The following is a 57671-nucleotide window of genomic DNA, read 5'->3' on the forward strand; positions in this document are numbered from 1 at the left end:
TGAGGAAACAAACCTTCTTCCCAACCAGGAAGAAAAACTGTTTCAAATTCAAGTCCTTTGGCTGAATGAAGTGTCATGATGTTGACTGCATCGGTATTTTCGTTGTTTTCGGTATCCATTATCAGTGCAACATGTTCTAAAAAGCTTTGAAGACTTTCAAATTGCTCCATAGAGCGGATCATTTCTTTGAGATTTTCTAGCCGTGTTGGTGCTTCTGGTGAACGATCTTCTTGCCACATAGCCGTGTAGCCTGAATCATCAAGAATTGTTTCAGCAAGTTCTCTATGGGGAATGTTTTGCAGCATGCTTTGCCAGCGGCGAAAGTCTTCAATAATACTTCGTAGTGCACTGCGTGCCTTGGGTTTTAATTCATCCGTTTCAATAATTGCTGCGGCGGCGGAAAAAAGAGGAACAGAACGTGCACGTGCACTCTCATAAAGGATGCGTAGGCTTGCATCTCCTAAACCGCGTTTGGGTGTGTTGATAATGCGCTCAAAGGCTAAATCATCTGCTGGTTGGACAACAACACGTAAATAAGCCAGAGCATCACGTATTTCCATGCGTTCATAAAAGCGTGGTCCACCAATGATACGGTAGTTAAGACCAAGTGTTACAAAGCGATCTTCAAGTTCACGCATCTGAAATGATGCACGTACCAATATAGCCATATGATTTAATAAATGGCCAGCTTGTTGAGCTTGTTCAATTTCTTCTCCAATGGCGCGCGCCTCTTCTTGAGAATCCCACGCGGCATGGATTTTTACTTTTTCTTCTTTACTATTTATCTGATTAGAAAAAAGTGTTTTTCCAAGCCTTCCTTGATTATGAGAAATGAGATGAGAAGCCGTTTTGAGAATGTGTGATGTTGAGCGATAATTGCGTTCTAATCGAATAATTTTTGCAGGAGGAAAATCTTTCTCAAAACGCAAGATGTTATCAATTTTAGCTCCACGCCATCCATAAATAGATTGATCATCATCACCAACACAACAAAGGTTGACATGTTGCTCTTTGGATCGTTGCGCTAGAAGGCGAAGCCAAAGATATTGTGCTGTATTTGTATCTTGATATTCATCTACAAGAATATAGCGAAATTTAGAGTGATATTCGTGGAGAATATCTGGATTATGTTGGAAGAGAGAGATGGAATGAAGCAGAAGGTCACCGAAATCACAGGCATTAAGACTTTTTAACCTATCCTGATAGTTACGGTAAAGTGTACGTCCCATGCCGTTACCGAAGGAATGAGCATCGCTTTCTGAAATGTGTTCTGGTGAAAGTCCTTGATTCTTCCAAGAATCAATCATCATTGCGAAGCTACGTGCAGGCCAACGTTTATCGTCTAATCCTTCAGCTTGGATCAGTTGCTTTAAAAGACGAATAACATCATCGCTATCGAGAATTATAAAGTTGCTTTTTAAGTTAATTAGTTCTGCGTGACGGCGCAAAATTTTTGCACCGGTGGAATGGAAGGTTCCAAGCCATGGCATGCCGTCAACAGTTTCACCAATAAGTTCACCAATACGTGTTTTCATCTCGCGTGCTGCTTTGTTGGTAAAAGTTACTGCAAGTATCTGTTGAGGAGAAGCAAGTCCAGAACGCAAAATGTGAGAAAGGCGGGTGGTTAAAACGCGCGTTTTTCCAGTACCAGCACCCGCAAGAACTAAAAGAGGCCCCTCTGTATTTAATACAGCTTGTCGTTGTTCTAGGTTGAGATTTTCTAAATAGTCTGCGTCACATTGTGCTTGTTTTGTTGTTATAATGTGAGAAACTAATCCAGAGTTTTTTTCATGCTTATGGGGAGGAGACTCATCACCTTCTTCTTCAAAAAATGGTATGTGATCGAAAAAATTATTCATTATATCTTTTGTGTAATATTTTTTTCATTTGAGTGCTAGATCTAAAAAACCTTTTTTCAAAAAAAGATATAATAATTTCGGTTAAATCAAGAGAAAGAAGAGAGAAAAAACAAGCTATTAAAGATTCTGATTAAGAATACTTTGAAGGGCATAAATACGTAATGAAGCCGAGAGATTTATTTTCTGAGGCCTTTTGCTGTCAATATCAGCGATAATAAAAGTTAAAGATTGTCCTTTTTTACGGGCTATAGTTTTGAGAATATCTAGAAATGGCTGCTCTAAAGATACACTTGTTGCATGCCCCTTAATTCGAACAGATATTTTTCGCGCAACCGCTTTTGACCAATCGATAGAATTATCTCTGTGCATTTTTTCTATTCTTGTTCGTTGTATCGTAAATGATTTTGATCAAGAAATTTTTGTGTTTTTATAGCTTCGTTACGTTCGAAAAGTTTTTCAGCTTTTGTGCGTCCAAAACGATAGCGATTTTCCTCTGCGTGAATAGCTTGCGCTGCACGCTTTTTTTGTTTTCGAAATTGACGAAGGTTAATGATTTCAGTCATAAGAGAATTTATTCATTTTTTTCGAAAAGAATCTAAGGAAACAACATCAGCACTCTGTTTTATGTCATTGTTTAAAGGTTCCTTATTTGTCGTGTTTGAGGGTTCTTTATTTGCCGTAAGATTTTGTTTTTTTATGAGTAAATTCTCTTTTTTTTGTTTGTCCGATAGAACAAACGGTGTTTTCTGGGTATTCTCTGAATTTTCGCTCTCTTCAGAGGTAAGGTTTGAGGGCAGGTCGAATGCTGCTTCAAATGATGCCACAGGATCATAAAATACTTGGATAGAATTAAAAGGAATTACTAGTTTTTCAGTAATTTCTTGAAAAGAGAGCGTTACTTCGAAGGCAGTTTCCGAAACGTTTAAATCCCTGAACTGATATTGTAATACGATTGTCATTTGTTCTGGGTAACGATTTTTAAGCCGAGGAGAAATCTTTATGCCTGGAGCATTTGTCAAAAAAGTAATGAAAAAATGATGATTTCCTGGAAGACCCGCTTTGGAAACTTCTGATAAAACTTTACGAATAACCCCACGAAGTGCATCCTGAACGAGAACATCGTAACGGATTTGATCTTGAATCATCGAAGCTTATTCCTTCTATCACGTGCAAAGACGATTATACATTATATTGTGCAATGGAATGTATTTAAAAGCTAGTCATATTTTGCTTTTGTACACTTAAATTCATCGAAAAAGAACATAAAATTTTATGACAAATAGTATCTGAGAGATCAACCAATAACATTTAAGAAAGTGAAGGCTTCTGTTGCCAGGTGCCTTCGAACCCCGCTTAAACCTGCGACGGTTTAAGACTTAATTTGAAGCATTCACACCACCTCAAGCGGCGAGACGTACTTCCGCATAGTTGTCATTTGCAACTACTCATTTAGTCCGATAACGGTGGTACTATGCCGAGTAAAAGAGCAATCTTTACGCTCTTGTCGATCCTATTTCGCCCCCACCAAAATATAAGAGATGAAATTATATTTTGGTGGAGGCGCCGGGTACCGCCCCCGGGTCCAACGAGTTTATTTCATTGTCCATTTATTACCATAGCTGGCAAGCCAGCACTTTAAATATAGATGAAGAACGGTCTTTGGAAAAGGGGGGGTTGTTAATATTTTAAATCCTCTAATTATTTACGGAGCTATATAGTGCGGTTGTAAAGTACAGTTGATAATTTTTGGAGAGGAGATGCACACAATGACAAATGATCTAGCAGATATTAAATTATATGATCAAAATCCTGATGAAGCAGCGATAGAAAGGCTTAGCCATCGTTTAGCTTTGGTGATGAAAAAGCAGGACGCATCGCTTGTTGCTACTTCAGATCTAAAAGAGCTGGAACGTGTTGAAAAATGGGTGCAAGAGGTTTTAGGTGTTGATGAGCAGAGTGCTAAAACAGCTGTTGTAAAAGTTGCAGAGATGATGTCTGGAAATCGCAGAAAAAGCCGTATGACGTTTTATTACTTGGTTGCTAAACAATTAAATAAGCTTCATAAAATTTAAATAATATGAAGACTGAATTTTTATGTAATAACAAAAAGCCCAATTTCTTGGGCTTTTTGTTTAAAAGAGGCTAATTAATATCGTCTCCCTGCAGATATCCCTTTTTTCGAGCATCTGGCATTAATAAAATTGCAATGAATGCAATGATCATTATACCAATTATGTAAAAATGAAATACAGATTCATACCCAATCTTTTTAAATTTGAGCGCTACAGCTTCAGCTGAACCACCAAATAACGCGTTGCCAATAGCATAAGAGAGCCCAACTCCTACGGCGCGTACTGAAGCAGGAAACATTTCTGCTTTTACGATACTAGAGACGGATGTATAAAAGCTCATAATGCAGAGAATTCCAATAATGATGAAGAATGCAATCCATGTATCGTTAGTGCTACCAATGATTCTCAGTGCAGGAATTGTAAAAATAATGGATAAAGTACTCCAAATGATGAGTGAAGTTTTTGTACCAATTTTATCAGCTAAAGAACCAAATATGGGTTGAAGTAACATAAAAACAAAGAGTGCAGCAGTCGTTATTGTTGTTGCAGTGTGTTTATCAAATCCGGTTGTTGTGATCAGATATTTATGCATATAAACTGTATAGGTGTAAAATGTGAGCGATCCTCCAGCTGTAAAGCCAATAACAAGAAAGAAAGCTTTCCTGTGATTGCGTAAGATCTCTTTAAGACTACCGGTATTTTCTTTAGATCGGCCTTCTTTACTGGTTGTTTCATGAAGTGAACGGCGTAGATAAACCGCAACAAGTGCTCCTAAGCCACCAATCGCAAAAGGAATACGCCAGCCCCATGCTTTTAATTGATCTTCGGTAAGATAAAGCGCGAGAGCAAACATAACCAAGCTCGCAAGAAGCTGACCACCGATAAGTGCGGCATATTGGAACGAGCTAAAGAAACCACGATGATTTTTAAGAGCAATTTCACTCATATAAGTTGCTGTGGTACCATATTCACCACCCACTGAAAGTCCTTGAAGCATACGGAGTATAACGAGCAATACCGCTGCTGTTGCTCCAATAGTTTCGTATGTAGGAAGTAAAGCTATGAGGAATGAGCCACTGCACATCATAAAAACAGAAATAAGCAAAGAGCGCTTACGTCCATAACGGTCAGCAATAAATCCAAAGAGCCAACCACCAAAGGGACGCATGAGGAAACCTATAAAGAAAACAATAGAAGATTTTAAAAGTTCGGTAACAACATCTCCGTCAGAGGGAAAAAATTGTGATGCAAAATAGATAGATGTGAAAGAATAAACATAGAAATCATACCATTCTACTAGATTACCTGATGTACTAGATATGATAGAGAGAATACGTTTTCTTTTATCATGTGGTTCTAGAGTTGTTTTATTCTCCATAAGTCTATCCCCTTTTAATTTCTATTCATGTTGTGTTTATTATTTTGTATTTATTTTTTTGAAAACTGTTTATAGTATTTTATTTTTTACGTCAAAAATTTAATCGGGTCGTGATAATTTCTTGTATGACTTAAGGAGAAAGATTTGAATTGCATTTTTATGAATTTTATAGTTTCCATTTTCTATCATCGACAGAATCGGGCATAATGCTTATATGAAAATCTACCTCGATCTTTTATCTCACGTTTTAAATCAGGGCACTGATAGTGCAGATCGAACCGGTGTTGGGACGCGATCGATTTTTGGATACCAGATGCGGTTTGACTTACAGGCTGGCTTCCCATTGTTAACGACGAAGAAATTGCATTTACGTTCGATTATTTATGAACTTTTGTGGTTTCTTAAAGGTGATACAAATATTGCGTGGTTGAAGGAGAATGGTGTATCGATTTGGGATGAATGGGCTGATGAAAAAGGAAATCTTGGTCCTGTTTATGGTTATCAATGGCGTTCTTGGCCGGCTCCTGATGGACGCCATATTGATCAAATCAGTAATCTTTTGACTATGATTAAGGAGACACCTTATTCTCGTCGTCTCATTGTATCTGCGTGGAATCCTGCATTGATAGAGGAAATGGCCCTTCCACCTTGTCATTGTCTTTTTCAATTTTATATTGCTGATGGTAAATTATCCTGCCAACTTTATCAACGTTCAGCAGATATTTTCTTAGGCGTTCCATTTAACATTGCTTCTTATGCATTGTTAACGATGATGGTTGCGCAAGTCTGTGGACTTAAAGTGGGTGATTTTATTCATACTCTTGGTGATGCTCACCTTTATTCTAATCATTTTGATCAGGCTAGATGTCAATTAACCCGTACACCAAATACTTTGCCGTTGGTGTTTATAAATCCAGCGGTAACAGATCTTTTTTCTTTTAAGTTTGAGGATTTTGAATTGCTTAATTATGAAGCGCATCCCCATATTAAGGCACCGGTAGCAGTATGACTTTTCCAGTTTATTTAATTGCAGCTGTTGCAGAAAATGGCGTTATCGGCCATGAGGGTGTCATGCCTTGGCGCTTGTCAACGGATTTGCAACGCTTTAAGGCTTTGACTTTCGGTAAGCCGGTTATTATGGGGAGAAAAACTTGGGATTCTCTTGGGCGTCCTTTACCAGGGCGCACAAATATTGTTATTACCCATAATCCTAGTTTTACAGCTGAAGGTGCTACGATTGCTCATTCTTTATCTCAGGCTTGTTCTATTGCAGAAAAGGTGGCTTCTCAAAATGGTGCAAATGCAGTTTTTGTTATTGGTGGGGGGGAAATTTTTAAACAAGCATTACCTATTGCTGATAAAATATTTCTTACGGAAATCTTATCTTCTATCAAAGGTGATAGTTTTTTTCCTATTTTTGATAAAGAAAAGTGGACTATTGTGCAAACACAATATATTCCAGAAGGAGATAATGACAGTCACCCGACATGTTTTGTAGTTTATGAGCGGAAATAATCATTTGTAATTTAAGCGAATAGAACTTGTCAGTTAATGTTGTAATCAGATAAGAAATATTCTGTTAGATCAGGTAAATGGTTGGTATTTGATTAATAGTAGTCGATTAAAGAGGTGATGATGCCCTGGACAAATCAAAATGGTGGTGGCCCGTGGAGCGGTGATAAAAATAAACTCGGTGGTGATAAAAAAGCACCAGCTAAGAACCTGTTCGGTTCTAGTGGTGATCATGGTCCCAATTTTGACGACATTTTGCGTAAAGGGCAGGATCAGTTTAAACAAGTCGGGGGAAGTGGAATGTTTATTTTATTACTTCTTCTTGCTGTGTTGTTTTTATTATATCAGTCTCTTTATATTGTCCAGCAAAATGAACAAGCCGTGGAGTTGCGTTTTGGGGTGCCTAAAACGGGAATTATCGGCGATGGCTTGCATTTTCACTTTTGGCCCATTGAGACTTATATGAAAGTTCCTTTAACAGAAAAGACAATCGCGATTGGTGGACAGACCGGACAGAAGCAACAAAGTGAAGGTTTAATGCTTTCGAGTGATCAGAATATTGTTAATGTCAACTTTTCCGTTTACTATCGAATTTCACGCCCAGGTCAATTTTTATTCAATGTAAATGATCAAGAAGGAACAGTTCGTCAGGTCGCTGAGAGTGCAATGCGTGAGGTTATTGGTTCAAGGCCAGTTGATGACGTTTTACGTGACAAAAAAGAAGAAGTTGCCGACGATGTTAGGAAAATTATCCAAGTGACTGTCGATAAATATCAACTTGGTGTTGAAATAAGCCGTGTATCGATCAGTGAAGCCGCTCCTCCTACAAAGGTTGCTGCTGCATTTAATTCTGTTCAGCAAGCAGAGCAAGAACGTGGGCGAATGATAGAAGAAGGAAATCGTGTGCGCTTTACTAAGATTGGTTTAGCAAATGGTGAAGCTTCACGCACACGAGAAATCGCAAAGGGTGAAAAAGCACAAATGGTTGAAGAGGCAAGAGGTCGTGCTGAGCGTTTTCAGGCTATAGCGCGTGAGGCTGCAATTTCACCAGAGGCTACGCGTTATCGTCTTTATATGGAGACTGTGGGGCGTATTCTTTCTTCACCTAATAAACTGGTTCTTGATCAAACAAATTCTCCAGCGGTGCCTTATTTGCCTCTGAATGAATTGCTGCGTAGCAAAGCATCAGAAAACACTAAAAAGACATCAGCACGTCCTGCATCGCTCTTGGATTCTCATATTTCTGGAGGTCGCTAATTATGCAGCAGTCTCGTTTTTTATTTGTTTTTAGTGCGATCATGCTTCTTTTGATGGCTTTATGGATGTCTATCTTTATTGTCTATCCTCGCCAACAGGTAGCAATTAAGCGTTTTGGGCAAATTGTTAAGGTAGAATCTAACCCAGGAATCTATTTAAAAGCGCCCTTTGTGGATAAAATGATTGTTGTTGATAACCGGTTGTTGCGTTACGATGTTCCTACACAATCTGTCCAGGTTCGTGGTGGTGCTTATTATGAAGTGGATGCATTCTTTATCTATCGTATTACGGATCCTAAATTATTTTTACAGCGCATTGCTTCAGGACGTCCACAGATTGCTGCGCGTGAAAATCTTGCACCGCGTTTTATCGATGCTTTGCGTGCTGTTTACGGTAAGCGAGAATTTAAGGCGGCTTTGTCAGATGAACGGGGGGCAATGATGGCTGAAGTGCAACGGCAGTTTTCTGTCGATGCAGGTTCATTGGGGATTACCATTGTTGATGTACGTATTCGCAAAACTGATTTAACTGATGCTGTTTCAGAAGATGTGTATCGGCAGATGGCAGCTGAACGTGAGGCAGCTGCAGAAAATATTCGTGCTCGTGGTCAACAGGAAAAAGATCGTATTGTGGCGGAAGCTAATCGTGAATATGAGGAAATCGTGGCAGCTGCAAAGCGTGATGCTGAAATTACGCGTGGTGAAGGTCAGGCCGAAAGTATCCGCCTTTTATTGAGTGCGAGGGAAGCTAATCGGTCCTTTTACGATTTTTGGTTAGCCATGGAACAATATAAGAATTTGGAGCAGATTCCGATGGTGATTTCACCAAACGAGGATTTCTTCTTCTATTTCCGGAATCCATTGCAGGATAAGAAAAAACTTTTATCCACACTGAACACTGGTCTCAGTGAAACTGATACACAAACTGGGAAAGAATAAAGGAAACGATGTGCTATGGACACACTACTTTGGCATGAGAATTGTGATTTGAGATTGCTTTCTTTTATGATGAAGGCGGAAAGTGTTGAGCCATACTGATATTGATGCAATGTGATGAGGTTTGTTGTAGCATTTTGTTAAAGGCATGTTATGGGTATAAATATTATAGGTAAAAATACGTCTTTGAAGCTCTTTGCTACAAGGGTTGTTGTTTGTGCGGTTTTGTTTTTATCAGGATCAATCAGTGTGTCTTGGGGAGAGGAGAAAAAAAATACTCTCCTTTCCGTTCCTGATTTGGCTGCTGAACTTTTGGAAACGGTTGTAAATATTTCTATAGCACAAACCGTCAACGGCACAGAGCAGGACGAACATACCTCTGTACCTACTGTTCCAGAAGATTCATTGTTACAAGAATATTTTAGTGATTTTTTTTCACCTAAAGATGGTCAAAAAGACAGTCAATTTCAAAAGGTACGTTCTTTGGGATCTGGTTTTGTGATTGATGCGCAAAGAGGGCTTATTGTTACAAATTATCACGTTATCGTTGATGCCGATGATATCGAAGTTAATTTCACTGATGGTACAAAACTCAAAGCAAAATTACTCGGAAAGGATAGCAAGACTGATTTGGCTCTGCTTCAAGTGGATGCAGGAAGTAAAAAATTAAAAGCTGTACATTTTGGTGACTCAGACAAAGTACGTATTGGCGATTGGGTAATGGCTATCGGAAATCCCTACGGTTTTGGTGGAAGTGTAACGGTTGGTATTATTTCTGCACGTAATCGTGATCTTAATGCTGGTCCTTACGATAATTTTATTCAGACAGATGCTGCGATTAACCGAGGTAACTCTGGGGGGCCATTATTTGATAGGAATGGTAAGGTGATTGGAATTAATACAGCAATTATTTCACCCTCTGGGGGATCTATCGGTATTGGTTTTGCTATACCATCGGATATGGCTCTTTCTGTTATTAATCAATTGCGTGACTTCGGAGAAATAAGGCGTGGTTGGTTAGCTATTCGTATTCAACCGGTCACAGAGGATATTGTAAAGGGTTTGAAACTAGACAGCATTGAGGGGGCGTTGGTTGCTGGTAAAATGGAACAGCAAGATGTTGATAATAGTCAATTGCAGACGGGCGATGTTATTCTTTTCTTTGGAGATACAAAAATTAAGCATGCGCGTGATTTGCCACGTTTAGTAGCGGAAACTCCAGAAGGAAAAGTCGTGGATATTACTGTTTTGCGGAATGGAGAGAAAAAAACAGTAAAAGTTAAGCTTGGACGTTTGGTTGAAACAGATGCAAATGAAAATACAGAAGAAGAATCTGGCGGTCAAAAAAGCAACTCTGCATCAAAAAGTGTGACAATGCAATTTATGGGAATGACATTATCTGAGCTGACAGAGGATTTACGTCAACATTATTCAATTACAGATAAACTTCAAGGACTTGTAGTGACATCTGTTGCACAAAATAGTGCTGCGGATAAAAAGCGTATTCGTATTGGTGAAGTGATTGTGGATATTAATCAAAGTTCTATGACAACAATCGAGGAAGCTAAAAAACGTATTAATAAATTACGTGAAGCTGGGCGCAAAAATGCTCTCCTTATCGTTGCACGAACAGATGGAGAGTTGCGGCTTGTGACGATTCCAATAGATTGATGTTTTGGGAATTAAGTTTTTTAAATATATCTTGAGTTTTTTGTTATCGCACATAAAAATATGTGAAGGTCTTTCTCTTTAATTTGCAAAAGAGAAATTATATAAAAAACTTAATATGTAAGTTTTAATCTATGAGTATTGCTGTATTTTGCTTCCTGACAATGGATTTATTCTTTTCATGCTGTGTGTGAGAAAACAATTGAGACATGGAAGATTGACGGAAGTTATGTAATGGGTGCTTATCACAAATTAGAATATTATCTTTTGTATAAGCTAAAGCTGTTTTATTGTGTGTATTAAGCTAAGAAATTATTTTTATATAGGATTGCAAAAAGCGTGTTTGGTCATCATGCTCGATCTGAGGGAGGTAGCTGTATTTATTATTGAAGAATGATAGTAGAAAAAACACTCTAAGATTTTGTGTCGTTGTCTTTATTTTTTCAAAGGATTAAGAATTATTGTCAGCATTTTCTCCATGTTAAATTTAGCAATTTTCTTTGTCTTTCATTTGAAGTGCTTACTCTATAGAATATAGGTGTGAAATGGAGGAAGCTTTAGGATTTTCCATGGTTGTTGAATAAAATTGATTCAATGTAGGTTTATGATATTTTGAGTATTTTGACGGCATGAACGAAGTTTGTTGATTGATGGATATAGGGATTTCCATTCGTGACACAGAGAACAATTACCTTGATAGCGGGGCCAACTGCAAGTGGAAAGTCGGCTTTTGCTTTAAAAATGGCTCAAGAAAAAAATGCTTTCATCATTAATACTGATTCAATGCAGATTTATGATGTTTTAAATATTTTAACAGCACGGCCGACAAAGGCAGATACCGCAATCGTTCCACATTACCTTTATGGTTATGTGAGTCCTTCTTTGAATTATTCTGTAGGGTTATGGTTGCGTGATGTTGAGAATCTATTAACAACATTTATAGAAAAATCGTTTGTTTTTGTTGGTGGAACAGGGCTTTATTTTCGTGCTCTTTTAGAAGGAATTATAGAAATTCCTTCTATTCCGGATACTGTGCGGCAAAAATGGCGGTTTTATCTTGATGAAGAGGGGTCTGAAAGCCTTTATCGTCAATTATTGCAGGTTGATGCTGTTCTTGCTGAGAGAATTTCTCCGCGAGATGGTCAGCGTATTATACGTGCTTTGGAAGTTTATGATGCAACAGGTAAGAAGCTAAGTTGGTGGCAGAAGCAAAAAACGACACCCCTGATTGCTTCAAATTGTGTAGAAAAAATTCTTCTTATGCCACCACGTGAGTTGCTTTATGAGTGTATTCAGAAGCGATTGGAGTCTATGATTAAAAGAGGTGCTTTAGAAGAGGTGATAGCTATGAAAAAGCTTATGCTTTCGCCTTTGTTACCGGCGATGAAAGCTATTGGTATACCTGAATTTATTGCTTATTTGGATGGATATAGAAGTTTTGAGAATGCTTTCGAAATGGTAAAAACACAAACGAGGCGGTACGCAAAAAGGCAAATGACATGGTTTCGTAATCAATTTGATGAAGAATGGATGCTTACTTCTTAATAAGATAGTTCATAAGTGAGAAAGCTTTTAAGTCAGTTGATAAAAGACGAAGATATTGTAAATGAAAAGTTTTTAGCGAGATAATTTTCGATTGACGAATGGTATTGATGAAATTAGAACTTACCTCGAGAAGATGTTCTTCTTATATATTTTAGCCTTAGAGTAAGGGGGGCATCATTATAATATGTGCTTTTGCGTGTAGCTGGCTCCTTCGGAGCTTTTTTTATGAGCTCCTTTGTGGAGCTTTTTTATTTTGTTATCAAATAGGTGAGTGAGAAAAATGACACATCATCCAAGAATACAAGAGAGTATGGACGGAAAAATGATGTCGGGGGCTGAAATGGTGGTTCAAGCTCTTATTGATCAAGGAGTTAAGCATCTCTTTGGTTATCCTGGTGGAGCTGTCCTTCCTATTTTTGATATTATTTATCAACAAGATGCAATTCAGCATATTTTGGTGCGTCATGAACAAGCGGCAGGTCATGCTGCTGAAGGGTATGCTCGGAGCACAGAAAAGGTTGGTGTTATGCTTGTGACTTCTGGTCCAGGTGCAACAAATGCTGTGACACCTTTGCAAGATGCATTAATGGATTCTATTCCTCTTGTTTGTTTGTCTGGTCAAGTGCCTACAACCGTGATTGGAACAAACGCTTTTCAAGAGGCTGATACTGTTGGTATTACAAAAACTTGCACTAAATATAATTGTCTGGTTAAAGATGTAAATAATCTTGCGACAACCATTCATAAAGCGTTCTTTATTGCTCAATCAGGGCGTCCAGGACCAGTTTTAGTTGATATTCCTAAAGATATTCAATTTGCTTCGGGTATTTATAGAGCGCCTCAAATTTCTGCATCTCTGCCTTCTTGTTTGCAGTCAAAAGAAAATCTTAAGAATATCGAATATGCTATTTCTCTTTTAACAGAAGCAAAACGTCCTGTTATTTATTCTGGTGGTGGTGTTATTTCTTCGGGTTCTAAAGCTGTACAGCTTTTGCGTGATCTTGTTCAATTAGGAGATTTTCCTATTACCTCAACATTAATGGGGCTTGGTGCTTATCCTGCTTCTAGCAAAAACTGGTTGGGAATGCTTGGAATGCATGGAACCTATGAGGCTAATATGACCATGCATGATTGTGATGTTATGTTAGCTGTTGGTGCACGGTTTGATGATCGTATTACTGGACGACTTGATGCATTTGCTCCTCATGCGCGCATTATTCATATTGATATTGACCCTTCTTCTATCAACAAGATTGTAAAAGCAGAGGTCGCACTTATTGGTGATGTGGCTGATATTTTAGAGGATGTGAATCGACTCTTGCATATGCAGAAATCAATTTTTAAGCGCGAAAATTGTGATGCGTGGTGGGCCAAAATTAATCGCTGGAAAGCACGTAATTCTTTGGCATATACAGAGAAAAGAGATGTTATTATGCCACAATATGCTCTTGATCGGCTTTACGCACTTACTAAAGATGTGCATGCTTATGTCACAACGGATGTTGGACAACATCAGATGTGGGCTGCACAATATTATCGCTTTGATGAACCAAAACATTGGATGACTTCTGGAGGGCTTGGAACTATGGGGTATGGTCTACCTGCTGCTATTGGGGTTCAAATAGCCCATCCTGATGCACTTGTTGTCTGTATTTCTGGTGATGCTTCAATACAGATGAATATTCAAGAACTTGCAACAGCAGTTCAGCATAATACGCCAGTGAAAATTTTTATTTTAAATAATCAATATATGGGTATGGTTCGTCAGTGGCAGCAATTGCTGCACGGCAATCGTCTTTCTCATTCTTATACGGAATCGATGCCTGACTTTGTGAAATTGGCACAAGCTTACGGAGCGGTTGGTATCTATTGTTCAAAACCGGATGAATTGGATGATAAAATTCAGCAAATGATACACTGTGATAAACCGGTTCTCTTTGATTGTCGTGTTGATAATTTAGAAAATTGTTTTCCTATGATCCCATCTGGGTGTGCACATAATGATATGCTGTTACCTGATGAGGCGAATGATGAAGCAATTGCAAATGCTATTTCTACAGAAGGGCAGATTTTAGTATAAAATATGCTTATGCAAGAGTAGAGAATAAAGGGATAAAGAATAGAAGGATTGGATGGTTATTGATTTGATGATTTTTTTCCTCTATCTCTTATTCTTTGAGGTCGTTTAGTGCTCTTAGAGTTTATTTTTACGATTTGCACCTTTTGTTTAAAAAGGTAGTATACTCCCATCATCCAGTTATTAAGAAAGTATTTTGAGTTGTACATTCTACTACATTTGAATAGGCTTTGCATGCATTGCTTTTTATTCATCATCTGACTTTGATGGCTGTTTAGTTGTATCCTTTAAAACATGGTGAAAAAACCGGTTTTGTATATGAATTTGGCTACTTTTTTCTTAAAGAAACTCCGTTGATGATTTTCAGGTTTGTTTCAGATCGTGCTCGTGAAGATTATAATAAAGACTTATATCTTTATGCTTGTGAAGTTATGAGTTTACACAATTATTTTATTTGTTAGTTTCCATATTTGTTAACCTCTAATATTTGACAGTTCTTACAATTGAGGTGGTTCAAGGAATTTTATTCCTTAATCTTTTTGATCGAGCCACTGGAAACTCTATTTGCGGTGTGTAAGAGAATGGTTTTAATGAATTTATTATAAAGAAGATTCGAAATGAAAGGCTTTTATGATATTTAGGACTTCCATTCAATACATAGAATTATTATAATACAATGTCTTATAAAAGGATATTCTTTCCCATAAATGTGAAGAATTTATCATGAAGGTTTAGGTAAATTTTGCAGCAGTGCAATATTGAGGTGATTGAAGTATTTTTCATGAAATAATTGTACAGGAGTTGTCAATTGTGCCGTGAAAGTGATGAGATATCTCTGTCTCAGAAATTCTTAATGATAATTTTTTTTGAGAATGGTTTTGTTTCCAAAACGCTTGCTCTTTTTATGCGAATCTTATTTTGATAAACAATGCAGTTTTCACGGGAACAGGATAATGCATTGAAGGCTGTTTCTGCATGGTTAAAAGATGGGCGTTCTCCGATTTTTCGCCTCTTTGGTTATGCAGGAACAGGGAAGACGACGCTTGCACGTTATTTTGCTGAAACAGTTGATGGCTCTGTCCAATTTGCTGCGTTCACAGGTAAGGCAGCACAGGTTTTGCGTTCTAAGGGGGCGACAAATGCTTGCACGATTCATTCGCTGATTTATTGTCCGCGTGGAGAAGAAGAAGTTTCTGATGAAGTAACAGGAAAAAAATCTATTGCGCCGACATTTGCACTCAATCGGAAAAGTGCTGCTGCGCAAGCTAAGCTTATCATTGTTGATGAATGTTCGATGGTCGACGAACCGTTGGCGCGTGATTTAATGAGTTTTCGAACGCCAATTCTTGTTCTTGGTGATCCTGGTCAATTGCCTCCTATATCAGGAGGTGGCTTTTTTTCTAATGGTGAGCCGGATTTTCTTCTTTCAGAAATTCATAGGCAAGCGCGTGATAACCCGATTGTTCGTTTGGCTATGGAGGTGCGTGAAGGACACGATATTGCTTATGGTGATTATGGAGCAGCTCGCGTTATTACACGCAATGAGGTGGATCAACAACTGGTTTTGGAGGCTGATCAGGTATTGGTAGGGATTAACCGAACACGCCACCTTTATAATAAACGTTTGCGTGCGTTGAAAGGATTTACGGCAGATTATCCTCAAGCAGGGGATAAGCTTGTGTGTTTGCGTAATGATCCCACTAAAGGTTTGTTGAACGGTTCCTTATGGAAAGTAATGACGTCACAGAAAGAAACTGTTAAACCAAGCATTAATCTTCTTGTTAAACCTGAAGAAAGCGAGCGTGGAATAGCGAAGATTAAACTTTTAAAAGCAGTATTTGAAAATCCTGATCACGAGATTTCATGGGCATTAAAAAAAAGATATGATGATTTTGATTATGGATATGCATTAACTGTTCATAAAGCACAAGGTTCTCAATGGGATAATGTGGTTTTGTTTGATGAAAGTTTTGCGTTTCGTGATATGTGTGCTCGTTGGCTTTATACGGGAATTACGCGTGCAGCAGAGCGCTTAACAATTGTTCGATAGAAAAACTTATTCTCAGACATTATAATGGTGAATGTTTCTTTATTTCTGTCTTGCATAATTATATAGGGAAATGGGAGTGTGCATGGCAATAAAACTTTCGGTTAATCTTAATGCTATTGCCGTTTTACGCAATCGGCGTGATCTTCCATGGCCGAATATCAAGCATATTGGACATATAGCACTTACGGCTGGTGCAGCAGGTTTGACCGTTCATCCGCGACCAGATGAACGACATATTCGTTTTGCAGATTTGCCAGATATACACTGTTTAATTAACAGCACATTTCCTACTGCTGAATTTAATATTGAAGGTTATCCGAGCGATAGATTTTTGAATATAGCAGAAAAATATGCTGATCAGATTACTCTTGTTCCTGATGAGCCTGATCAGTCAACTTCTGATCATGGTTGGAATTTTTCTTATAGTGCAGAATTTTTAGCGCCTATCATTCAGCGGCTAAAAGAAAGAAAAATTCGTGTTTCATTATTCGCTGATCCCGTTGTTGAGGGGCTTGATATTGCTAAAGCGATCGGTGCTGATCGGGTGGAGTTCTATACTGGACCTTATGGTGGTATATTGCAGAATAAGAAAAAACAAGATCAAGAGTTACACAAACTTGTTTTAGCAGCAAGAAGAGCTAAAGAATTACAGTTAGGTATTAATGCAGGCCACGATTTGACAATTGCTAATCTTCCTGCTCTCGTTAATTGCATTCCTTGGATTGATGAAGTTTCTATTGGTCATGGGCTCATTGCTGATGCATTAGAATATGGAATGCATGAAACTGTTCAGCGTTTCATGCGGTTATTGTTATGATCCTTTCTCCTCTGTAGGAATTGGAGAGGGTGCTTATCATAGTTTATCTCAAAACGATAATTTTGCAAATTAGATACAAGTTTCGAATGTTATATAACATTTCTCTATTACAGACATTTTAATGATGAAATAGTCAAAACTGATTGTTTGCATGTTATTAAGAGAAGTTAATCTATGGATAAAATCATTTAAGAAGGATTCAAAAATTTTTTTATGAATTACTTCAATGTAAGAGCAATGCAGCATTGAGAATGTTGGTCAATAGGGTGATTGCTAGGCTGGTTTTTAGAAAAATAAAAATAGTGTGCGTAATGCGTTTTTTATTATACTATTCAGATAAAATAAAAACTAAAGTTTTGAAAATGTTTTTGATTAATGAATTACGTTGAACTTCAGTGATAAATTCATAAAAGTCTTTTCAATTTGATAAAACTTGAATGAGGCGTTTACAACGTTTATCACGACATTTGAATCGTAGCAAAAGAGTTTCAATAATTCTCAGTCAGTCAAAAAATAAAAATGTGAAGCTGTATGTGCAGATAAATAATATCAGAGAAGATTTTTGCACAAATTTAAAACAGATTTGGTTTAAGTCTTAGAACAATTTATTGTGTCGTTTCTCATAGAAAAGGAATATTGAAAGATCCACTATTATATGCTCTTGAATAGCAAAGTTTTTTGAATTTCGACAGCTATGAGAGTGTAATTAGCATCTTGTAATTGTCAGATTATTTTGACTGATCATTAATAAGGTCAGTATTAGAGTTTGTTGCTTATTATATAAAGTTGCAACATTATTTTTTATTTTTTGAGAGGAATATATTTTTATGACAATATGTGTTATGGGAACAATAAAATGTTCGCTCAATTTAAATAATTGTTGGTAAATTTTCATTTTTGAATCTATGGTAAGAAAGGCTATGGTTAGAGCTTTAGGGTTCTTGTAAGGACTACCTTAAAGAAGCTAAAAATCAGTGTCATCTTTTATAAGAAATAAAAGCTTTATATGATTTGATAGAACATTTTTAAGAACAAGAAAAAGCTTTTAGATTTATAGTAGAATGCACTGATAAGACGGATTGTGATGAAAATACCAACTTTTATAGTTTTCAAGAAATCATTACTCAGAAGTTTTTTTCACAGATAAATCTTTTAAAGTATTCTATATGACTCTTTGTAGGTGTTTTGCTATAACTCTTTAATTGTAAATTTATACCGATTCCTTATGTGCGGAATTATCTTAGATATTTTGTATAACGGATCTGCTGAAATTAAGGAGTATCGAAATAGTGTTTATATATAGAGATATAAAATTGATTTTTTGCACTTAAGTAAAGATGACTATTCCTATCCTATAATTTTTCTCATGTTATTTTATAAAATATAGATATTTTATAAAATTATTCAGATAATGTATTAGGAAGAGAAATATTTTTATTATTTATAGTTTGATAAGTACTTAAGATAGTTTTTTATTGTTTATTCAATAAAAATAGGATGAAATTTATTTATAATATTAAAAAGAAGGAAGTATTTTTATGCGTGTTTATTATGATCGTGATGCAGACGTTCATTTGATTAAAGAAAAAAAAGTAGCTATCATTGGTTATGGTTCACAAGGGCGCGCGCATGCTTTGAATCTAAAAGATTCTGGTGTGAAAAATATGCAGATTGCTTTACGTTCAGGATCTGCAACAGCTGAAAAGGCTGCTACAGATGGTTTTGAAGTTGTTAGTGTGGCTGAAGCGGCAAAGTGGGCAGACCTCATTATGATGGCAACGCCGGATGAATTGCAAGCTGATATTTATAAAGAGCATATTCATGATCATTTACGGGATGGGGTAGCGATTGCTTTTGCGCATGGTTTGAGTATTCATTTTGGTTTAATTGAACCTAAAAAAACAGTTGATGTTGTGATGATTGCTCCTAAAGGTCCGGGACATACAGTGCGTAATGAATATCAACGTGGTTGCGGTATTCCTTGCTTGATTGCAGTAGCACAAGATGCTTCAGGATATGCTTATGATGTAGCATTATCTTATGCGTGTGGTCTTGGTGGTGGACGTGCTGGGGTGATTGAAACAACATTTAAAGAAGAGTGTGAGACTGATCTTTTTGGTGAACAAGTGGTTTTATGTGGTGGTCTTGTTGAGCTTATTCGAGCAGGTTATGAAACATTGACACAAGCAGGTTATGCACCGGAGATGGCTTATTTTGAATGTTTGCATGAGGTTAAACTAATTGTTGATCTCATGTATGAAGGTGGTATTGCAAACATGAATTATTCAATTTCCAATACAGCTGAATGGGGTGAATATGTGACTGGACCACGTGTCATTACTGATGAGACAAGGACAGAAATGAAACGTATTTTGAAGGATATTCAGTCAGGTAAATTTACGTCAAATTGGATTCAAGAATATAAAGCTGGAGCAGCACACTTTAAAGGTATGCGGCGTTTAAATGATAGCCATCCTATTGAAGAAGTTGGAAAAAAACTTCGTTCTATGATGCCTTGGATAAAATCTAATGCTTTGGTTGATAAAGAGCGTAATTAAAGTTCATATAGATGATATAGTGTGATCTTATGCTTTATATATAAAAAGGGCAACAAAAGTTACCCCTTTTTTGATATTCTTAGTTTATAAAAGAACTTGAATGAAACAATAATTATATAATTAAGGTAGAGAATAAGCTTGCTTTATTTAAATACGCATATTCCATAATATTAGCTAGCTCTTTTTCGTTTATACGATGATTTGGCCTAGTAGCATGCAAAATCTTGATGACTATTCTTAAGAAAAGAAAGATAGGTTTCAATACGCTTTTTATTTGAAAGGAGATACGCGAGATCATCAGATATCAATGTATTCGAGAAATGGATTAACAGCTTGATTATTGTATAAAGTGGATTTTTTTATCAATTTACTAACAGACTAACCATCTAATGAACTATGATGAAACTGTAGTTTTAAATATTTTCTTTCTAGCTTTTCATAAATATCATTAACAAACAGTAAATTGTCTAAATCATATCAAAAAAATCATTTGTCAAAATTGAATCTATAATAGATGCCTTTTTTGAGACAATTATCCTGAAAATCATAAAAGTAAGAAAATTTTAGCGAGTCATTTGAAACAATTATATTTGTAATAACTGATTTAGCTTTTATATATCAGTATTAAAGGGGATTGGTCAAACTTCCTTAATTGTATAGATTGGTTGACCATATTTGAGTTCTGCTGAAAATAATAAATTCTCTTGTAGATTAGCAAAAAAAGAATTCATAGCTAAACCGCTATGTGTTTATTGGAATAAACTTTGAATTCACCAAAGGTTATAAAACCCAATTTTTTATAAATGCCAATTCCCTCGTGAGATGCTTGCATACCAATAACATGGCATTTCTTTCTTTTTAAATGTTCAATAGCAATTTTTGTCATTAATGTCCCAACACCTCTTTTCTGAAAATCTGGATTGGTGACAATATCATACACTCCACCAATTCCATCTGCTTTAATACAAAAACATATCGCTACAGGATTATTATTGATATAATCAACGAACATTTCTACATCAGCGGCTTTTTTATAACAACGACCTATTGTTTCATAAAATATTACCGCCTCTTCATCAAAAGGTTCGAATACTGATGCCATAACATTTCCATAATCTCTAAAATCTTGAAATGTTTCAACTTCCCTAATTTTGAAGTTATCCGGCATAGAACTAACATGTGAGTCTATGTTTTGTCCTAAAGCTGCCATTCCTACCTCTGTTTCAACATGCTCTAAACCCATAGATAAAAGAACTCTATCAACTTTATAATGAGATGAATGAGGACCAACCCACCAAGCTAAAGGAAGTTTCTCTGCATTAAAGGAGTCGATTATGGATTTTTCTTGGTCTACAGGTATCGTTTCTTGTAAATTTTTAGCAGAGATAATATTGAATGTGTCTGAAGAAAATGTTGAATTAACAGAAGACACTTTATTCGAAAAATCAATAACCTGCATTTTAGAGCACAATTTTGGTAAAAAAAACGTACCTTTGACCAAAAATTATTCTCTAACGATAGTTAATTTTTGATTTGTTTAACATTTGCTCTCTTTGTAATTGTTCATCATTTTAAATTGATCTTTTAATACTGGAACTGTAAAAAAATCCGCCAGCTCAAAAGTAACACCAAATTCTTTTAAATAAGCCTCTATAATCTGCAAGGTCGTGAAAGATTCGCTATCAATTCGCAGTTTTTTTAAGAAACCTTTCTTAAAGCACTTAAGCTCATTTCGTGACGGCGCTCATGAATGTAACGGTAAATCTATTGAGTTCTCCATCTTTATGCTTGTGAAGGAGAAAGCTGTAACCATCATTATATTTGCCAGCTCCCAATGTTTCTACAGCTCTTGCATTAAGACGATCCATAAGAGGAATTTTTAGTCCTTTCTTGTTCAGTTTTTACCTACACGCTAATCACGCTTATGAGGTGTCAGTGAGTGATTTTTATTGATTCAAGATAAACAGGGTTGAAATGAGAAAATCTTGCAATATTCGAGGTTCTCATCCAATATATAAATTAATAAATTATCTTTAAAATCAATGTTTTGCGTCTATTATTCGGAATGAAATTGATGATATAATGGGCGGCTATGTTTATCAAATCGAGGAAGATATTTGTTGTGTCTTAGGTAAAGCTAAATATTTTTCTTCATAAGAAACATCGCTGAAATTATAAAAAGTTAACATTTTAAATATGCGAAAAGGATGATTAAATTCACCCTTTTCGCGTGATATTTTTACGTACAGATTTTATTCGTTATTTTGAGTTGATTTTTTTCTTACAAATATAAAATATGTTACGCCTAAGAAAATGAACCATAATATACCATATTTTAAGGCTATGAAAGTATCAGGTTCTAATGTTAACAAATAGAGAATGAAGGCAAAGAAAGCCAAAATAACCCAGCACATAACAACGCCTCCTGGCATTTTATAGATGGATTCGTTGTGTAGAGTAGGGCGGTTGCGCCGGTAAACAATGTAGCTAATCAAAATCACAGACCATACAAATAGAAGCGCAATTACTGAAATACTGGATACAATTGTAAAAGCACTCATGATTGTTTCAGATTGCGACGCAGTTATGTATCCTAACAAAATACATAAGCAGGAAAAAATTAGAGCATTGGCTGGAACATTATTTTTAGAAATTTTTCCTAAAATTTTAGGAGCTCCTTTTTGTGTTGCAAGTCCATATATCATGCGACTGGTAGAAAAGATTCCACTATTTGCAGAGGATGCCGCCGATGTGAGAACAACAAAATTTACTAAACCAGCAGCTATCGGAATACCAGCAAGCCAAAACATCGTGACAAACGGGCTTTTATCTGGAATAACTTGATCCCAAGGTGTGACTGACATAATTACAATAAGAGACAGTATGTAAAAGAGTACAATGCGAATAGGTATTGAGTTAATTGCTTTTGGCAGAACTTTTCTGGGTTCTTTCACTTCAGCTGCAGTTGTTCCAGCAATTTCTATACCAATAAAAGAAAAAATAGCAATTTGAAATCCAGCAAAAAAACCTGCAATTCCCCGAGGGAAGATATCGCCCCCGTTCCATACGTGACTAAGAGAGGCAACGGTACCATTTGGAGAGGTAAACCCAGTTACAATCATATAAAATCCCACAACGATTAATGCTAGAATTGCTATGACTTTGATAAGACCAAACCAAAATTCAAGTTCACCGAACAATTTTACGGCAAGGAGATTAAAGGTTAAAAAGAACATAATACAAGCGAAAACGATAGCCCATGAATTGAGGGTCGGCCACCAAAAGTGCATATAACCGATGATCGCAATAATATCTGCGGCTCCTGTTACAACCCAACTTAACCAATAATTCCATCCGATAAAAAAGGCAACTCCTGGTCCTAGAAAGTCGGTTGAAAAATCAACAAGAGAACCGTATTGTGTATTAGAAAGCAATAATTCTCCCATAGCGCGCATGACAATGTACAGAGCACAACCTATAATCGCGTAAACGAGTAGGATTGAAGGACCTGCTACGCTAATTGTTTTTCCTGACCCCATGAAGAGTCCTGTTCCAATAGCGCCTCCGATGGCTAACAGTTGTACGTGACGGTTATCTAGTCCACGTTGTAGTTTATTTTGAGAACTATTTTCTAAATTTTGTTTATCACTCATCTTTTTTGAGATTCCCTTTAAATTATTTAAGATTTATTAAATCTGAAAAAGTAATCATTTATATCGAAGCATGATATAAATGAGGAGTAAAGCAGAAAAATATCTTTTACGATTTCATGTGGATAAAGAGAAATGATATAGATTTAACAAGGATATACGACTTCATTCCAAATAATGCAATAGATATTTGAGCTTTATGAGCAAAAGCTTATGGCAATGCTCATGTTTTTGATAAGGCTATAGTTTATGGCGGTAGCAATATTTATGACAATGCCAAGGTTTTTGGCTCGGCGCGCGTTGGTCCCTGTGCAAAAATTCACGATAATGCTCATGTGAGTGGCAAGACACAAATTTGCCAATTTACAACAATCTATGGCAATGCTGTGCTTAAAGAAAAGGCAACAGCAAAGTTTCTTGAGACAGATATCATTGGTTCAGGAACACCGATCCCTCTTAAATTTTTTCAAGCAAAAGAAACAAAACGCGGTGTGACTTACAAAATGTTTGGAAAAAGTGAAATCTTACCTCATGCCTTTATCAAGGGAGGGAGCTTTCCAAAGCGTGTTAAATTAAAAAGAATGAGCGGTAATGTCTTTCAAAGAGCCAATGGAGATCAATTCCCTATTGAAAAACAAAGCGGACCCTCAATTGCTGAAGTGGTGTCTAAGTCAGAAATTGCCAGTTCTATCGCACAATATGCCAATGAAAGATTAATCAAGAACATACAGCATCAGATTGCTCGTCAAGAATATGCTGCTGAGATGAAAGCTAAATAATGTCTTTAAGTTATGTTGGTGCATTACTCATTTTAATTGTAATTTTAAAAGTAGATTATCACGTTTCCTTTGGTTTTTTTCTGAATAAAATCAATGAGAATTTTACTCTTTATTAAACTTATTTTTTTATATTGAAGAGGAAATATTTAATGAGGAAAGTGAAAAAATAAGAGCTTACTCATATTTTCTATAGAGCGATCAACTCATCTTTAACGATGCGAGGGGGGTAGAAGAAGATGTTTAAATTATTTGTTTCTGTAATAATTATTATGTTTTCGCAATCTGTTTTTGCGGATGTTATCCGTGAAGTTTATCGAGCGGCTATGGAATCTCCTGAAGCAATAAAACGCGACGGTGGTTTCATACCCCGAGGGATGGATGGAACACGGCCTAATCAACCTCCACTAGATATCAATTTATGGAATCATGTGCACGGAAGTGAAACAGGAATGGCACGCTATAATTCTGGCTATGTATCTACAACAATCAATCGAGGAATTGCAATTAATTGGGTAAATAATCACCTTAATCATAATGGTTATGTTTATCATATTAGAGCCACTCCTAATTTCATTGATGTTAATGCGTCGTTAAGGCGTTATTCTCCACACCAAGATGAACAAGAAATGGCTGCGTTGGGTATGATTCACTGGAATCAAGTTATTGGATGGCAAAGAGTGAGAGGGGGAACTGTTGGTGAGTTTGTTCCGAATCCAGATTATAGAGAGCGATTATATACGTCTCTTGCAGCAGGAGGAGCTCAACCGCAACTAGCTGCTTTTCCTGATGCGCATCCAGCTTGGAGAGAACAGCCATGGTCTGAATACGCTGAGTGTGAACTTAAATCATCCTGTTCTCCTAAGAAATCACCACAGAAATTTGGAACGGATTGGTTTTGGAAATCTTATTATGCTGTATTTCCAACATTATTGCTTAGTATTGATCATGAGTAGATTACCAATGTATATATTATAACAAAATTATATATATTATTTTATAAATAAAATACCGCATAAACAATAACAGAAGCTTTATCCTATGTATTATAAGACCTTATTTTAGGGCATGAATATAAGATTAGTATACTGAATATATTGTTGCATGGCAATCAGCCACATAAATCTATAATTATTGAGAGGAGGATTGACCCATAGAGAGCTTATGAAGTGACTTTCATAAGTAATCAGCAGTAAGAATCTATCGAAAGAAGCTGGTTTACTTACCGATTAGAGATCTTAAGAATCTTTATCCTTTGTGATGAGAAGGAAATTAAATTCTAATATTTTAAATTTTAGAGAGGGAAACTATTATGAAAATTAAAGGAAAAATATTTCTATCCTTGATTATGACAATCTTAATGATAGGACCATCTATCAGCGGGCCTTATATACAAGAAGGCTATATAGTTTCGGTTCAAGTTGATATGCAGACACAGTACTGTACTTTAGAAGTAACGGATAAATCCAGTCCAAATAAACAGATAGGAACTTGGTATTGTAATAATATACCAGGAAGAGCCCTTCTTGATTTAGCTAAAATAGCAGCCTTGCTAGATAGACCAGTAGAGGTAGTTTTAAAGGATAGTAACCAAACAATGAAAGAAGTATTAGGAATTACTTTAAAACAAAATCAATAATCGAAATTGAGTTTAGGAGTACTGGTATTTTTGCAGATGCCTTCGATATTATTCTCCTTTCTGCTATAGTAAAAAAGTAAGTTGACTAGTGAGAGCTATGTTATTTAAAATAACATGGTAAAAGGGCTTTCAATGGTTGAGCGCAATGCAGAAGGACGTCAAGCACGCCGCTATTTTATTGAATGTGAAAAGAAACTAAGAAGCCAATCTGTTAATAATAATAATGATGAACATTCTCCTTTCCCAAAAGATTGGGGCAAAATGTCTCTTACTAAAAAAGCTGTCTATATTTATGGACCTCTTCACATGCATCTTGTGAAAGCCTTTACGCTAGCAGAAGAAAGCAAACATTATAAAAAGCTTGTTGAAGAAGCAAAAGAAGTTTTAGCAAGATCTGCGATACAAGCTGCTTAGATTTAGAATATGATCTCATCTTCTCCACTTTCAGAGTGGAGAGGATATTAATTTAAAGAAGATTGCCAATTATGCCGCTCTTTTTTCATAAAAAAGTCAATAAAATCAATGCAAAAGGTACTTCCCAGCGGGGTGGCTTTGTTGCGGGGCAGGCGAGCGCAAACTATCGCTAGCGACAGAATTTTTTAATTGACTGTACATTGTACACATAACACATTGATAAATAACAATTTAATGTATGAAGAATTTTCTTATCGTATTAAATATTGTTTTTCAGTTGCTACCCTTTGTTCTGATATGTCGTAAATCCTTACTTCTTAGGACAGAGAAGAAAGCAAGGGCAATAATGAATAAGAAATTTCGTCAAGGTCTATCGCTTCGTGCATTTGCGAAAAAGATGCATGTTTCACCTAATGCAGTGGTTTCTCGATTTAAGACAGGGAAGTTTGATGCTGCTCTTTTTGAAGATGGTTCTGTTAATAAAGCCGTTGCAACAGCTATCTGGAATGAGAATCCCACGAAACGACCAGCTCCATTTTTAGCACCTGATGGGCAAGCTCGGACAAAGATCAAACAAGTTTCTACAGAAGGAGCCAACGAATACAAGATAAAACTGGAGCGAATGCAAGTTGCTCTTGAAAGCGAGAAGATTGCTCTTGAACGCTTGCGGAATACTACTGTTGATCGCGAGGAAATGAAAAAAGCGGCACGTGAGTTTGGCAGAGCACACCGTGATGCTATGTTAAATTTTCCTCATCGTTTTGGTGCAAGTATTGCCGCACAAGTTGGATGCGATGCTGCTAGCCTTATAGGTGCTATTGATTATTACATGAGAACAGCTTTGCTTGAGGCAGTTAATATTCCAGTGCCTTTTCATGAATCACATTCTTCAGAGTTAGAGAAGTTACAAGAAACGAATAATGTATGAAAATGCAGTTGAAGAATTTTTTGCCAATGCCAATGACGCGCGACAACCTGACCCACCATATACTGTTTCCTAGTGAACGGACCTATGCAATGGGCTCTAGCGCTAATTATGGTTTTTGCTTCCTGTGTAGGATTAGTTTTTATTATTAATCGCTTAAGAGAACAAGGTTTATGATCTTGTGGGGAAAAAATATTTTGTGGTGATAATGGCAGCTTTAGCTGCTTTTTTTATGGCTTTAGCTAAGGCTTTTCGTTTTGGCAAGAAGACTGAACGGCAAAAGCAGACATAGACTATCGTCAAGAGAGCAATAACACGGCTAGAAATAGAAAATGAGGTTAATAAGAAAAGTGATGCTGATGTGCGTGCTGAGCTTTCTCGCTGGGTGCGCAACAAGTAAATACTCTTCTTGTATTGGCTGGTCTCCAATTTATTTAGAGCAGAAAGATCTTCCTGTGATGAGCCAAAACTTAGCAAGAGAGATATTAAAACATAACAAGCAAGGTGAGCGCTTATGTGGGTGGAAAGGTACTAAGAAAAAACACAAGACGATACAAAACTTACAGAAGCAGAAAAAAACATGCTTCAAGAAATTATCATTGCTTACCAAAGTGTGAAAATGATGTCGCTTCTCATGAAGTAGATAGTATTTTTTTTTGCTTATCCTTGATTTTGCGCGTCTAATGGATGCCATAGACAATATTTTTGCACATTTTAAACATAATTCTCAAAGAATTAGCCTTTTGAATTAGCTTGTTTCATGGATTTAAAGCTTTTAATAATGTATACTTGATATGATCAGCTTCGGAATTTTCGTTTTTTAAAGACGAAAAGAAAGTTAAATTTTTATAAAACAACACGATTGCTTATCTTGTATAGATCAGGAGGGGGATAATGAGAACAAATTTAAGTGGCCGCGTAAGAAATACATCTTTACCAGAAAGTCATGCTTTACTACCTCTTTTTGAAGCAGTTGTGAACTCTATTCATTCTATTGAAGAAAGGGGAAATGATTTTTCCTCAAGTTACATTACAATCTCAATCATAAGATCAAACCAAGCTTTACTGCCACTTAAAAAAGATACAGAAAAACTAAACGAGAAAGAAGTTGTAGGTTTTAAAGTAATTGATAATGGTACAGGCTTTAATGATCATAATTTTCAATCATTTGAAACTTTAGACTCAGATCATAAAATAGAAAAAGGTTGCCATGGTGTTTAGGACGACTTTTATGGCTTAAAGCTTTTGATAATATAAAAATCAGGAGTATTTATGAAACGGATAGAGGATTAAAAGGGCATGAATTTTCATTCGATGTTGTTAAAGGTATAAAAGCATTAAACGATTTTCAAGACAATTGTACAAAGAGAGAAACTGTTGTTGAGTTAACAGATCTAAAACAAAACTATAAAAAACGTATTCCTAAAAAACTACAATCTATCGCAAAAGCACTCTTAGAACATTGTCTCTGGTATTTTGCAAGAGCCGGTAGTTGTCCTTCTATAGCTATTAAAGATGACTCAGAAAAGATATTATTGAATGATCTATATGAACAATGCATGCATGGAGCCGTTTTTAATGAAGAAATAAAAATAGAAAATTATAACTTTTCTATTATGCATATTAAATTTAGGTCCTTATCTTTAGAAGGACATACTTTATCTTTTTGTGCAGACAATAGAGTTGTCACAGAAGAAGTGTTATCTAAGAAAATTCCTGGTATGCACTTAAAACTGCAAGATAATATAGGTGAATTTATCTACTCTTGCTATGTTAGCTCCTCTTTTCTGGATGAAAGGGTACGTTCTGAAAGAATAGGCTTTGATATTGAAGAAAATATTTCAGATTTGCTTGAGAAGGTAGAGATATCATTTGATAAAATACGGAAAGCTGTATGCTCTAGGATTCAAAAATACTTAGATAAAGAATTAAAGCAAAACATTCAAAATAGTGAGAAAATAATTGAAAAATTCGTAGCCGAAAAAGGACCACGTTACCGTCCAGTTCTAAAACGTTTAACTGAAAATGCTTACATAGATTTCCCCTCAGGCTCTGACCAAAACTTAGAGCTTTTCCTTCATAAACATCTTATTGAATTAGAAGAAAAGGCTTTAAAAGAAGGTCGTGATATTTTGCAAGTTGAAGAAAATACAACTTATGAAGAATACTTAAAGAGAGTTAGCGAATATGTAGAAATGGTAAATGATCTTAATCGCTCTGATCTAATAGGTTACTTATGCCATAGAAAAGCTATCTTAGATCTTCTAGAAAACGCTTTAAAGAAAGGCGATAAAGGCTACGCTAAAGAAAAAGTTATTCACAAACTCATAATGCCAATGAAGTGTGATTCCAATGACATTTTTATAGATAATTGTAACTTATGGTTAATAGATGAAAAGTTAGTTTTTCATAATTATTTAGCTTCTGACCTCCCATTGAAAGAAATGTCTATTACAGGTTCTATAGAAGATAAAAGACCTGATATATGTGCTTTAAATGTATACGACAAATCTATTTTAATATCAGACGAAGAGCCTATGAAATTGGCATCTCTTTTTATAATAGAAATTAAACGCCCAATGAGAGATGATGCACAATTGGGAGATAAAAAAGATCCTATTACACAAGTGTTTGATTATCTAGATAAAATTAGAGAAGGTAAAGTACAAACATTCAATGGTCGCCCTATAAACAATTCTGTTAATATACCTGGTTATTGTTATATTATCTATGATTTAACTCCTAGCATGATGAAGTGTTGCAAAAATTGGGATTTAAGAATGACAGGTGATAAAATGGGGTATTTTGGATATCATAAAAGCTATGAGGCCTACATAGAAGTGATTTCATTTGACAAGCTTGTAGATAATGCCAAGAAAAGACATCGGTTATTTTTCGATAAGATGAAGTTGTAAGTAAAATGATTTCTCCTCCCAATATTGGCAAATCAAAGCGTGTATCACGGTCATAATCAACAAATTGGTTTTTTAACTTTTTCTCACGCTAAATAAAATAGCGACGAGCATGTCTCCCTTTCTCATTGCGTTCAACCATTGAGAGTTTTTTCGCCATGTCTAGAGTAAGATGATATTCGATACTTGGACGACTACCTTTAGGTTTTACTAAATTAAAAGACATTCTTGAGAGAGTTGACAAAAAAGAGGCATCCTATAGAGATAGGTTGCAAAATCCTATTCCCGCACCTTTATTTTACTATCCCACACCATGAAAAAAGATAAATAAGATCAATAGATTATATGTAAAGAAAAAGCGTATGGTGGGTGATGAGGGGATCGAACCCACGCCCCGCTGATTAAGAGTCAGCTGCTCTACCGACTGAGCTAATCACCCATTACCCTTTAAAAGATGAGGATAAGCGGTTCTATAGCGCTCCTAAAGGAGGATGTCTAGATAGTTTTGTTATTTTTGAGAAAAAACTGTTATAGTCTATAGTTAAACTGGCTGTCTGATTAAAAATATGGTACTGTCTCTTGATCTTATATAAAAGTAGAACCATTATAAAAAACTCTATAAATGGGATGGCTATTAATAGAGAACTGTGAGTTGGAGGACGGTCGCGCGTAATGCCCGAGAAAAATTCAGATGAACCTTCTTGTAGCTGCAAGTGGTGTAGGCTGTTGTTCTGTTTTATAATTTTTTTCAATAACCATGTGTATTTAAGCAATATTTTGCGGCTTTTTGCGTTGAGTGCAATTTTTTTGCGTTCAATATTTTTTATCTGTCGTGGGAATAAAAGCCTATGAATCTGTTTTTTCAATCGTACACTTTTAAGTTTTTAAAGGATGAACTGTGATGGAGTGGATCGTGGATCCTCATGCGTGGTTTGGCTTGGTCACGTTGATTTTTCTCGAAATTGTTTTAGGAATAGATAATCTTGTCTTTATTGCGATTTTAGCTGAAAAGTTACCGCTGCATTTGCGTGACCGTGCACGCTTGATAGGTCTCACTTTAGCATTAGTGATGCGGCTTATTCTTCTTATGGTTATTGGATGGGTGATGAATCTTGATACGATCATTTTTTCATTTTCGTCCTTTGTATTTAGTTGGCATAGCCTCATCTTGATTGGTGGTGGAGCTTTTTTGCTAGCAAAGGGAACTCTAGAATTACATGAAAGGTTAGAAGGTGTTTCGCACGAAAGAAAAGTTGGTGCTGCCTATGTCGTATTTTGGCAGGTAATTGTTCAAATTGTGGTGCTGGATGCCGTGTTTTCTTTAGATAGTATTATTACTGCAACAGGTATGATCGCAAAAGAGCAAGCATCGGTTATGTATGTAGCTGTCATTGTTGCTATGGGCGTTATGATGTGTGGATCTGGTTCTCTTATGCGTTTTATTAATCGTCATTCCACTATTGTAATTCTGTGTCTTGGTTTTTTAATGATGATAGGTTTTACTCTCATTGTTGAGGGATTTGGTTTTCATATTCCAAAAGGGTATTTATATGCCGCTATTGGTTTTTCTGTTCTCATTGAAGCTTTTAATCAAATTGGACGTCGTAATCGTGAAAAGATGATTACGACAAATGATCTGCGTGGTCGAACAGCTGATGCAGTTTTAAGACTCTTAGGTGGAGGAAATAAAGATGGTAATCTTGGTGAGACTGTGGATGTTATTGCTGAACAAGCAGCTGCTTCTGATCTATTTAGGCGTGAAGAAAAAGAGATGATTCGTGGTGTTCTCGATTTGGCTGATCGTCCTGTTCGTTCTATTATGTCACCGCGGAATGAAATTGAGTGGTTGGATTTAAATGGTGACGAAGGTGAAATGCGTGAAGAATTACAAAAGGTTAAACATAGCCGTTTAATTCTTGCTCGTGAGAAAGTAGATGAGTTTGTTGGGGTTGCTTTAACAAAAGATCTTCTTTTAAATTTGGCTGAGGGCAAAAAGATAAATTGGAAAAAAGCTATGCGAGAACCGCTTGTCGTTCACGAAAATACAAGCGTTTTACGATTAATGGAGCAATTACGCCATTCTTCGGTTCAGCTTGCAATTGTTGTTGATGAGCATGGCTCTTTTGAAGGAATTGCAACACCAACCGATATTCTTGAAGCTATTGCGGGTGATTTTCCTGATGATGATGAAGAACCTATGATAGCAGAACAACTTGAAAATGGAAGTCTTCTCGTTGAAGGATATGCTGATATTCGACGTTTAAGTGGTTATCTTGAGCGTAATCTTGTTGATGAAGCAGATCGTTATACCACTCTAGCAGGATTTATGCTTTGGAGGTTTGGTCATTTGCCGAATGAGGGAGAAAGTTTTGAAGCTGACGGTTTACGTTTTAAGGTTATCGAAATGGATCGACGCAATGTATCTAAAATCCTTATTTCTCCACTTGTGATACCAGAAAAAAGCTAATTATTTGGCAAATAAGGTGATAATAAAGCTCTTTTTATGATAGAGAGCGTGAAGATTTGTGGTCTAATTGTGTTGTCATTATTTTTTTAGTTCCTTAAAGTATGAAATGATGAATATATGAAAGTTAGAATATAAAAACATTTTCATGTATTTTGAATCATTAGGTTGGTATGGAAAGAGAAGTACTTTAGAGCTCAATACAAAAAAGACAAATGAAGATAATGTCCATGATAATTTATCCATGGAGTAGAATTTGGTGCTACTATTATTAATATATGTGCATGAAAAAAAGAGGGCATTTGGGGGATCAATTTGTTTTTTCATTTATTCAGGAGGTGTTTTTGAGTTTCGTTTCCAATATTGGTGAGTCTCAAAAATTGTTACAACAAATAATGAAATGATGAATGGTATAATTAAATAAAGCATTCTAAATACAATAAGTGCAGCAACAACATCAGGTGGATCTACACTAGGCATGCCTGTTATGAATAAAGCTTCCAGAACACCGATTCCTCCAGCTGGAGCATTAGAGAGAAGAGTTATAGTGAAAGATGCTAGAAAAACACCAAGTACAGAAATAAAATGCACATCTGTATTGTGTGGAAGCACAGCATATATAATTCCTGCTGCTCCTACAAGCTCTAAGGGGCTGATAAGAAGCTGTTGAATAACAATTTTGAGTCGTGGGTAGGAAAGCTGAATTTTTTTGCTCAAGCGTAAGGGTTTTAATTGAAGCCAACTGCCAAAAGTATAAAGCACTATACAGCTGAGCAGAGCTGCACCAACTGTTATACCAAGCCATTCAGGAAGATCATCATGAATAAGAGTGATAATTTTAGGTTGCAGAATCAAAACGATCCCAAAAAGCAAAATTGTGCCTATCACAAAAGTAAAAGAGCAAAAACCTACCAATATCGCAATTTCTGTTCCATTTAGTCCTTTCATTTTATAGGCTCTATAGCGCACAACTGCACCAGAAAAAACAGAAGCACCAATATTATGTGAAAGTGCATAGGTCGTAAATGAACATATGGCGATAAAAATCCAAGAAATTTTATGGCCTAGATGCTGTAAGGCAATTCGGTCATATCCCGCAAGAGCAGCATAAGCTAAGAGAGAGCATAAACAGGCTAACAGCCAGTGTTGCGCACTTAAATTGCTTAAGCGTTCCAATACATCATTGAAAGAAATGGTAGAGAGCTTTATATAGAGAATGCGGATAGATATCAGCATTGCTAAGACACCAACAAATGGCCATATAAACTGTTTTATTTTCACGCTTCTTTATCCATTTTGTGTTTTCTGTGAATGTGATTCATAATTGTGCATATTCTTTACAGATCTTTGCCCTGTTATATGTTCGATAAACCCATGAGCAATTTCTTCATTATCAGTTACTACAACATTCGCTCCTAAATCAATAAGATAAGTTGTCTCTACATCGGAGAGTGCATGGGTGATGATTTGGATGTCTTTTCTCATAGCACGTATATTCACGATACATTCTCCTACTTCAATGGTGCTTCGCATTGTAATAACAACTTTGTATGCATTATCTATATTGGTTGCATTTATTACTTCTTGTTGAATGATATTACCGCAAATTACCTCGAAGCCATCTGCAATTGCTTGATCAGCAAGGCGTTTTGATTCTTCCACTATCACTATAGGATTATTTGTGTCCATTAAAGATAGTGCAATATATTTACCAATACGACCATAACCAATAATTACAATATGGTTCGTTTGTAAGGTCATTGGCAAAGACTCTTGGTCAGAATCTTGAGGATCAATATCAATGATTGTTTGCGTATCTTGTAATTTTGCAGGAAAATTTTCTAGGTATTTTTTAATTTTGTTACAGGCAATAAAAACAAGAGGATTAAGCAAAATAGAAAGAATAGCACCCCCGAGAATTAAATCATGGGCATCGTTGTTTAGAAGTCCCAAGCTCAAACTTAAACCCGCAAGAATAAAAGAAAATTCTCCAATTTGGGCAAGGCTTGCAGCAATGGTCAAAGCGGTTGCATTAGAATATCGAAAAGCTTTAACGATAAAGAAGGCAACAGCAGATTTTCCTAATATAATAATGAATAATGTTGCTAAGAGAGGGAAAAAATGAGTTAATAGTTTCCCTAGATCAAATAACATACCTACAGAAACAAAGAAAAGAACAGAAAATGCGTCTCGTAATGGTAAGGACTCTTCTGCTGCACGATGGCTTAATTCCGATTCACTCATAACCATACCTGCAAAAAAGGCGCCAAGAGAAAGAGAAACCCCAAATAAATGGGCAGCTCCGAAAGCTACTCCTAGTGCAATAGCAAAAACACTAAGACGAAATAATTCACGTGATCCTGATTGTGCACTCATTTTGAGTAACCACGGGATCATGCGTCGTCCAATAATGAGCATAAGGGTGATAAAGACAATAACTTTCAGAATGGTGAGACCAAAAATTCCCCAAATACTTAAATCCAACCATTGAACAAGGGGATCAGGGGCTTCTTTTTTAGTATTGCTAAGGACGTTTGCTAGTGATGGTATGAGGACAAGTATAAGAACCATCGCTAAATCTTCAATAATCAGCCACCCAACAGCAATACGTCCTTTTTCTGTTTCAATAAGATGGCGTTCTTGCAAAGCACGCAGCAGGATAACAGTACTTGCTATTGATAAAGCTAAACCGAAGACTAGGCTCCCGATAAAGCTCCATCCCATAATCAAACCAAGGCACAAGCCTAGGAAAGTGGAGAAAGCCATCTGTGCAATGGCAGCAGGGATAGCAATAGCTTTGACAGATAAAAGATCCTTTAATGAAAAATGCAATCCAACACCAAACATCAGCAAAATAACACCAATTTCAGCGAGCTGATTAATAATAACGGAATCTATTTTAAATCCGCCTGTATTGGGGCCTACAATGACACCAGCCAACAAATATCCTACAAGTGGTGAAATGCGTAAACGACTTGCAATCATTCCCAAAAGAAATGCTAAACATAAGCCTGAAACGATAGTTGTAATAAGAGGTGTGTCATGGAGCATGGGCTATTTACGACTCTTTATCAAAAAATGAATAGGCTAAAACAACAGTGATTTTTGTGAGAAAAAAGGAATGAGATATTATATGAAGTAGTCATGGCATTTTTATTTCGTTTGAGTGTTTATATGATTATTACGTTCACGCCACCAATTCCCTAGAAAGAGTAAAATAGGAGCAGCAATAAAGATAGAGGATGATGTTGCAATAATAATGCCGAAAACCATAGGAAGTGCAAAATTATAGACAGCACTTCCGCCCCATATAGCCATAGGTAACATAGCGAGAATTGTGGTCGCTGATGTAAAAAGACAACGTACAAGAACTTGGTTAATTGAAAGATCAATAAGTTCACGCAACGGCATTTTTTTATAGAGACGCATATTTTCACGCATTCGGTCATAGACAACGACTTTATCATTTATCGAATAACCAACAATTGTTAAGAGAGCGGCTATGGCTGTCAAATTGAAATCAAATTGAAATAAAGCAAAAAAACCAACCATTTTTGTAGTGTCTAAGATAAGTGTTACAATCGCACCAACGGCAAAGAACCATTCGAAGCGCAACCATATATAGAGAGACATCGCAATTGCTGCGAGAATAACAGCGGTGAAAGCAGCTGTAGAAAGCTCACCTGAAATTTTGGGACCAACAACTTCTATTTGATCGAATGTGGCATCTGGATAGATGTTTTGGACGGCTGTTTTTACCTTATCAATGGCGTTGGTTTGTTGTGCTTCGTTACCATTTTGTTTCTGTATACGGATGAGAACAGTGTTTTCATTATCAATATTTTGCAATGTAATTTCGCCGATGTTAAGGGTAGCAAGCTCAGAGCGTAAGGTTGATAAGCTTGCTGGTATTTTGGTGGTAATACTCATTTGGCTACCGCCAATAAAATCAATTCCAAAATTCAATCCAGGCTTAAAAAACAGAAAAACTGAAGCAAGCGATAAAATAAGGGAAACACCAATACCAATGAAGCGCGCTTTCATGAAGTGGAATGTTGTATTTTGTGAAATGAGGTTGAAAAGAGAGTGAAGATGTAGAGTTTTAATTTTCCATTTGCGAATAGCCCAAATCATCAAGATACGCACGATGGTGATATTTGTGAACATGGAGATGATAATACCAAGCAACATTGTTACAGCAAAACCACGAACGGGACCTGTACCAAACCAAAATAGTAAAATAGTTGCAATAATTGCAGTAACATTGGCATCAATAATAGTTGCAAAAGCGTGCTTAAATCCACGGTCTAAGGCTGCAAAAGCACTGACACCTTTTTGGCTTTCCTCACGTATACGTTCGTTGATAAGAATATTGGCATCGACGGCGATACCGATGCCTAAAATAATACCAGCAATACCCGGTAATGTAAGCGTTGCACCGAGAAGACTTAGGGCAGCAAATGTTAAAATAGTGTGGAGTGCTAAGGCTATATTTGTAATGGTTCCCCAAGTTTTGTAGAGAAGAAAAATAAAAACTGTGACAAGAATAAAGCCAATTATTCCGGTGTAAAGTCCCATTTGGATGGCATCAGCACCAAGATTTGGACCCACAGTTCTTTCTTCAATTACAGTGAGTGGCGCAGGTAAGGAGCCAGCACGTAGAAGAGCAGCCAAAGTTGAGGCTTCTTTAGGGTCAAAATTCCCTGTAATTTGACCTTGTCCATTGGGAATGACGCTATTTATAGTGGGATAGGTCAAAACTTTATTATCAAGAACGATTGCAAAAGGACGATTAATATTTTGTCGCGTTATATCTGCAAATATTTTTGCACCAGTAGAGTTTAATGTGAATGAAATAATAGAACGTCCTGGTATTTGGGGGTCGAAACCAGCACGGGCGTCTTTCAAGACATTTCCATCTAAAGCAATTTGGTCATAAATTACGTAGCGTTGTGTCTCGTCTGTATATCCAGGAAGGATTGAAACGCCTATCGGAAGGTTATTGATATCCACGTGAGAGGGCACAAGATGAAAGGTCATTTTAGCAGTTGTTCCTAAAAGATTACGTAACTGCTTTGGGTCTTGTAAACCGGGTAATTGAACCATAATACGATTAGTTCCGACCTTTTGGATGGCTGGCTCAGTAACACCAACTTGATCTATACGGCGACGAATGATTTCTAAGCTTTGTTCAATAGCTTTGCTTATGCGGTCCTTAATACCAGCTTCAGTTAATGTGACACGGATCGTTTCATTTTGAGTACTGATTGCGATATCATTAGCTGTTGTGCCAAAGCTACTGTGTATAGGGGTGATCAATGTTTTCAAAGCAGAGAGTGCTTTTTCAGTTTCTAATGGATCAGAAACAAGCACAACAATACTACCTTCAATGATACGAGTACTTGAGGTACGGATTTGTTTTTCACGGAGTATGTTACGTACATTTCCTAAAACTGTGTGTAATTGATCGCGTTTCAATGTTTGGCTATCGACTTCAAGTAGGAGAGAAGAGCCTCCTTGAAGATCCAGACCAAGCGTTACACGGGTGTTGGGTAAAAATCGTGCGTTTTTAACTTGTTCTTGCGAAAATAAATTGGGTAGTGCAACGTAAATGCTGCTTAAAAGGACAAAACAATAAAAAGTGGTCAACCAACCAGGTGTACGCATGATAATATTCCGCTAATAGACAATCTAATAGTTATTAAAATTAAAAGGCAGAGGTAAGATAATAGTTTCATAATTCAAACAAGAGGAGGAGCGCGTTGATTTAAAAAATAGTGTGTTTGCAGGTCTTCAAGCCGTATGTAAAAGACTATATTTCTTATTAAAAAGAGGTTCAATGCTACAAGATTCTGAAAAATATCTATAGGCAGAATAGGATCTATATAAAATACAATCCTTTTGTTTTCAATTGTTACTGCATTGAAATGATCACATTTGCTTTCTGGATCAAGTGTATTCATTTTTATGAAGTGATTTGTCTGTAGTTGTTTGAGCCAATAAGCTCGCATTTCTGGATTATTTGCCAGTAACATGCCAAAGCCGGACAAAAGAATCCAGGTCGTAAAGGAAAGAAAATCTTCTTTTCTGCAAGGGAGGTGCGAAAAAAGCATGTTAGGGCGCCTTCTTTAATCTTCTTGAGTGCTCAACGTACTGTTATCATTTCTATTTATCAGTATTATAGGATAAGGGAAAGCTTTTATAAGATTATTCTATAAAAGTTGAAAATATTTCTTTTATATCATATTTTAAAAAAAAGGGGGATAGATTTCTCTTTATACATTTAAGGCAGATATGTATTCATTTTTTAGAAAAAAATTACGCATAGTTTTCTTTATTTTTGGAATTATTATTATATTTAACTCTTGTGCATGGAAGCATCTTGAGGCACAAAATGTCATTATCGGACAGTCGGTAGACGCTCATTCAATTGATGAAATTATTCAACAACAACAATTGGTTATTAAAGTTCTTGAACAAAGTACAGAAACTTTAAAAAAAGATTTTGAAAATAAACCAGAAGATGAGCGTGCTTTGGCAGAACTTCGGTTACGTGCACGAAATATCAGTCAACGTGCTTTAGAAGAAGCATTTATTTTACGTACACCTCTTAATAATATTAATATATTTCTTAATCAATTCACAGAGCTTGATGATGATTTAAAAAACTCGAAAAACCAAGATAAGAAGCACTCTCATTTGATAGAGCAAAAAGCTAAAATTAATAATCTCGTACTTCGATTTGAAAAAGTTTTTTTAGCGACAAATAGAATAGCCGAACTTTCTATTTCTCAATCTCGAGAACTTTTTAAACGTAGGCTTACACACAGGCTTGAGTTTTCGATGCCTGTGGTTAAACGTCTTGTTGAAAAAACCAAAGAGGCTTCTTTTGACTTCCTTTTATTGTTGAGATCTTGGTTTAATTTTGTATTTTATTTCAAGTTATTACAGCTGTTTCTTTCCTTTTTAATTCCGTTTTTTATTGCTTTGGGTCTTTCTTATTTTTCTAGAAAATTTTTAGCTCATATGCGCTGGAACTTTATCAAAAGGTATGAGGAAATATCTTATTTACAACGTTTATTCGTTGCTTTTATTTCAGTTTTTCTCCCTTCGCTTATCTGTATCGTTTGCATTTATTTTGTGTCGTTTTTATTTCGTAGTTTTAGTTTGGATCCAGGAAAGCTCACGACGGTATTTGATATGGTTGGCTGTCAAATTATCTTAGTTTTTTTGATTAATCGTTTAGCTGTTGTTCTTTTATCGTCGAATATGAAGCACTTCCAGCTTCTGAATATTGCGCCGTCTGCAGCGTATCAATTGGTAATTTTGTTTACTGTTTTAGGTGTAGTTTTAGCATTTGATGCTGTTCTAGATAGTATTTATCAAATAATTTCAGCTTCTCTTTCTTTAACAATTGTCAAAAGCTTCATTACTGTTTTTTTGGTCGCGATATTATTGTTTGTGATCTCATTTGTGCCTTTACGGTTCCGATGGCGTTTCCCTCAGAATAATAAAGAGAGTGAGGCGCTATTTTTTCCACTTTATATACGCATTCCTCTCATTTTATTGGGATTATCGCTGCTTGTGATGGATTTGTTAGGCTATGTTGGTCTGGCGCGTTTTATTGTGCAGCAAATTATGATTAGTGGAGCATTTTTAGTTTTAATGTATTTGGGGATAAAAAGCGCTCAAGCTATTAGAACTAAAGGGCAATTTATGAAAACAAGAGTTGGTTTTGCTCTCATGCAATGGTTGCATTTGGAAGAGAAGACGATGAATCAACTAGGGGGTGTTTTGAGCATTTTTCTCAGTTTGTTTGTGATCGTATTTTGTGTAGTGCCAATTATCGTACAATTTGGGTTTTCTTATTCTGATTTGAGAGCGGTGTTATGGCAATTCATGACAGGTTTTCAGATTGGAAATGTCTATGTTTCCTTGACTTCTATTGGTACTGGAGTTGTTGCTTTTTTTGCTTGCTGGTTTTTCGTCCGTCGATTTATTAATTGCTTAGATGAAACAGTGTTAGCGCATGGGGAATTTGATTCTGGTGTACGTAATTCTATCGAAATGGTTATAAATTATGTCGGAGTTGTTGTATCTGCTTTGATAGGATTATCAATAGCAGGTTTGGAACTCAAAAATTTTGCGCTTATTGCTGGGGGGCTTTCACTCGGTATAGGCTTTGGGTTACAAAATATTGTTCAAAATTTTGTATCTGGGCTTATTATTTTGATTGGGAGACCGTTTAAACTCGGGGATTATGTAGAATCTGGATCGGTAGGTGGTATTGTAAAACGTATTAGTGTGCGAGCAACGGAGCTTGAAACATTTCAGCATAAGACGATTATTATTCCTAATTCAAGCCTCATCAATAACAATGTCAGTAATTGGACCCGACGTAATAAAATAGGGCAAGTTGATATTCCTATCACTGTTTCCTCTCATATTCCTCCAGAGTGTGTTGCTGAAATTTTGCTAGAGATTGCTTGTGCTACAGAAGGGGTTTTAAAAAATCCTGCGCCACAGGTGAGTTTTACTGCATTTGATAGTAAGAAATTTACATTTAACTTGGCTATTTATGTGCCTAATATTACCTCTCCCTCTAAGGTAACCAATGCCCTTCGTTTTGTATTATATAAACGCTTTGTTGAGGAAGGAATACTGGAATGTTAAAATGTGTTTACGTTCTTATTACGGTTACATTATTGAGTATTCTGACCATGACAGCTTTTGCAGCAACTATAAAAAATACTGATTTAAAGGTACAATCTTTTATTATCGTTGAAGGAAGTATAGCTACAAATATCTCGTTGAATGCTCAGCAAACGGTTACGATTTGTATGAAGGGGTGTTTTATCACTTTTCCCAATAAAGACCGTTTTGCAATAAAAATAGAAGATAATATAGAAATCAGTGATGGTAGAGCGATCTTTAAATAAAATGTTTTAAGATTTTAATTATGATATAAAATTTGGAAGAAAAGAGAATATCATTCATGTATTTATTAAAAATGTTATGATTAAAAAGTAATATGTAAAAAGATATGATTTTAGTATCATATTTCTGTTTTTATAATTAATAAATAAGTATAATTCATTTATATTAAAATTTATTGTTTTATAATTGTATACATTATTATTCTATAATATTATTTATAAAATAAATATCTATCTTATTTAAGATGACTATTTCATGCAAATAGGCTATTGAATAATTTAGTTTCTGGATTTTTTTGTGTTAGTTTATATTAGAAGAAGATCATATTTGTATAGTTTAAAAATAAATATAATAGATATTTTAAGTATTTATATATCTCTTAATCTATAATAAAATTTATTTACTAATATTAAATTTTGGTGTAATTGTATATTTCAGTATAATTACAGAGGAGTATATTTTTTATAGCATAAGGTTTTATAACACTTTGTTTTTCTAAATGTGATTTTTTATTATGTTTAATATAATAGTGGGGTATAATTTTATGAATACAAGATTTATAACAGCATCCGTTTTTGCTTTTGTTTCAGCTTCTGGAGTGCAGGCGGCAGATGTAATCTCTCCTGAAGAGCCAGAACATGTTGCTTCATCGGTTATCGTTTCTCCATCTTTTTCTTGGTCAGGTTTTTATTTTGGAGGTCAAATTGGGGGGTTTTCAAGTAAAACTTCTGCAATGACGCCTGATGTTGATGTTCCTCTTTTCCCTGATGCGGAAGCTAGGAATAAAGATTGGATTCCGGTTGAAAAAAAATATATGCCTAAACTTTCAGGCTTTACAGCGGGTCTTTACACAGGCGTTAATTTTAATACGGGCAAAGGTTTTATCTTAGGTATTGATACTGATCTGCTTTTGTCTGAGCGGAAAGATACAAAATCTATCGTTATAACTGCTGAATCCGAACCTGAAGGGACGAATACTGAAGGGACGGATACTGAAGGGACGGATACTGAAGGAACTGAGGAAGATGGTAAACAGAAAAAATTACTACTAAGCTTATCTTGTGGAACTTCTCGGTTAAGTGGAAAGAGTGATGAAAAGCCAAAAGAAAAAAATAGTGTAAATTTTAGTCATACTTTAAAACAAAAATGGTCTGGTGCTACACGGGTGCGCGTTGGTTTGCCTGTTGATCGTATTATGCCTTATATTTCCGGTGGTATTGCTTATGGGCAGTTTCAGGACATTTTGTCTGTCTTAATTACCGGAGAAGATGCTTTTAGTGCTACATCAGATACTACAAAGACAATGATTGGTTATACTCTTGGGGGAGGTGTTGATTTTGCAATAACAGATGATGTTATTATGCGCGCGGAATACCGTTACTCAGATTTTGGTAAGAAGAAATTTAAGGACGAAATTGAAATTAAACATAAAACAAATGATTTTCGGGCTGGAATAGCTTATAAATTTTAGTTTTCGTGAAATTTAAGTGCTTTAAGGAGGTCCTATTTTTTAGGACCTTTATTTTTTTATTTTGTGCGTTGTAAATTAATTTTATGAAAGAATAGGCGTTATTATTTTTGAATGCTTGCGAAAAGTAGGAAAAATTCAGATTTTCATTGTTGAAAATGAAGTTACTTTTAATGATCAAGGATAGCTCTAGCTTTCGTTTTTCAAAATAAGACATAAAGAAGAAGTGATTCGATTTTTGTACAATCACAGCTTCATCTGATAATACTGCAACAAAATCATCAAAAGTTGATCTTAGGCATCATAACCAACCATTGGAAAATAAGAAAAAGTTCTTAATATTGTGGTGCGGACGGCGGGACTTGAACCCGCAAGGTCTTCGACCGGCAGATTTTAAGTCTGCTATGTTTACCGTTTTCATCACGTCCGCGATGAAAGCTCTCTCATAAGCTATATCTTTTATTGAATCAAGGATTAATGATGAAGAGAGAAATTTTTCATTTTTGGATAAAATTTTAACTGACAATAGTTGTCTTTATCGCTAGATAAGAGCTTGTATAATATAAATGAAGTATGAAATGATCAGGTGGTTATGGGGAAATTTATTCAAGACGTAAATGAAGCTATGGTGGCTTTGCACAATGTATTTACTGAAACACCACTTCAAAAAAATGATTTTCTTAGCCAAAAATATGATGCAGAAATTTATTTGAAACGTGAAGATTTAACGCCGATACGATCTTATAAAATTCGCGGTGCTTTTAATTTTGTTTCAAAAATGCTTGGGGAGATATCTTTAGATGCTGCATTTGTTTGTGCTTCGGCAGGAAATCATGCGCAAGGAGTTTCGTTTGTTTGTCGCTATTTTAAGCGTTATTGTGTGATTTTTATGCCTGTGACGACTCCACAACAAAAAATAGAGAAGACACGTATTTTTGGTAAAGAATTTATTGATATTCGTTTAATTGGAGAGACGTTTGATCAATGTTATTCGGCTGCACAGTCTTTTGCTGCACAAAGTGGTAGTATAATAGCACCACCTTTTGATGATGTTCATATTGTTACGGGGCAAGCGACAGTTCTCTGTGAGGCTGTTTTGCAATGGAAAAAACTCAATGGAGAAAGCGAGCCAGATTTCATTATTGTGCCTGTCGGTGGAGGCGGTTTGGCTGGTGGTGTAAGTCAGTTTTTACGTGAATATGATTGGAAAACAGAGCTTCGTTTTGTTGAGCCACAAGGAGCTGCAAGTTTGCTTGCTTGTTTGAAGAGCAGAAAACGTGTCAAACTTGAAAATATTGATACATTTGTAGATGGTGCTGCTGTGGCTGAAATTGGTACATTAAATTACACACTGTTGAAACAATTTTCACCCGATTCTGTTATTACAGTTCCTGAAAATCGTGTTTGTTCTACAATGGTTGAAATGCTTAATATTGAAGGTATGGTTCTTGAACCTGCTGGTGCTTTATCAATTGATGCGCTGAACAGTCTTTCCTCTCAGGAATTGAAAGGAAAAAAAGTTCTTCTCATCATTTCAGGGGGCAATTTTGATTTCGAGCGTTTGCCAGATATCAAAGAACGTTCTTTGCGTTTCCAGGGATTAAGAAAGTATTTTATTTTTAGTTTTCCGCAACAACCTGGTGCATTGCGCAATTTTCTTGCTACGTTATCGCCAGATGATGATATCGTGCGTTTTGAATATCTTAAAAAATCGGCAAGAAGCTTTGGTTCTGTGTTGGTTGCAATTGAGACAAAAAAATACGATAATTTTTCTCTCTTAGAGAAAAATTTTCAAACTTTAGGTTGGCGCTATCATGATATTACTAATGATCAAACCTTATTTGATTTTGTTATTTGAGAAGCCAAGACTTTTTTAAAACGAAAGATATTAAAATGAAGTCTGTTTTTTATTTTGTACTTGGTTTCTTTTTGTTTTTAGAAGCTGGTCAACAAAGTTTAGCATTTGAGCCAACAGAAATACAAAAAGCTGAGCTTTTAAGCATAGTTGTTGAGATTAATAATTCTATAAAAAACGGGAATTTTTCACCTCTTCCTTCTTATATGCCCGATCGGCTTTATAAAGAGATAGCGCGTCGATTGAATACAACAGAAGATAATTTACGTCATAGTTTTCTTCAAGAGCTGCGTGTTCAATTTGAAAATTTGCCTGCTGGTGCTTATCATTTAGATGAAACAAACATAGATTATTTGCAAACCGATAGTGGTGCTTTTTATGCGTTGATTCCAACAAAATTAGAAATGAAAGATCGTATTATTAAATATAAAACTTTGGCGATTTTTGATAACACACGATGGTATTTAATTTATGGTGGATACAAAACTGTACAAAATCCAGTTTTTCTGGAAATTTATCCTGATTTTAATCAGATACATTTACCTCTGAAAAAAATAATAAAGAAATAAGTGTTTGAAATATTATGTTTTTTGCGTATGGTAAATATATTCGGGAGGGTACTTGCTTTTTTGTTATAAACTAACGATAATACAGGTGAGGGTGTTAAAGTTGGTTTACTGACTTTTTTAAATAAATTTATTCCCTTTACCTTGGTTTAAGGTGCACATGGGGTGTGCAAATCGCTCTTTCAAGTGTTGCTTCATAAATTTGAAATATCAAGATCTCTTTTGTGCGGATTCTTGAGAAACAGAGTTCAGCTTGTTACTTGTTTAGAGTTGTTGGGCTGAGGAAAGATTTTATTTTGGATAATAGAGAAAATGTTTTTACAACGTTAGGTTTGTCTGACCTTTTGATTAAAAACTTGTTTATTGCTGGGATGAAGACACCCAAGCCTATTCAGGAACAAGTGATTCCAGTGATGCTGAAAGGGCATGATGTTTTAGGTATTGCACAGACAGGTTCTGGAAAGACCTTGGCGTTTGGCTTGCCTATTTTAAGTCATATTTTGACTTTGGGCGATAAACGACGTCCTAAAACTGCGCGTGCTTTGATTTTGGCTCCTACGCGTGAACTTGCTGTTCAGATTGATGAAACAATTTGTAGTGTTGCGAAGGGAACGCATCTTTCGACATGTCTTATTTTTGGTGGGGTATCACGTTTAAAACAAATTAAACGCATGAAAGCAGGTGTAGATGTTTTGATAGCAACGCCAGGACGTTTAATAGACCTTGTTCGTGAAAAATGCGTTGATCTTTCTCAGTCTCATTTTTTGGTTCTAGATGAGGCAGATCGTATGTTAGATATGGGTTTTATTCATGATGTAAAACAAATCGCAAAGCTTTTGCATCCAGAGTGTCAGACAGCACTTTTTTCTGCGACAATGCCGAAAGAAATTACAGCACTTGCAAAGGGTTTGCTCCGTGATCCAGTAAAAATAGAAATTGCTCCTCAAGGAACAACAGCTGTAGAAATTACTCAAAAGTTATATTGTGTCCAGACGCGTGAAAAAAAGAATATTTTAGGTAAACTTTTGACAAATCCAGATTTTGTTTCGGTTATTGTTTTTACTCGGACGAAACACGGTGCTGATGCTGTCACACGTAGCCTAGAAAAGATAGGATATTGTGTTGCAACAATTCATGGAAATAAATCACAAAGTGCACGGCAGTCTGCTTTGAAAGCTTTTCGCGAGGGAGCAGTACAGGTCCTTGTCGCAACAGATATTGCAGCGCGCGGTATTGATATACCAGGAGTAAGCCACGTTATTAATTATGATTTACCAGATGAAGCTGAAAGTTATGTGCATCGTATTGGTCGTACAGGACGCAATGGTGCAAATGGCGAAGCACTCACACTTTTTGATGAAGGAATAGAGGGTGCACGGTTGCGTGCTGTAGAGCGCTTGATTCGTATGCAATTAACGCGTGAAGCTGTTCCCGAACAGTTGTTTGCTGCATTTCCAGAAAGATCGATTGAGGCAGAAAGTGGAGGAAAAGAAAATGGTAAAGAATCATCTTGTGTTAAAAAATCTAAACGTCAGAAGCGTTTTTTAAATCGTAAAGAGAAAGCTGAACAGTCGCAGAGTAAGAATTCTCTATCCTCTCATGAAAGACACAAAAAAGCAAAAGCAGCAGCAAAGCGTGCAAAGTCTTTTCGTTTTCGAAAGTCAGTAAAGAACGCGGCTTGAACGAAATATTAGGAAGAAATAGTGCGGTGAATATTTTTTTCTTTTAGATGTTTTCTCAGTGTGAGTAAGAGCAAAATAACATTTTTTCTAAAATGAAAGAGGTTTTCAAAGCTGTTTATTTTTTAGAAATAGAAGCAGTTTGAGAGGTTAAATGTACTGAAGAGCTATTTTGAAAGAATTCTTACTTTGTAAGTTGGAGAAGCGTTTTTAAAAACTCTATTCTCTATATTATGCGTAGTACATTCTGTGTCTTTAAAAATATGAATAAAGACAAATATTATTTTATATAAAAATATATTTTATCTCTCTATGCTGGATTATAAATATGCTGAATTGTAATGATAATTTATTGTTTTTGAACTCGATAGAGTAAAGATGAAGTTTTTTGGTCATTCGCGCAGTTTAATTTTTTTCAAAAAAGTTATGACTGATAATTTTGCACGATCAGAGTACTCTTAGATCATGTCGCAATAATTTGATAAAGATGACATTATTTTTGCAACTTTGGTAATTAACAGGAAAGCGGAAAGCTTATAAAGCGGTTATTTCCATAAATATGAATTGATGGTTTTTAATTTTATTGTACAAAATAAATTTACAGAATTTTCTATTTTTATCTTAAAAGGATTTACAGAAACAATAAACTCTATGGAGGAGAGTATAACTTTCTGTTTTGTGAAGTGAACAGTTTTTATTCTTTGAATATGGATAGGCATAAATTGGATGTTTTTGTGCAAGTTACTTGAGTAGAAAAGTTTGTACGACTTCCTCATATTGCCATTCAAGATCTTTATTTGGACAAAATTTTATTGTGGTGCTTGTCGGATTTGCTGGACATGGAGAGTTGGGAAATTGTGTTTTGGTAATTGGCGGGAACTATTATCGACATTATCGAGACCATTCTTCATGATATTTATAGAGCTCTCTAAAGTTGAAAAAGTTATCCGATTTCTGTTTCTCTGATGTTGTGTCATGTATGGGAAAAAAGATTACGTATCTTTTGTCTTTGGTAAGAAATGTCTATAGTATTTCATCCTAATAAGCTTTTAGCAAGGATGAAGCGTGTTAGACGAAAGCTTTTTGATACTACAATCTTAAACTATTCGTGGGAATAAATTGTTGTCCTTTTTGATGTATCCGACAGTTTATTTTATTTAGACCCGCCTGATCTTATGAAAAAGAAGTGCTACATCTCTAGAAATTTTGTTGAAGATGATTTTATGATGATGTTAAAAATTCTCAAAGGCATTCAAAGGAAATTTGTCTTGAGTCTCAATAATTGTGATGCGGTTCGAGAGATCTTTAAGGATTTTGACTTTTTAGAAGTTGAGACTCTTTGGGCAGCAGGTATGGCAAAAAAAACACCCCGAAAAGAACTCTCGATTCGTAATAACTGAGAAGCATATTGTAAAATCTTATTCCCCCACTTTTATTTGGGAGTCCCTCATCTTAAAAAAAGTATAATAAGGACAATACAGTAAATGTAATAAGGAAAATAGATGGCTCCCCGGGCCGGATTCGAACCAGCGACCAACCGGTTAACAGCCGGTTGCTCTACCACTGAGCTACCGGGGAACAGTGCCCAAACATTACTAATAGCAAGGGCTATAGCAAAGCGATCGTGATTTGCAAAGGATAAAATTACTTTTTTTAAAAAAAAATGTTAGAAATTGTAGAATAAGAGGAAAAAAGATTAGAGAGAGTTTCTATACCTTGACGGATGCGTTGCCTTCCCTTATTGACGCTTTACATATTGTTTATTACGAGGCCTCGTGGCGGAATGGTTACGCAGAGGACTGCAAATCCTTGTATCCCGGTTCGATTCCGGGCGAGGCCTCCAGATAATTTTAAGGATGATCTTTAGGGATAATATGTGTAAGTAAATGGCTTTCATCCATAATAAAATGCTTTATCGTGGGAAGTAGTGTGGTTAAAATCTAATTGTTGACTATAGCATACTTTTTTGTAACACCTACAATAGAGGTTTGAGGTCCTCATTATCGTCGTTTGTTGTGGTCCTTGTATATATGTAGGAGAAAATGGTTGTTATGGTTGTAGATTTTGCAGAGCTTCGCCGCAAAATGGTTGACAATCAAATTCGTACAGTAGATGTGACGGATTTATCGGTTCTTGAAGCATTTTTGACGGTGCCACGTGAAGATTTTGTACCGAAAGATATGAGAGCTTTAAGCTATCTTGATACTGATATTGTTACATATCTTGGGAAAAATGGGGAGCCTACACGTTATTTGATGGGACCTGCTTCTTTAGCAAAGTTATTACAGCTTGCTGCTGTTAAATCATCAGATATTGTTTTAGATGTTGGTGCGAATAGTGGCTATTGTGCAGCATTGCTTTCAAAACTTTCTGGATATGTCATTGCTTTAGAAAGTAATAAAGTTCTTTTAGAGAGAGCTGTTGAGGCTTTAGAGCGCAATCAATGTGATAATGTGGTTGCTGTTCATGGACCTTTAGAGCAGGGATATGCCGCTGAGGGACTTTATGATGTGATTTTTATTGAGGGGTCTGTTGATTTTATTCCGAAAGATATTTTTGAGCAAATGAAAGATGGTGGACGTCTTGTCGTTGTTGAAGAGAAAGGTAATGCCGGTGTTGCGAGAATCTATATCAAAGAAGATGGAATTGTTTCGGCGCATCGTGCTTTTAACCTTGCTGTAAAATGTCTTCCTGGTTTTTTAAAGACGCCTGATTTTATATTTTAGTGCTTGTTTTGTTTGCAAATAAAATATAGCTTCGCAATTAATTTGGGGATTTGTGTTGTGTATGTTGTGTTCAAAATAAATAGAAAATTTCAGGTGTTTTTATTGTTGGCTATGAGTGTTTCTCTATCACAGCCCGTTTATGCTGAAACATTGATGGATGCTTTTGCTAAAGCCTATATACATAATACTAAGTTGAATAGTGAACGTGCAGCTGTACGTATATCAAGTGATGATGTGGACATTGCGCGCTCAGGGTTATTGCCACAAATTGAGGGAGTTGGAAGCTATGGGCAGAGTAAGTCCAGCACGGGGCCTTACATCACTTCTGGATCTGTGGGGATAAGATTAAATCAAAGGTTGTTTGATGGTTTTATCACACAAAATACCTTTTCTTCGGCTCAAGTGAAGTTACGAGCACAGCATGAATATCTTCGGAATGCTGAGCAAAATACATTTTTAGATACTGTGATAGCTTATGCGAATCTATACCAAGCGCGGCGTATTGCAGATCTTCGTAAAGAAAATTTGGCTGCTCTTGAAGAGCAAGTTCGTTCGAATAAAGCAAAATTTGATGTAGGAGAAGGAGGAAGTGTTGATATTGCTCAGGCACAAGCTGCACGTTCTTTGGCTGTTTCAGAACTGAGTCTTGCACATGCTGATGTAAAATCAGCGGAGGCAGTATATCGACAAGTTATAGGTTCTGATCCTGAAAAATTAGCACGTCCACTAGCGGCAAGAAATTTACCGGTAAATCTTGATACTGCTTATAAAATGAGCCTTGCGCTGCATCCAGCAATCCTTTACGCAAAATATTTGGTTGATGCTGGTCTTTACAATGTAAAGGCAAAAGAAGGTGCGCTGCTTCCTAAAGTCGATTTTTCTGCAACAGCGTCTTATAATAGGGTTTACAATGGTGTTGGAGAGGACGGAGTTTCTAAATCAGTAGGCTTGTCGGTTAGCGTTCCAATTTTTGAGGGTGGGCGTACGTCTGCTCAGATTCGCCAATCAAGAGAACAACTGGGGCAGGCTCGTTTACAGCTTGATTTGGCACATAGTAATACAAGGCAGGTACTTACTTCTGCTTGGTTTCAGTTAAAAGGGGCAGATGCATCTGTTATTGCTTATCGTGAAAGTGTTCGTGCTGCTGAAATCGCTCTCAAGGGGCGCATTCAAGAAAATCGTGTGGGACAGGCGACAACATTAGATGTTTTAAATTCTCGGACTCAGTTGATTAATGCTCAAATCGCTCTTGCGATGGCAGAGCGGAATGCGGTTATTGCGAGTTATAGTGTGCAATCCTCCGTTGGTAAATTGACAGCAGACTATTTAGGTTTAAAAACGGTTAAATACACCCGATAAATGCATAAAAATGCCTTTTTAATCTGCAAGTTATTTTAATTTTTAGAAGATCAGAAATTAATAATTGGGCATGTTAAGAAAATAGAGTGATTAGGTATTGTTTTATTAATTTAGATGTTGTTTTATTAATAAGCAAAGTTATGTGTAAGGCTCTTTTCGTGACAATCGTGTTTGAAAATATAGTGGGAGTCATGTTGATCTTATGATTCTTTTGCTTACACTATAATATGATTCTGTTTGTTGTTGCGTTTTTGAGAGGTTTTAAAGAATGGTACAGAGTTCAAGCGTATTACGTGAACCTAGTATGGATGAGATTTTAACATCTATTCGTGAAATAATTGAAGAAAATGTGGTTCAACCTGATCACTTTTTAAATGATAGCGTTGCAGTAAATACTTCTGGAAATCATTCAGAAGTTGCATCAGAAGCTGATTATAATGCAAGTTTATCTGTTGATGATGCAATGAAGGCTTTGGCTGATCGTATTGGTCTTTCTTCTGAAAAACAGGATTTTTCTTTAACGCAAGAAAAAGAAAGTACAGAGGTAGAAAATAATACGGTTGGCGTGGATATGCAAAAGATGAAGCTTTCTTCTGAAGAGCGGCGCTCTGTTCATAAAACAAAAGAATATAGAGATGAGGCATGTATCTCACAACCGGAAGATATGATGGCTGGTCGTGTGGAGCTCTCTGAATATTGTATTTCTTCTGCAGAGAAGGTTACAAAGGATATTTTGCGTCCGGCTATAGCAGAATGGTTACAGAGTGAATTGCCTGTTTTGCTTGAAAATGTTTTACGAGAAGAGATTATTAAGGTAATTAAGAAGTCATCTTAACTGTTTATTTTTTATTTATTTTTGTGATTTTCATTTTATTTATGAGCATTTCTTTTGCGTCCTTGGAGGCGTAATGTAAACAAGTAGGATTGCAGATATATGATCCGTTTAAGATCATATGTCACGTTTTTCAGTGGCGTTATGGGTGAGTAGAATGTTAGAAAAAAACTACAATGCTGCTTCTATAGAACAACGGGTTGCAAAAAGGTGGGAGGCTCGTGGTGCTTTTGAAGCGGGAGTGGGTTTAAAAAATGAGGCGGAATCTTTTTGTGTTATGCTTCCTCCTCCTAATGTTACAGGTTCTCTTCATATGGGGCACGCACTGAATACGACAATTCAAGATATTGTGGTTAGATTTCAGCGTATGCGTGGTAAGAATGTGTTATGGCAGCCAGGTATGGATCATGCAGGGATTGCTACACAAATGGTTGTCGAGCGTCAACTTGCAGAACGTCAAGAGCCAACGCGTCAAGAAATGGGACGGGAAAAATTTATTGAGCGTATCTGGGAATGGCGCCATAAAACTGGTGGGGTTATTGCAAATCAGCTGCGTCGTCTTGGGGTTTCATGTGATTGGTCGCGAGAACGCTTTACAATGGACGAAGGCTTATCTCAAGCTGTCCGTGAAGTTTTTGTTACGCTTTATAAGCAAGGATTGATATACAAAGATAAGCGTTTGGTTAATTGGGATCCTAAATTATTAACGGCTATTTCTGATCTTGAGGTTGAGCAAAAAGAAGTCAAAGGCCATTTGTGGCATTTTCGATATCCGCTTGAAGGAAAAACTTTTAATCCTAATGATTCTACAACTTTTATAACAGTGGCAACAACACGGCCAGAAACAATGCTTGGTGATACAGGAATTGCGGTTAATCCTGAAGATGAGCGTTATAGAAATCTTATAGGTCACAATGCTATTTTGCCTCTTGTAGGGCGTAGGCTGTTAATTGTTGCTGATGCTTACGCAGACCCTAATGAGGGGAGTGGTGCTGTGAAAATTACACCAGCACATGACTTTAATGACTTTGAAGTTGGACAGCGCAATAATTTGCGTTTAATCAATATTTTTACAAAAAAAGCTGAGATTTTTTTGCGGGAAAATGAAGCATTTTTTGATGGTCTCACTTTATCGGATGAATTAAAAGAATTTATAGAAAGTTTAGATCAATCTGATCGTTTTATTGCGCGTGATCGGATTGTTTCTTTGATGGAAAAGGGAGGATATTTGGCAGCTGTTGAGGATCATCCACACAGTGTTCCGCATGGGGATCGCAGTGGGGTGCCTATTGAACCATTTTTGACAGATCAATGGTATGTTCATGTTGCAGAATTAGCTAAACCGGCGATAGAGGCTGTTCATCAAGGGAAAACGCAATTTGTTCCTGATAGTTGGAAGAAAACCTATTTTAATTGGATGCAAAATATTCAACCTTGGTGTATTTCGCGCCAATTATGGTGGGGGCATCAGATACCAGCTTGGTATGGGCCAGATGGTGCAGTTTTTGTTGAAAAAACTGAAGAAGAAGCTTTAGCTTCTGCTCTTTCTCATTATGGTACAGTGGTTGAATTAGCGCGTGATCAAGATGTTTTAGACACATGGTTTTCATCTGCTCTTTGGCCTTTTTCGACACTGGGTTGGCCCAATAAAACAGCTGAGCTTGCTACTTTTTATCCAACTTCTCTATCGGTTACAGGGTTTGATATCATCTTCTTCTGGGTTGCGCGTATGATGATGATGGGACTTCACTTCATGGGAGAAGTTCCCTTTCCAACAGTTTATGTCCATGCTCTCGTTCGGGATCAAAAGGGAGCAAAGATGTCTAAGTCAAAAGGGAATATTATTGACCCATTAGAGCTTATTGATCAATATAGTGCAGACGCGCTTCGTTTCACTTTGGCGATTATGGCAGCACAAGGGCGTGATGTGAAACTTGATCCTTCCCGCATCGCAGGTTATCGTAATTTTGCTACGAAATTGTGGAATGCTACTCGATTTGCACAAATAAATGGTGTTAAACATGATCCAGATTTTAAGCCAGAAAAGGCAAAGCTTGCGCTTAATCGTTGGATTTTAACAGAGTTATCTAAAACTGTTTCGGTAGTAACTTCTGGCATTGAGAATTATAAATTTAATGAGTCTGCTAGCGCACTTTATCGCTTCATTTGGAATACGTTATGTGATTGGTACTTAGAACTTCTCAAACCAATATTTCAAGGCTCAGATGAGGAGGCTAAAAATGAATCTCAAGCATGTACTGCTTGGGTTTTGGATGAGGTTTATAAGCTTCTTCATCCTTTTATGCCTCATATGACTGAGGAGTTATGGTCTCTTACGGAAACGACAGGCATGAAGCGTGAAGATATGCTGGCATTGACCGCATGGCCAGAGGGAATGTTTGTAGATGAAGAGGCTGCTTCTGATATTAATTGGCTTATTGAGGTTGTCAGTGGGATTCGGTCTGTGCGTTTTGAAATGAATATCCCAGCTGCAACACTTGCTCCACTTGTTATTGTAGAAGGTGATAAAATAACGCAGGAGCGTGTAAAGCGTTACGATTCTCTTCTTAGAAAGTTAGCACGTATTGAAACAATTGATTTTTCTCAAAAAGTTCCGGATGTATCAGCGCAAATGGTTTTAGGAGAGGCGATTTTTTGTTTACCATTGGGGCAGCTGATTGATTTGGAAGCTGAACGTACTCGTTTGATGAAAGATATCAAGAAAATTGAACAGGATATTGAAAAAATATCAGTTAAATTAAACAATCCTAAGTTTATAGAAAATGCAAGATCAGAAATTGTTGAGGTGGAGCGTAGCAGAATTACAGAATTACGTGTTGCGCAGAAAAAAATATCTGTTGCTTTAGAACGATTGGCATAATCGCATTTTCTTATTCTCTAGAATAATTTTCTGCTACTGCTTTTTTGATAGAAATAGAAAGTTTTTCTTTTAAGAGAGTCTCTTTTGTATTTCAATTTCAACTCTTAGCGTTATTTATGAAATGCTTTCATAAAAAAAATTATAGAGCTTTATTGTTTTTGCATTTATGAAGTACATAGCTGAGCATTCATTATATTGGTTCACTTAAGTTGTTTGTTTTTCTTGTATTTAAATAATCTATTAATTACAGGTTTTATCCATTCTAGAATGTTTTTCAGTATACTTTTCTATTGAACAGTTTTTTGATCATAGTAAGAATGTTTAAAATACAAAATACAATGACAGCAAGGTATTTTGTAGAAACAGGACATTGATTCATTTTTAAAAACTAAATTATTTTACAGGATGATGAAAGATTCTTTTGGTTATAGATTTTAGATGATTTCTGTTTGTTTACTTTTTTTGTTAAAATTTTGATATTTAAAATATCTTTTTCTCTTGCTACAAGCACTGTGAATCTATTGTAATAGGTGGAATTGAGATAGGGGGGGCATGTGATGAACAAACTCAAAATATGCGAAAAAGTTGCAATTATAATTGCTTTTGGGGGTGTTATTCTTCTTGCTTATGTAATGAATGCAAATAGCGCACATAAGGTTCCTGATCATTCGTTTGATTTTTTAAAACGTGGTATGTTTTCTTATAAAAATGGTCAAATAAATCAGGCTATTTCAGCATTTCAGTGTGCCGCTGATATGGGTAATATTGGAGCAAATTGGAAACTTGGCCATATTTATGCAGATGGTGATGGTGTCTCTGTAGATGATTATAAGGCATATAATTTTTTTGCATATATTGTTGAAAAAGGTGCTTATCTTGGTTCAGAGGATGAGAGCTATATTTCTGATGCTTTGGTTAAACTTGCGGAGTATATAACAAAAGGCATTCCTCAATCGCCTGTAAAATCTAATCCTTCTTATGCAGCCAGTCTTTATATGCAGGCTGCGATGAATTATGGAAATCCCAAAGCTCAGTACCAGTTGGGTAAAATATTTTTAAAAGGAGAGGGAAGAGAAAAAAACCTTGTACAGGCAGCACGATGGTTTCAGCTTTCAGCAAAAAAAGGAAATCCTCCAGCTCAAGCGATGCTTGGAAATATGCTCCTTCAGGCAGGAAAAACCGTTCATGGTGCAGCAATGTTAACTGTAGCCTATGAGAAAGCTAATATAAAAGATCGAGATTGGATCCGTCCTCTGCAAAAACATGCTTTTGCTCTTTGTGATGAATTTGAAAAACGTATGGTAATGTCTCTGGTTGGTGATATTAAAAAAAATAACATCTTTTGAATATTTTATTACACATTCTTTATCATTTTTGACATTAGATTTTAGCCTCTCATGTTTTATACTTATAGTAGAGAGGGATACCCATAATATATAGAGATATTTTTCATCACAATGTGATGGTTAGTGGTTAAGGATTTTAGATAAAAATTCTTGTGTGCGTGATGTTCTCGCTTGGGAATATGAAAAGAATTCTTTGGATGAACAGTCTTCGAGAATTGTTCCTTGGTCCATAAATATAACACGCTCTGAAACTTTTTTTGCAAATCCCATTTCATGGGTTACACACATCATTGTCATACCTTCCTCTGCTAGACTCACCATGACATCTAATACTTCACCTACCATTTCAGGATCTAAAGCAGATGTTGGCTCATCAAAAAGCATAACAAGCGGATCCATAGTTAAGGCACGGGCAATAGCAACACGTTGTTGTTGTCCTCCAGAAAGTTGACCAGGATATTTATCTTTATGTTCAATGAGCCCAACGCGTTCAAGGTATAATAAACCGCGCTCAAGTGCTTCTTTTTTGCTGCGCTTTAGGACTTTGACTTGTGCAATTGTTAAATTTTCTGTGACAGATAAATGTGGAAAAAGCTCGAAGTGCTGAAATACCATTCCTACCTGACTACGCAATTTAGGCAGATTTGTTTGTTTTGAATGAACGGGAGTTCCATTAATCCAAATTTCACCTTTTTGAAAAGGAACTAAAGCATTAATGGTTTTAATGAGTGTTGATTTCCCTGAGCCTGAAGGTCCACAAACAACAACAACTTCTCCTTTGTTTATATTGGTTGAGCAGTTTTTAAGAACATTAACTTCGCCATACCAGTTAGAAACATTTTTTATTTCGATCATATGTGTAGACATTTTTTCCCCCTGTTAGCGAATAATGGATACTTTTTTCTGTAAATATGAAACGATTTGCGACAATGTGAAACAAATAACAAAATAAAAAATAGCCGCCAAGACATAAGCTTCTTGCTTTACACCAAAATTATTAGCAACGATATCAAAACCGTTCAAAAGGCTATTTCCGCTGATTGCATAAACAAGCGTTGTATCCTGAAAGAGGATAATAACCTGTGTTAAAAGGACTGGGAGCATGTCTCTCAAGGCTTGGGGAAGAATTATAATATACATATTTTGCCAATACGTCATTCCGAGAGCTTGTCCCGCATATTTCTGTCCTTGCGAAACGGAACTTATACCGGCACGTATAATTTCAGCAAAATAAGCGGTTTCAAATGCAGTAAAGGTAATGAGTGCTGATTTATTTGCACCAATTGATGTGCCAGTTAGAAAAGGTAAAAGTACAAAAAACCATAAGATAACCATAACAAGTGGTATTGATCGCATGGCAGTTATATAAATTATTGCAAACCAAGAGAGTAGCTTTATAGAAGAAAGCCGCATCATTGCTAAAAGTGTTCCGAAAATAAGTCCTAATACCGTTGCAAAAATAGTTAGAAAAACACTAAAGAACAATCCTGATAAAATGTAAGAACAAAATATAT

General features: G+C 36.1%; 43 protein-coding genes, 4 tRNA genes, 1 other RNA gene and 4 pseudogenes (2 of these 52 cut by a window edge). 34 read left to right on the forward strand and 18 right to left on the reverse strand.

What is annotated here, in order from left to right; translation table 11 throughout:
• The 5 genes from ABID39_RS02485 to ssrA all read right to left on the reverse strand — a co-directional run.
• Window positions 1–1859, reverse strand: partial view of an ATP-dependent helicase gene (locus tag ABID39_RS02485; RefSeq protein ID WP_354185713.1) — the 5' portion only. The gene continues 484 nt to the left of window position 1, outside the view; 1859 of the gene's 2343 nt are visible here — the first part of the coding sequence; its start codon is at window positions 1857–1859; its stop codon lies off the left edge, out of view.
• A gap of 117 nt (window positions 1860–1976) precedes the next feature.
• Window positions 1977–2228, reverse strand: coding sequence for a ribbon-helix-helix domain-containing protein (locus tag ABID39_RS02490; RefSeq protein ID WP_354185715.1), 252 nt, complete (start codon window positions 2226–2228; stop codon window positions 1977–1979).
• A 5-nt stretch (window positions 2229–2233) separates the two neighbouring features.
• Window positions 2234–2422 carry a DUF4169 family protein gene (locus ABID39_RS02495; protein WP_354185717.1) on the reverse strand — a complete coding sequence of 63 codons (189 nt, stop codon included), beginning with the start codon at window positions 2420–2422 and terminating at the stop codon, window positions 2234–2236.
• 12 nt (window positions 2423–2434) lie between these two features.
• Window positions 2435–3004, reverse strand: coding sequence for an SspB family protein (locus tag ABID39_RS02500; RefSeq protein WP_354185719.1), 570 nt, complete (start codon window positions 3002–3004; stop codon window positions 2435–2437).
• A gap of 170 nt (window positions 3005–3174) precedes the next feature.
• Window positions 3175–3530: a transfer-messenger RNA gene (ssrA, locus tag ABID39_RS02505) on the reverse strand.
• Between the two features lie 95 nt (window positions 3531–3625).
• Here ssrA and ABID39_RS02510 point away from each other — a divergent pair.
• The gene (locus ABID39_RS02510) at window positions 3626–3931 is read left to right on the forward strand and encodes a DUF2853 family protein (protein ID WP_354185721.1); all 306 of its coding nucleotides are present in this window, start codon (window positions 3626–3628) and stop codon (window positions 3929–3931) included.
• A gap of 70 nt (window positions 3932–4001) precedes the next feature.
• Here ABID39_RS02510 and ABID39_RS02515 read toward each other — a convergent pair whose 3' ends face one another.
• On the reverse strand, window positions 4002–5309 hold the full coding sequence (locus ABID39_RS02515; RefSeq protein ID WP_354185723.1) for an MFS family transporter: 1308 nt from the start codon (window positions 5307–5309) through the stop codon (window positions 4002–4004).
• Window positions 5310–5523: 214 nt separating this feature from the next.
• Here ABID39_RS02515 and ABID39_RS02520 point away from each other — a divergent pair, with 214 nt between their 5' ends.
• The 10 genes from ABID39_RS02520 to ilvC all read left to right on the forward strand — a co-directional run bounded on the left by ABID39_RS02520 (window position 5524) and on the right by ilvC (window position 19728).
• Complete coding sequence (locus ABID39_RS02520) at window positions 5524–6318, forward strand: thymidylate synthase (protein ID WP_354185725.1); 795 nt, start codon at window positions 5524–5526, stop codon at window positions 6316–6318.
• Window positions 6315–6824, forward strand: coding sequence for a dihydrofolate reductase (locus ABID39_RS02525; RefSeq protein WP_354185727.1), 510 nt, complete (start codon window positions 6315–6317; stop codon window positions 6822–6824). Before ABID39_RS02520 ends, ABID39_RS02525 begins: the two co-directional genes overlap by 4 nt.
• A 120-nt stretch (window positions 6825–6944) precedes the next feature.
• On the forward strand, window positions 6945–8078 hold the full coding sequence (gene hflK / locus ABID39_RS02530; protein ID WP_354185804.1) for an FtsH protease activity modulator HflK: 1134 nt from the start codon (window positions 6945–6947) through the stop codon (window positions 8076–8078).
• A gap of 2 nt (window positions 8079–8080) precedes the next feature.
• On the forward strand, window positions 8081–9016 hold the full coding sequence (hflC, locus tag ABID39_RS02535) for a protease modulator HflC (RefSeq protein ID WP_354185729.1): 936 nt from the start codon (window positions 8081–8083) through the stop codon (window positions 9014–9016).
• A gap of 150 nt (window positions 9017–9166) precedes the next feature.
• On the forward strand, window positions 9167–10684 hold the full coding sequence (locus tag ABID39_RS02540; protein ID WP_354185732.1) for a Do family serine endopeptidase: 1518 nt from the start codon (window positions 9167–9169) through the stop codon (window positions 10682–10684).
• Between the two features lie 669 nt (window positions 10685–11353).
• Complete coding sequence (miaA, locus tag ABID39_RS02545; protein ID WP_354185734.1) at window positions 11354–12226, forward strand: tRNA (adenosine(37)-N6)-dimethylallyltransferase MiaA; 873 nt, start codon at window positions 11354–11356, stop codon at window positions 12224–12226.
• Window positions 12227–12506: 280 nt separating this feature from the next.
• On the forward strand, window positions 12507–14306 hold the full coding sequence (locus ABID39_RS02550; protein ID WP_354185736.1) for an acetolactate synthase 3 large subunit: 1800 nt from the start codon (window positions 12507–12509) through the stop codon (window positions 14304–14306).
• Window positions 14307–15231: 925 nt separating this feature from the next.
• Window positions 15232–16353 carry an ATP-dependent DNA helicase gene (locus ABID39_RS02555; protein WP_354185738.1) on the forward strand — a complete coding sequence of 374 codons (1122 nt, stop codon included), beginning with the start codon at window positions 15232–15234 and terminating at the stop codon, window positions 16351–16353.
• Between the two features lie 82 nt (window positions 16354–16435).
• Window positions 16436–17170, forward strand: a complete 735-nt coding sequence (locus tag ABID39_RS02560; protein ID WP_354185740.1) for a pyridoxine 5'-phosphate synthase — start codon at window positions 16436–16438, stop codon at window positions 17168–17170.
• A gap of 1538 nt (window positions 17171–18708) precedes the next feature.
• Complete coding sequence (gene ilvC / locus ABID39_RS02565) at window positions 18709–19728, forward strand: ketol-acid reductoisomerase (protein ID WP_354185742.1); 1020 nt, start codon at window positions 18709–18711, stop codon at window positions 19726–19728.
• Window positions 19729–20461: 733 nt separating this feature from the next.
• Here ilvC and ABID39_RS02570 read toward each other — a convergent pair.
• The 3 genes from ABID39_RS02570 to ABID39_RS02580 form a co-directional block, all read right to left on the reverse strand.
• Window positions 20462–21187: a GNAT family N-acetyltransferase gene (locus ABID39_RS02570; protein ID WP_354185744.1), complete on the reverse strand. Its 726-nt coding sequence runs from the start codon at window positions 21185–21187 to the stop codon at window positions 20462–20464.
• A 268-nt stretch (window positions 21188–21455) separates the two neighbouring features.
• Window positions 21456–21596: a hypothetical protein gene (locus ABID39_RS02575; protein WP_354185746.1), complete on the reverse strand. Its 141-nt coding sequence runs from the start codon at window positions 21594–21596 to the stop codon at window positions 21456–21458.
• A 384-nt stretch (window positions 21597–21980) separates the two neighbouring features.
• On the reverse strand, window positions 21981–23381 hold the full coding sequence (locus ABID39_RS02580; protein WP_354185748.1) for an amino acid permease: 1401 nt from the start codon (window positions 23379–23381) through the stop codon (window positions 21981–21983).
• A gap of 386 nt (window positions 23382–23767) precedes the next feature.
• Between ABID39_RS02580 and ABID39_RS02585 the strand changes: the two are divergent.
• From ABID39_RS02585 to ABID39_RS02625, 9 genes and pseudogenes are all read left to right on the forward strand, one after another.
• Window positions 23768–24157: pseudogene (locus ABID39_RS02585) on the forward strand (hypothetical protein); the annotation flags it as partial.
• 236 nt (window positions 24158–24393) lie between these two features.
• Complete coding sequence (locus ABID39_RS02590) at window positions 24394–25110, forward strand: enterotoxin A family protein (protein ID WP_354185750.1); 717 nt, start codon at window positions 24394–24396, stop codon at window positions 25108–25110.
• Window positions 25111–25466: 356 nt separating this feature from the next.
• Window positions 25467–25793 (forward strand): hypothetical protein, encoded by a 327-nt coding sequence (locus ABID39_RS02595; RefSeq protein ID WP_354185752.1) that lies wholly within the window; start codon window positions 25467–25469, stop codon window positions 25791–25793.
• Between the two features lie 132 nt (window positions 25794–25925).
• Window positions 25926–26207, forward strand: a complete 282-nt coding sequence (locus tag ABID39_RS02600) for a hypothetical protein (protein ID WP_354185754.1) — start codon at window positions 25926–25928, stop codon at window positions 26205–26207.
• 346 nt (window positions 26208–26553) lie between these two features.
• Window positions 26554–27135 carry a hypothetical protein gene (locus tag ABID39_RS02605; protein WP_354185756.1) on the forward strand — a complete coding sequence of 194 codons (582 nt, stop codon included), beginning with the start codon at window positions 26554–26556 and terminating at the stop codon, window positions 27133–27135.
• 170 nt (window positions 27136–27305) lie between these two features.
• Window positions 27306–27532 (forward strand): annotated as a pseudogene (locus tag ABID39_RS02615) (hypothetical protein).
• A gap of 116 nt (window positions 27533–27648) precedes the next feature.
• Window positions 27649–27871, forward strand: a pseudogene (locus ABID39_RS07915) (hypothetical protein).
• 155 nt (window positions 27872–28026) lie between these two features.
• Window positions 28027–28353, forward strand: coding sequence for a hypothetical protein (locus ABID39_RS02620; RefSeq protein WP_354185758.1), 327 nt, complete (start codon window positions 28027–28029; stop codon window positions 28351–28353).
• A complete protein-coding gene (locus tag ABID39_RS02625; protein ID WP_354185760.1) occupies window positions 28338–30047 on the forward strand; it encodes a hypothetical protein in 1710 nt (569 codons plus the stop codon). The genes ABID39_RS02620 and ABID39_RS02625 overlap by 16 nt, the downstream gene beginning before the upstream one ends.
• Here the strand turns inward: ABID39_RS02625 and ABID39_RS02630 are convergent.
• Both ABID39_RS02630 and ABID39_RS02635 read right to left on the reverse strand, forming a co-directional pair.
• Window positions 30045–30255 (reverse strand): annotated as a pseudogene (locus ABID39_RS02630) (antA/AntB antirepressor family protein); the annotation flags it as partial. The gene ABID39_RS02625 and the pseudogene ABID39_RS02630 sit on opposite strands and share 3 nt — an antisense overlap.
• Window positions 30256–30407: 152 nt before the next feature.
• Window positions 30408–30483: transfer RNA gene (locus ABID39_RS02635), tRNA-Lys, on the reverse strand.
• A 462-nt stretch (window positions 30484–30945) separates the two neighbouring features.
• On the opposite strand from ABID39_RS02635, the gene ABID39_RS02640 reads away from it, so the two are divergent.
• Window positions 30946–32511: a TerC family protein gene (locus ABID39_RS02640; protein ID WP_354185806.1), complete on the forward strand. Its 1566-nt coding sequence runs from the start codon at window positions 30946–30948 to the stop codon at window positions 32509–32511.
• A gap of 324 nt (window positions 32512–32835) precedes the next feature.
• On the opposite strand, the gene ABID39_RS02645 is transcribed toward ABID39_RS02640, so the two are convergent.
• The 3 genes from ABID39_RS02645 to secD form a co-directional block, all read right to left on the reverse strand.
• Complete coding sequence (locus tag ABID39_RS02645; protein ID WP_354185762.1) at window positions 32836–33789, reverse strand: lysylphosphatidylglycerol synthase transmembrane domain-containing protein; 954 nt, start codon at window positions 33787–33789, stop codon at window positions 32836–32838.
• Window positions 33790–33795: 6 nt separating this feature from the next.
• Entirely contained in the window at window positions 33796–35559 is a 1764-nt protein-coding gene (locus tag ABID39_RS02650; protein WP_354185764.1) for a cation:proton antiporter domain-containing protein, read from the reverse strand.
• Between the two features lie 102 nt (window positions 35560–35661).
• A complete protein-coding gene (secD, locus tag ABID39_RS02655; protein ID WP_354185766.1) occupies window positions 35662–38175 on the reverse strand; it encodes a protein translocase subunit SecD in 2514 nt (837 codons plus the stop codon).
• A gap of 627 nt (window positions 38176–38802) precedes the next feature.
• Between secD and ABID39_RS02660 the strand changes: the two genes are divergently transcribed.
• The 3 genes from ABID39_RS02660 to ABID39_RS02670 all read left to right on the forward strand — a co-directional run bounded on the left by ABID39_RS02660 (window position 38803) and on the right by ABID39_RS02670 (window position 42916).
• Window positions 38803–41181 (forward strand): mechanosensitive ion channel family protein, encoded by a 2379-nt coding sequence (locus ABID39_RS02660; RefSeq protein ID WP_354185768.1) that lies wholly within the window; start codon window positions 38803–38805, stop codon window positions 41179–41181.
• Window positions 41175–41447, forward strand: a complete 273-nt coding sequence (locus ABID39_RS02665; RefSeq protein WP_354185770.1) for a hypothetical protein — start codon at window positions 41175–41177, stop codon at window positions 41445–41447. Before ABID39_RS02660 ends, ABID39_RS02665 begins: the two co-directional genes overlap by 7 nt.
• A 542-nt stretch (window positions 41448–41989) precedes the next feature.
• Entirely contained in the window at window positions 41990–42916 is a 927-nt protein-coding gene (locus tag ABID39_RS02670) for an outer membrane protein (protein WP_354185772.1), read from the forward strand.
• 341 nt (window positions 42917–43257) lie between these two features.
• Here the strand turns inward: ABID39_RS02670 and ABID39_RS02675 are convergent.
• A tRNA-Leu gene (locus ABID39_RS02675) sits at window positions 43258–43343 on the reverse strand.
• Window positions 43344–43505: 162 nt separating this feature from the next.
• Between ABID39_RS02675 and ilvA the strand changes: the two genes are divergently transcribed.
• The 4 genes from ilvA to ABID39_RS02695 all read left to right on the forward strand — a co-directional run bounded on the left by ilvA (window position 43506) and on the right by ABID39_RS02695 (window position 48413).
• A complete protein-coding gene (ilvA, locus tag ABID39_RS02680; protein ID WP_354185774.1) occupies window positions 43506–44771 on the forward strand; it encodes a threonine ammonia-lyase IlvA in 1266 nt (421 codons plus the stop codon).
• Between the two features lie 35 nt (window positions 44772–44806).
• The gene (locus tag ABID39_RS02685) at window positions 44807–45337 is read left to right on the forward strand and encodes a hypothetical protein (RefSeq protein ID WP_354185776.1); all 531 of its coding nucleotides are present in this window, start codon (window positions 44807–44809) and stop codon (window positions 45335–45337) included.
• Between the two features lie 293 nt (window positions 45338–45630).
• Entirely contained in the window at window positions 45631–47016 is a 1386-nt protein-coding gene (locus ABID39_RS02690; RefSeq protein WP_435521299.1) for a DEAD/DEAH box helicase, read from the forward strand.
• 1265 nt (window positions 47017–48281) lie between these two features.
• Window positions 48282–48413, forward strand: coding sequence for a hypothetical protein (locus ABID39_RS02695; RefSeq protein ID WP_354185778.1), 132 nt, complete (start codon window positions 48282–48284; stop codon window positions 48411–48413).
• A gap of 103 nt (window positions 48414–48516) precedes the next feature.
• Here ABID39_RS02695 and ABID39_RS02700 read toward each other — a convergent pair.
• A tRNA-Asn gene (locus ABID39_RS02700) sits at window positions 48517–48591 on the reverse strand.
• Between the two features lie 191 nt (window positions 48592–48782).
• Here ABID39_RS02700 and ABID39_RS02705 point away from each other — a divergent pair.
• The 6 genes from ABID39_RS02705 to ABID39_RS02730 all read left to right on the forward strand — a co-directional run bounded on the left by ABID39_RS02705 (window position 48783) and on the right by ABID39_RS02730 (window position 56157).
• A tRNA-Cys gene (locus ABID39_RS02705) sits at window positions 48783–48856 on the forward strand.
• A gap of 208 nt (window positions 48857–49064) precedes the next feature.
• Window positions 49065–49739: a protein-L-isoaspartate O-methyltransferase family protein gene (locus tag ABID39_RS02710; protein ID WP_354185810.1), complete on the forward strand. Its 675-nt coding sequence runs from the start codon at window positions 49065–49067 to the stop codon at window positions 49737–49739.
• A gap of 111 nt (window positions 49740–49850) precedes the next feature.
• Window positions 49851–51098, forward strand: a complete 1248-nt coding sequence (locus tag ABID39_RS02715) for a TolC family outer membrane protein (protein WP_354185812.1) — start codon at window positions 49851–49853, stop codon at window positions 51096–51098.
• Between the two features lie 268 nt (window positions 51099–51366).
• The gene (locus ABID39_RS02720; RefSeq protein ID WP_354185780.1) at window positions 51367–51933 is read left to right on the forward strand and encodes a DUF2497 domain-containing protein; all 567 of its coding nucleotides are present in this window, start codon (window positions 51367–51369) and stop codon (window positions 51931–51933) included.
• A gap of 154 nt (window positions 51934–52087) precedes the next feature.
• The gene (locus ABID39_RS02725) at window positions 52088–54811 is read left to right on the forward strand and encodes a valine--tRNA ligase (protein ID WP_354185814.1); all 2724 of its coding nucleotides are present in this window, start codon (window positions 52088–52090) and stop codon (window positions 54809–54811) included.
• Between the two features lie 554 nt (window positions 54812–55365).
• Window positions 55366–56157, forward strand: coding sequence for a tetratricopeptide repeat protein (locus ABID39_RS02730; protein WP_354185782.1), 792 nt, complete (start codon window positions 55366–55368; stop codon window positions 56155–56157).
• 120 nt (window positions 56158–56277) lie between these two features.
• Here the strand turns inward: ABID39_RS02730 and ABID39_RS02735 are convergent, their stop codons facing one another.
• Together ABID39_RS02735 and ABID39_RS02740 are read right to left on the reverse strand one after the other, a co-directional pair.
• Window positions 56278–57024 (reverse strand): amino acid ABC transporter ATP-binding protein, encoded by a 747-nt coding sequence (locus tag ABID39_RS02735; protein WP_354185785.1) that lies wholly within the window; start codon window positions 57022–57024, stop codon window positions 56278–56280.
• A 12-nt stretch (window positions 57025–57036) separates the two neighbouring features.
• A protein-coding gene (locus tag ABID39_RS02740) for an amino acid ABC transporter permease (protein ID WP_354185787.1) crosses the window boundary here: on the reverse strand, window positions 57037–57671 show its 3' portion. 82 nt of this gene lie beyond the right edge of the window; the window shows 635 of its 717 coding nt (coding positions 83–717); its start codon lies beyond the right edge, outside the window — the gene reads right to left on this strand; the stop codon is at window positions 57037–57039.

Source organism: Bartonella japonica (assembly GCF_040545385.1).
Classification (GTDB): domain Bacteria; phylum Pseudomonadota; class Alphaproteobacteria; order Rhizobiales; family Rhizobiaceae; genus Bartonella; species Bartonella japonica.

What these genes read in the sequence shown, in the direction of transcription:
- ABID39_RS02490 (WP_354185715.1), bottom strand. Translation starts at nt 2,228, where the DNA reads ATGCACAGAGATAATTCTATCGATTGGTCAAAAGCGGTTGCGCGAAAA.
- ABID39_RS02495 (WP_354185717.1), bottom strand. Translation starts at nt 2,422, where the DNA reads ATGACTGAAATCATTAACCTTCGTCAATTTCGAAAACAAAAAAAGCGT.
- ABID39_RS02500 (WP_354185719.1), bottom strand. Translation starts at nt 3,004, where the DNA reads ATGATTCAAGATCAAATCCGTTACGATGTTCTCGTTCAGGATGCACTT.
- ABID39_RS02510 (WP_354185721.1), top strand. Translation starts at nt 3,626, where the DNA reads ATGACAAATGATCTAGCAGATATTAAATTATATGATCAAAATCCTGAT.
- ABID39_RS02515 (WP_354185723.1), bottom strand. Translation starts at nt 5,309, where the DNA reads ATGGAGAATAAAACAACTCTAGAACCACATGATAAAAGAAAACGTATT.
- ABID39_RS02520 (WP_354185725.1), top strand. Translation starts at nt 5,524, where the DNA reads ATGAAAATCTACCTCGATCTTTTATCTCACGTTTTAAATCAGGGCACT.
- ABID39_RS02525 (WP_354185727.1), top strand. Translation starts at nt 6,315, where the DNA reads ATGACTTTTCCAGTTTATTTAATTGCAGCTGTTGCAGAAAATGGCGTT.
- hflK (WP_354185804.1), top strand. Translation starts at nt 6,945, where the DNA reads ATGCCCTGGACAAATCAAAATGGTGGTGGCCCGTGGAGCGGTGATAAA.
- hflC (WP_354185729.1), top strand. Translation starts at nt 8,081, where the DNA reads ATGCAGCAGTCTCGTTTTTTATTTGTTTTTAGTGCGATCATGCTTCTT.
- ABID39_RS02540 (WP_354185732.1), top strand. Translation starts at nt 9,167, where the DNA reads ATGGGTATAAATATTATAGGTAAAAATACGTCTTTGAAGCTCTTTGCT.
- ABID39_RS02550 (WP_354185736.1), top strand. Translation starts at nt 12,507, where the DNA reads ATGACACATCATCCAAGAATACAAGAGAGTATGGACGGAAAAATGATG.
- ABID39_RS02555 (WP_354185738.1), top strand. Translation starts at nt 15,232, where the DNA reads ATGCAGTTTTCACGGGAACAGGATAATGCATTGAAGGCTGTTTCTGCA.
- ABID39_RS02560 (WP_354185740.1), top strand. Translation starts at nt 16,436, where the DNA reads ATGGCAATAAAACTTTCGGTTAATCTTAATGCTATTGCCGTTTTACGC.
- ilvC (WP_354185742.1), top strand. Translation starts at nt 18,709, where the DNA reads ATGCGTGTTTATTATGATCGTGATGCAGACGTTCATTTGATTAAAGAA.
- ABID39_RS02570 (WP_354185744.1), bottom strand. Translation starts at nt 21,187, where the DNA reads ATGCAGGTTATTGATTTTTCGAATAAAGTGTCTTCTGTTAATTCAACA.
- ABID39_RS02575 (WP_354185746.1), bottom strand. Translation starts at nt 21,596, where the DNA reads ATGGATCGTCTTAATGCAAGAGCTGTAGAAACATTGGGAGCTGGCAAA.
- ABID39_RS02580 (WP_354185748.1), bottom strand. Translation starts at nt 23,381, where the DNA reads ATGAGTGATAAACAAAATTTAGAAAATAGTTCTCAAAATAAACTACAA.
- ABID39_RS02590 (WP_354185750.1), top strand. Translation starts at nt 24,394, where the DNA reads ATGTTTAAATTATTTGTTTCTGTAATAATTATTATGTTTTCGCAATCT.
- ABID39_RS02595 (WP_354185752.1), top strand. Translation starts at nt 25,467, where the DNA reads ATGAAAATTAAAGGAAAAATATTTCTATCCTTGATTATGACAATCTTA.
- ABID39_RS02600 (WP_354185754.1), top strand. Translation starts at nt 25,926, where the DNA reads ATGGTTGAGCGCAATGCAGAAGGACGTCAAGCACGCCGCTATTTTATT.
- ABID39_RS02605 (WP_354185756.1), top strand. Translation starts at nt 26,554, where the DNA reads ATGAATAAGAAATTTCGTCAAGGTCTATCGCTTCGTGCATTTGCGAAA.
- ABID39_RS02620 (WP_354185758.1), top strand. Translation starts at nt 28,027, where the DNA reads ATGAGAACAAATTTAAGTGGCCGCGTAAGAAATACATCTTTACCAGAA.
- ABID39_RS02640 (WP_354185806.1), top strand. Translation starts at nt 30,946, where the DNA reads ATGGAGTGGATCGTGGATCCTCATGCGTGGTTTGGCTTGGTCACGTTG.
- ABID39_RS02650 (WP_354185764.1), bottom strand. Translation starts at nt 35,559, where the DNA reads ATGCTCCATGACACACCTCTTATTACAACTATCGTTTCAGGCTTATGT.
- secD (WP_354185766.1), bottom strand. Translation starts at nt 38,175, where the DNA reads ATGCGTACACCTGGTTGGTTGACCACTTTTTATTGTTTTGTCCTTTTA.
- ABID39_RS02660 (WP_354185768.1), top strand. Translation starts at nt 38,803, where the DNA reads ATGTATTCATTTTTTAGAAAAAAATTACGCATAGTTTTCTTTATTTTT.
- ABID39_RS02665 (WP_354185770.1), top strand. Translation starts at nt 41,175, where the DNA reads ATGTTAAAATGTGTTTACGTTCTTATTACGGTTACATTATTGAGTATT.
- ABID39_RS02670 (WP_354185772.1), top strand. Translation starts at nt 41,990, where the DNA reads ATGAATACAAGATTTATAACAGCATCCGTTTTTGCTTTTGTTTCAGCT.
- ilvA (WP_354185774.1), top strand. Translation starts at nt 43,506, where the DNA reads ATGGGGAAATTTATTCAAGACGTAAATGAAGCTATGGTGGCTTTGCAC.
- ABID39_RS02685 (WP_354185776.1), top strand. Translation starts at nt 44,807, where the DNA reads ATGAAGTCTGTTTTTTATTTTGTACTTGGTTTCTTTTTGTTTTTAGAA.
- ABID39_RS02710 (WP_354185810.1), top strand. Translation starts at nt 49,065, where the DNA reads ATGGTTGTAGATTTTGCAGAGCTTCGCCGCAAAATGGTTGACAATCAA.
- ABID39_RS02715 (WP_354185812.1), top strand. Translation starts at nt 49,851, where the DNA reads ATGAGTGTTTCTCTATCACAGCCCGTTTATGCTGAAACATTGATGGAT.
- ABID39_RS02720 (WP_354185780.1), top strand. Translation starts at nt 51,367, where the DNA reads ATGGTACAGAGTTCAAGCGTATTACGTGAACCTAGTATGGATGAGATT.
- ABID39_RS02725 (WP_354185814.1), top strand. Translation starts at nt 52,088, where the DNA reads ATGTTAGAAAAAAACTACAATGCTGCTTCTATAGAACAACGGGTTGCA.
- ABID39_RS02735 (WP_354185785.1), bottom strand. Translation starts at nt 57,024, where the DNA reads ATGTCTACACATATGATCGAAATAAAAAATGTTTCTAACTGGTATGGC.